The sequence below is a fragment of the Clostridium culturomicium genome (genome assembly GCF_000821305.1).
In the GTDB taxonomy this organism is placed as follows: Bacteria; Bacillota; Clostridia; order Clostridiales; family Clostridiaceae; genus Clostridium_J; species Clostridium_J culturomicium.
This window is the reverse complement of the sequence record NZ_CCXK01000015.1, coordinates 1-57671: the sequence shown is the minus strand read 5'-3', so window position 1 is coordinate 57671 and position 57671 is coordinate 1. Positions and strand designations below refer to the sequence as shown.

The following is a 57671-nucleotide window of genomic DNA, read 5'->3' as shown; positions in this document are numbered from 1 at the left end:
TAAGCGGCACCGGCAAATACTGCAGATGATAACCCTGCAATGTAAGGAATTAAATCAACGCTAAAGGCTGGTTTAATTATAAGTAATGCTCCTAAAAAACCAATAAGAATTGTTATTATGTGATTTGAAGTAAGCTTTTCTTTTAAGAATATTGCACAAAACAGCAATACGAAGAAGGGTGACAGTTTATTTAGCATATTTGCATCAGATAAAATAAGATGGTCAATAGCATAAAAATTTAATACTACACCTAAGGTTCCAAAGGTTGAACGCATAAGAAGTAGCTTTTGGTTTTCTTTTTTACCAAGTAAACTTTCCTTATGACGGATAATCATTGCTAAGGCAATAATAAAAGATATTACATTTCTAAAGAATGCCTTTTGAAGAGATGGCAGGTCGCCAGCAAGCTTAACAAAGGCTGACATCATTGCAAATCCAAAGGCGGATAAAATTATAAGGATAATTCCTGTATTTCTGTTATTCATAGTTTCCTCCATAAATGAGCCTCCCAATCTATGATTTGGAAAAGGCGAATTTAAGTAATAGTCTAAAAGTGATGCTCCAAATCTACGATTTGGTCAGCAGAACTTTCACTGCGTGCATCTTTGATTTAATTACTCGAACTTACTCAGTAGAGCACCCCTTCAAATGAATATGAGAAGGCATTTCATTAAGTTATATTTCCAATTTACGATTTGGTTAATATGAACTTTACATTAAATTCGGTTTAATGAGTTAAATTTTTCAAGTTAATAAGTTAAAATAGAGAAAGAGACAAATAAAAAATAAATTGATAATTGTTATCAGCAATATTATCAGTTATTTAATATGATTTATCAAGATAAATTTTTAATTTGGTCATTCTTAATTTTTAATTATAAGCGGGGGGATATTATGGAAGACTTAAAAATAATGCTTAACTCAATTGAAGGTTTAGATAAGGATGCAATGGCTGCAGCTAAACGTTATTTAGATCATTTAAGCAAACCTATAGGGAGTTTAGGGGTTTTAGAAGATTTAGTTGTAAAGCTAAGTGGAATAAAAGGCAAAACAATTAAAAAAATAAATAAAAAAACAATTGTGGTAATGTGTGCAGACAACGGTATTGAAAGAGAAGGAGTTTCTTCTTGTCCTAGAGAAGTAACGGCAATAGTAACACAGAACATAGCAGATGGAACTACAGCTGTTTGTAAACTTAGTGAGTACTATAACAGTGATGTTGAACTTATTGATATTGGTGTAGATAAGGATTTTGATAATCCTAAAATAGTAAACAAAAAGATAAGTTATGGTACAAGAAATATGACTCAGGGTCCTGCAATGACTAGGGAAGAAGTTGTTAAAGCCATTAAAGTTGGAATTGAAACTGTTAGGGATTTAAAGGAACGTGGTTATGATTTAATTGGAACTGGTGAAATGGGAGTTGGGAACACTACTACATCAGCAGCGATAATAAGCGTATTTTCTGGAATAGATAGTGATCTTATAGTAGGTAAAGGGTCTGGATTAACAGATGATGGTCTTGCTCATAAAAGGAGAATGGTGAAAAAAGCAATAGAAGTTAATAAACCTAAGGTAGAGGATGCATTAGATGTATTAACCAAAGTAGGGGGATTAGATATTGCCGGTTTATGTGGTGTGTTTTTAGGCGGAGCATTGTTTAGAATTCCAGTGGTGATAGATGGATTAATTTCTTCGGCAGCTGCCTTATGTGCTAAGGGGTTATGTCCTAAAGCAGGAGAATACATGCTTGGATCACATTTATCTGCTGAACCTGGGGCTCAGTTTGCAATGGAAGCATTGGGTGTTCAGCCATTATTTAATTTAGGCATGAGACTTGGTGAAGGAACAGGATGTCCAATTGCTTTCGGTATAATTGAGGGAGCAATATACACTATGAGTAATATGGCATCCTTCAGTGAATCAGGTGTGGATGAAAGTGATTATATTGATATAAGAGAAACAGAGTAGGAAAGTGCAGGGAAAAAGCTGTGAATATTTATGTTGTAAGACATGGTCAGACAGAAGAAAATTTAAAGGGTACATATTATGGAGCTTTGGATTGTGGCCTTACTGATTTAGGGGTAAGCCAGGCAAAGGTATTAGGTGAACGCCTTAAAGATATTAAATTTGATAAGGTTTATTGCAGTGATTTAAAAAGAGCTGGAGAAACGTTAAAGTACATTAATACAATTGAAGAGGTTTTTGTTGATGAAAGACTGAGAGAAAGAAATTTTGGCGTTTTTGAAGGTAAGAACTTTAAAGAGATAGAAAAAGAGTTTGCAGAAGAATGCATTGCCTGGAATGATGACTGGAAGGACTTCAGACCTTGTGGTGGAGAAAGCTTTAGAGATTCATATTTGAGGGTTGAAGCTTTTATGGAGAATTTAAAAGAGGAAACAGGAGAGAATATTCTTGTGTGCACTCATGGAGGAATAGTTAGAGCCATGTATGTATATATCTTAGAGGGTAACCTAGATGTATATTGGAAATTCGGTTCTAGGAATGCAGACTTAAGTATAATTAAAAATCAAAGTGGATATTTTTATATAGACAGCATAATTCCATTGGAAGTGGTATAATGCTTAATAGTATATTATTTACAATTGTGTTGATATTATATAAAAGCAACACATATTGAAGAATACTAAATGAAATATTAAATGAAATATTAAATACGGAGGACGAAGATGGGAATTAAAATTGTGACAGACAGCACTAGCTATATACCCAAAGAACTGCTTGAAAAGTATGATATAGCAGTAGTATCTTTAGGGATAGTTATGGAAGGAAAAGGACAGAAGGAAGTAGAAATTAATAATGATGAATTCTATGAAAAGCTGGGCAAATTGGATTCCATACCAACTTCTTCACAACCTACAATAGAAGATTTATATAATGCTTTTGATAATATTATGGCATCAGGAAATGATGCCATAGGGATTTTTATTTCATCAAACATGAGTGGAACTTATTCTACATGTAATCAGATAATTAGAACCATGCTTGAGGAAAAGTACCCTGAAAGAAGACTAGAGGTAATTGATTCTGAGTCTAATTGCATGCAGATGGGGTATGCTGTGCTTGCAGCAGCAGAAGCAGTAATTGAAGGGAAATCTATGGAAGAGGTTTTAAAAGCAGTAGAAGCTGTTAAGGGAAAAAGCCGATTTCTATTTATACCGGATACCCTTGAATACTTGAAAAAAGGTGGTCGTATTGGTGGAGCAACAGCTTTATTTGGCGGACTTCTTCAGATAAGACCTATTTTGACTGTTGAAAATGGAACCACAGAGGTATTTGGCAAGGTTAGAACTAAGAATAAAGCTATAGATAAGATGCTTGAAAAAGCAGCTCTTGATTTTCAGGAAAAAGGTTTTGGGAATTTAATTGTTCATCATATTAATTGTGAAGAAGAAGGAGAAGCTTTAGCAGCTAAAGTAAAAGAGGTATTAAATATTGATGCTGAGATTCAATGCATTGGACCAGTTATAGGCTGCCATGTTGGACCTAAAGCTGTTGGAATTGCTTATTATACACAAAGTTAAGAACACTTGCTCTATCTAATAAGATAAGGTAAAGTTTATAACAATAAAATATTTATGTAAGGGGCGATTATATTGGATATTAACTCAAGAATAGCAAGTCTAAGAAAAGTCATGAGCGAAAGAGGTATTGATGTATTCATAATTCCAAGCTCAGATAACCATGGGAGTGAATATGTTAGTGAGTATTTCAGAGTAAGAGCATGGATTTCAGGATTTACTGGTTCTGCAGGAACTGTAGTAATAACAAAGGATGAAGCTCATCTTTGGACAGACGGAAGATATTTCTTGCAGGCGGCAGACCAGCTAAAGGGTTCAGAAGTTATCTTAGAAAAAATGGGTGAACCAGGAGTAAAAACTTACACACAATGGATATTTGATAACATACAAGATGGTGGAACTGTAAGCTTTAATAGCAAAGTATTTACTGTTTCAAGCTTAGAAAGATTAAAAGATGAATTTAGTGGAAAAGACATAAATATAATGCCAGTTGAGGATATATTTGAAGGCTTATGGCAAGGAAGACCTGATATGCCTAAAAATGAAATATTTATTTTTGATGAAAAATACACTGGAAAAAGTGCTTCGGATAAAATATCGGAGGTTAAAGAAGGTATAAATAAAATAAAAGCAGATAACTTCCTATTAGCATCTATAGATGATATTGCATGGCTTTTAAATTTAAGGGGTGAAGATGTAGTTGGTAATCCTGTATTCTTAAGCTATTTCTTAATGGCTGGAGATAATTGTACTTTATATGTTGATGAAGCTAAGATTACTGATGAGGTTAAATCTTATCTAACAAAAGCTAATGTTGAGGTTAAAGGCTATGATGATATTGTTGAAGATATTAAAGGCGTTAGAGGTTCATTAGTTTACGATCCAAGCAAAACAAATGTATGGCTTAAGGAAGCAATAGCTGATGATGTAAAAATTATAGAGAAAAGAGATATTACTACAGATCTTAAAGCTAAGAAGAATGAAACTGAGTTAAGGTGTATGGAAAATGCTCACGTTAAAGATGGAGTAGCTGTTGTTAGATTTGCAAAGTGGCTTAAAGAAAACATTGGTAAAATAGAAATTACAGAAATGTCTGCTGGAGATAAAGTTTTAGAGTTTAGACAAATGGGGGAAGATTTCCTTTATCCAAGCTTTGATACTATAGCAGGTTATGGCCCACATGGAGCAATGAATCACTATAAAGCTGAACCAGATACGAATTTAACTCTTGAGCCAAAGGGGTTATTCTTATTAGATTCAGGTGGACAATATTTAGATGGAACTACAGATATAACAAGAACTTTTGCATTAGGAGAATTAACAGAGCAGGAGAGAGAAGATTACACATTAACTCTTAAGTGTCACTTAAGTCTTGGAAATGCAATATTTAGAGAAGGAACTGCTGGATGTCACCTAGATGTTTTAGCTAGAAAAGATATTTGGAGCAGAGGAATAGACTTTAACCATGGAACAGGACATGGAGTCGGATTCTTCTTAAATATTCATGAAGGCCCAATGTCTATCGGAAAGAATTATGTTCAAGTACCATTAGAAGTTGGAATGGTTATTTCTAATGAGCCAGGAGTTTATAGAGCAGGAAGCCACGGCATAAGAATAGAAAACTTAGTTGCAGTACAACCTAAGTTCAGTACTGAATTTGGTAACTTCTTCTGTTTTAAAAACTTAACTCTATGTCCATATGACTTAGATGCAATTAAAGTTGATATGTTAACTTCAGAAGAAATAGATTTAATAAATGCTTATCATAAGGAAGTATTTGAAAAATTAAGTCCATCATTAAATGAAGAAGAAACAGCATGGTTAAAAGAAGTTACAAAGGCAATATAAAAATAATATAAATAATCTATAGAATTAAACCTCAATACATGATATAAGTTGTCACGTATTGAGGTTTTTTATATTTAAATTGGTGTCAGATTTTAAAAAGGGTAGTACATAATTATTCTATGAAGTGAAACAATAAGTTAAGATAGCTGTCTTGGTAAGGAAAAACTATGTTACCAAATCAGTTGCAATACAAAGGAGGAAATATAATGTCATCAAATAATGGAGGAAAACTATCCTTAACAGCACTTATATTAATGATTTTCACTTCAGTTTATGGTTTTAACAATATGCCAAGATCATTCTATTTAATGTCTTATGGCTCAATAACATTTTTCGTTGGAGCAGCAATTTTATTCTTTATACCATTTGCATTCATGATGGCTGAGTATGGAGCTGCATTTAAAAATGAAACAGGAGGAATATATTCCTGGATGGAAAAATCCGTTAATGCGAAGTATGCCTTTGTTGGAACTTTTATGTGGTACACATCAGCGGTAATTTGGATGGTTAACGTATCTTCAGGGATATGGGTACCTTTATCCAATGCCATCTCAGGGATAGATAAGACCAGCACTTGGTCATTATTTGGGTTGAGTGCAACAAAGACTTTAGGTGTCTTAGGAGTATTATGGATTATATTTGTAACATTTATATCTACTAAGGGAATTGAAAAAATAAAAAAAATTACTTCAGTTGGAGGTACTGCAGTAGCAGGACTAAATGTACTTTTATTAGTTGGGGCTATTGCAATATTAATAGGTAATGGTGGAAAGCTTGCACAACCTATCGAAGGAATGGCAACATTTGTAACATCACCTAACCCAGCATATCAAACATTGATATCAATAATGTCTTTTTTAGTATTTGCTATTTTTGCTTTTGGTGGTATCGAAGTTGTTGGAGGTCTTGTTGACCAAACAGAGGAACCAGAAAAAAACTTTCCAAAGGGATTGGCTTTATCTGCTATTGTTATAGCAATTGGATATGCTGTTGGAATCTTTTGTACAGGAGTATTTACAAACTGGAATGATATTCTTGGAGCAAATGGTAAATACGGAGATATAATTACCATGGGGAACGTTTCTTATTTAATTATGAATAACCTTGGATATCAATTAGGAGCAGCTTTTGGAGCTTCACAAGCTGTTTGTGTTCAAATCGGAAACTGGATAGCTAGATTCGTTGGATTATCAATGCTTTTTGCTCTAACAGGTGCATTTTTCACAATGACCTATGCTCCGCTTAAACAGTTAATTGCAGGTGCACCAAAAGGCTTGTTCCCAGATTATATAGCAACAACTAAAGATGGTATGCCTTTAAATGCTATGACAGTTCAGGCTATTGTTGTTATTGTTATAATTATCGCGGTATCCTTTGGTGGGGAATCCATGGCTAAATTTTTTGATATTTTAGTTGCAATGACTAACGTGGCGATGACTATTCCATACATGTTTTTATCAGGTGCATTTATATCATTTAAAAGAAAAAAAGAAATTAACAAACCTTTTGAAATATTTAAAAGTAATGGTGTTACAATTTTATTTACAGTTGTAGTAACGTTAATTGTTGGTTTTGCTAATATATTTTCAATTATTGAACCTGCAATGAATGGTGACATTGCTAAAACAGTGTGGAGTATTGCAGGACCAGTAGTCTTTTCTGTATTTGCCCTTGTTTTATTCAGCAGATATGAAAAGTTGCAAAAATCAGGAAAGATAAAATAATTAGAAAAAAAGCTAAGGCGAAAGTGCCTTAGCTTTTTTTCTTAAAGAAACCCTCATATGCATTCGAACTAAAAAAGATTTACAATAGAGATTTATTGTTTTCCTTGAAAAACTTGCCAATATAGATATAATAGTCACATGCGATAAAATTTGCTTAGAAAGAAGGGAAAAAATGACTGAAACACAAAAGAAAAAGACCATATCAATGAGGGCTCTTATTTTAATGACATTTACAACGGTTTATGGCTTTAACAATATGCCTCGTTCATTTTACTTAATGGGATATAGTGCAATACCATTCTTCTTGGTATCTGTTCTATTGTTCTTTATACCTTTTGCTTTTATGATGGCAGAGTATGGAGCTGCCTTTAAGAATAAAAGTGGGGGAATTTACTCTTGGATGGAGAAATCTGTGAATTCTAAATATGCTTTTGTTGTAACTGTAATGTGGTATGCATCAATTGTTATTTTAATGGTTAATTTATCTACTGCAATTTGGATACCACTATCAAATGCTGTGTTTGGTACAGATACCACAGGTACTTGGTCCTTATTTGGCTTAAGCAGTACAAAGACGTTGGGAGTTTTAGCATCACTATGGATTGCAACAGTAACTTTTATATCTGCAAAGGGTATAGATAAAGTAAAGAAGGTAACATCAGTTGGTGGGGTAGCTGTTATGGCTTTAAACCTGATATTAATAGGTGGAGGCTTATTAGTACTGATAGGAAATGGTGGACAACTTGCTCAGCCTTTTAAGGATTTATCAGCAGTTGTAACGTCACCAAACCCAGGTTACCAAAATCCATTGTCAATGCTATCTTTTTTAGTGTTTACTTTATTTGCTTTTGGCGGAATTGAAGTTATAGGTGGTCTTGTTGATAAAACAGAGAATCCAGAAAAAAACTTTCCAAAGGGTCTTTTAATAGCATCAGTGATTATTGGAACTGGTTATGCCATTGGTATTTTTGCAGTTGGTATATTTACAAATTGGGAGGCTATCTTAGGTATTACAGGGCAATATGGAGAAGTTATCAATTTGGGAAATGCAACTTATTTAATAATGAATAACTTAGGATATCAAATTGGGGCAGCTTTTGGAGCTACAGAATCAATGTGTATGAATATTGGAAACTGGACTGCCAGAATAGTAGGGATTTCTATGGTTCTATCCATGGCAGGAGCATTTTTCACATTAACTTTTGCTCCATTAAAACAGCTTATTGCTGGATGCCCAAAAGGGTTGCTTCCAGATAAGATTACTGAATTGAAGGATGGAATGCCTGTAAAAGCAATGATACTCCAAGGGGTAACTACAATTGTAATAGTATTATTAGTTGCATTTGGTGGAGATGTCATGGCAGAATTTTTTGATATACTTGTGGCAATGACAAATGTGGCAATGACATTACCATATATGTTTATTTCAGCAGCATTTATTGGATTTAAAAGAAAAGAAGAGATACATAAGCCTTACGTTGTTTTTAAAAATAAATTTAGTACTATAGTAATTACCTGGGTGGTTACTGGGTTAGTAGTTTTTGCAAATCTATTTTCAATTGTTGAGCCAGCTATTAATGGAAATGTTTCGAAGACACTTTGGAGTATTGCAGGACCAGTATTTTTCATAATAATAGCCTTAACTATGTATGGAAAATATGAAAAAGATTTAAGTAATGAAAATTTAATTTATGATAACAAGTAATTATATTTAATATTAATTAATTTGAGAGCTATTCTAATGAGGACAAGTTTCGTTAGAATAGCTTATTTATACGTAAATTCTTTTAATATATAGTTGATCGTATGGAAATATATATTTTTTTATCAATGATTTATCAATTAATAGAAATGTAACTAGACAAGAAATTATACATAGGTAATAATATTAATATAAGTAAAAAATACGAGGTGGGGGAATTGAATAAAGTTATAGGTAGCAGAATTAAAGACCTTAGAATTAATAAGAAGATGACATTAAAAGAATTGAGTGAGAAAACTGACTTGTCTACTGGATTTTTGTCACAACTAGAAAGAGGACTAACAAGTGTGGCTACTGATTCATTACTAAATATTGCAGAGGCATTAGAGGTAGATTTATCATATTTTTTACTAGGTACGATTAAAAAGAGAGAAAACTTTATTAAGAGAAGTTACGAAAGAGATATTTATAAATTAGATGATTCTAATTATATAAATTATGTATTATCAAATGATATTGAAGGAAAAGAGATATTACCAAGAATAATAGACATATTACCATTTAGCAGAGGTGAGATACAAGAGTATAACCATGAGGGAGAAGAGTTTGTTTATGTATTGGAAGGGATTATAACACTATTTGTAAATGGATCTGAATACAGTCTTTATCCAGGAGATACAGCTCATTTTGATGGTGGAAAAAATCATTGTTATATAAATAATACTAATAAAATGGGAAAAATATTATTAGTTAACACAAGAAGAGATATTAGTTCTATAAACAACGGAAGAGTATAGTCAGGAGGATGACATGAATAAGAGAATAGGGTTTATAGGAGCAGGAAACATGGCAAAGGCTATTATAGGAGGAATATTAAATTCTAAATTAATAGCAGCTGAAAATATATTTATTTATGGACCTCATGTTGAGAAATTAAAAATAACTCAAGGTGAATATGGGGTACAGATTAGTAATTCAGCAAAAGAGCTTGCTGAAAGCATGGATATTCTATTTATAGCAGTTAAACCTAATATATTTTTAAAGGTATTAAATGAAATAAAAGAATATATAAATAAAGACACAATAGTTATTTCAATAGCAGCTGGAATTACTATAAATGAAATGGAGGATATCCTTCAAAATAAATATAAAATTGTAAGAGCAATGCCAAATACACCTTCTCTTGTAGGTGAAGGTATGAGCAGCCTTTGCTGTAATGACAGAGTAACAGAAGATGAAATTCTATCAGTGAAAAAAATATTTGAAAGCTTTGGAAAGGCAGAAATACTTCCAGAGTATTTAATTCATTCTGTTATAGGTGCAAGCGGATCTGCACCAGCCTATGTTTTTATGATGATAGAAGCCATGGCTGATGGGGCAGTTTTAGGTGGAATGCCTAGAGAGAAGGCATATAAATTTGCTGCACAAGCATTACTTGGATCAGCAAAAATGGTGTTAGAAACAGGAAAACATCCTGGTGAATTAAAGGATATGGTCTGTTCGCCTGGTGGAACAACAATAGAGGCTGTAAAAGCTCTTGAACAAAATGGGTTTAGAGCAGCAGTGATAGATGCAATGGAAAAATGTATGAACAAATCGAAGGATATGGAGAAAAAGTAAGGAGAATGGATTTATGAATTTTACAAAAAAGGTTAAATTTTTAAATCAGTGTGAGGAAAATATTAATAAGCTAGGGTTCTACTTAGATCTTAGTGATAAGGACCTTAGCTGTGGTCCTTGTTTGATTTTAAAGAGATATTATAAATGGACTTTGAAGTATATTTACAATGCAGATATTTTGGAAGAGGATTGTGAAAGCTACTTTTTAAATATTATTGATAAGCTTGATTATAAAGTTATAGCTAATATGGAATATGAAGATTTTAGAGATTTATTATTAGCTTATTTTTCTTTGGGAGAGATTTATTATAATGAAGCAAATCTTCAGTTAGCTAAAGAGTATTTTCTTAAGGCTGCAGAGATGATGGAAGAGTCATTAAAGGCTGGCAATAAGTATCAGACAGAGGAAATCCAAGAGAAAATAGGTGTTGTATTCTTTGAAATTCTTATGTGGGCAAGAAAAAATCTTGGTGATATGGAAGAGGGAGCCGAGGCTTTAGAATTATATGAAAGTATTATTGGTGAAGAAGAATGCCTATATGTAGAGAAGCACTCTGCTATATTTAAAACAGCTAAAGAGCTTAAGCTTATAGCAATAGCCAATGATGCAGCAAGAAGTGTAATGAAGATTTCATCTACATATAAGGGGATAAACAATGAGGTTGTAGAATTTTTAATACAAGCTAAGGAGTATGAAAATGCTTTAGAAATAGCTACAGCTGAATACATAAAAAATGATATAACTCATTGGATTAACATAGTAAATATTATCTGTAGGGAAGCAGACGAGCTTAATGCAGAATGTGTACATAAAGTAATTAGTTTTTTAAATCTTTTAATTGGGGATTTTAAAATAGTTGATTGGAGTACCATTGCTTACACACTATATATGAATGTAAGAGGTATCGAACCAACCCAGGTAATAGTATTAGATTATTTAAGACAGTGCTTTAATAAGGTGAAGAGAAATGATTTTAGTGCTTGTGGACAAGTTATTATGGTTTTAAAAAACATTTACGAGGATATCAGGATTGAAAAGTACGAAAATGATTATTTAAGACAATATGAATTTGATTTCACTTTATATTTAATGAATACTGCAGTTCAAAATCAGAGTTTTGAAAAAGGATTAGAAAGTTCTGCAAAATTAAAAGCTATTATTGAAGTTGCAAATGTAAATAAAGATATATATCCTTATGTAGAACAATGCTTGGAAATTTGCAAAGAGAATATTAATGGTGAGTCTTATGCGTTAGATGCATATCCATGGAACTATTTATATGATAATTTAAAGGTTTTAACTAAAAAATATGGTATTGATGATACCATTAAGACTTTAGATATAGCTAGAAATGGTTCAAATAAAATGATTATTGGAATCTGTAATCTTGATGATGAGAAAATTGCGTCAATAATCAATGAAGGTATTGGAGAAAGTATTTTTTACAAGCATAAGGACATTGTACTTGTAACTAGTAGTTCCATGGAAGTGGAAGCACATATTAAGGAAAAGTACAGCTATGAGATAATAGTAAAAGAAGGATTATTAAAGAATAATAGCTGTATAATGACTTATGAAAATTCAGCTTTAGCAAGGTTGACAGATTTAAATATTATTGTAATTGATGGACATAGAGAATTAAGAGATATGGATATAACCTATATGAGGCATATTCTGCAGGAAAGCTTGAAGAATAAGGTCTTGATATTATTTAATAGTGAATCAGAAGAGTTTAGTGAGGGCTCTTTAAGTTATAATGAAACAATGATAAAAACCTTATTAAATTTTGAAAATATTGAGTTCCTTGATATGAAAAAAATAAGAGCTAAAAAGGATGTAATTAGTTTTATTGTGAAAGATGTTCCTGATAGTATAGTGAAGCATAAGTTTGATATATTTAACAAAGATATTTTAGATTCCTTGAATTATATTAAAGAAGATATTAAAGCTGTTAAGGCAGAATTTAAGGAAAAACGATATATTATTTCAGAATGTGGCAGAGAATACTCCTATATTGAAGAAGAGTTAAGTAATAATCACAAAGAATTTAGCTTGAAGGTTAATAAGGATATAGAGTTTTTAAGACAATATGCTGGAGATAAGATTGCTTCAGTAATACCAGATTTGCTTCAAACAAGATTTGTGGCTATAGATGACTTGGAAGATGTGGCTAACTTAAAAGAAAAAGCAGAAGAAATTTTATCAAGGTCAGTAGAATCATGGTGTACCAAAAATATTTATAAGTTAATGCTAGAACAGTTCCAGGTTTATATTGCTAAGTACTCAAAGTATTATAGCTTCCAGGAAGAGACACTAGATAGAATTGAAGAAAATAGAAAAACACTAATTTCATCATATCCAGAGTTTGCGGAAAACATAATGACAATAGAAATTAAGCAATTAGACGAAATTATTCAAGAGTTTTTAGTGAATTATGAGTCATATCTTCAAAGTATAAATTACAGGGTTACAATAATACCTAATGAAAATTTATTTAGTGCAATGAAGGATGGGATTAAGGTTATGTTCCTTAAAAATGAGGAAAAAGCTGAAAATCTTAGAACAAAAATAAAAACTCTAGTTTTAGAAAATGTAGATAATATCAGTAAGGCAGTAGTAGAAAATATAGAAGAAAAATTAGGCTTTCTACAAGAAAAACTACAAGAAATAATAAATGGTATATTCCAAGGCGCGAAGGAGTGTACGGCAAGAGAAAAGGCAACAGTTGAAAACGCTATTAAAACCCTTGATGAGGAATATGCGAAGATAGAAGCTAAAAACACTTTAGTTGAGGCTAAAATGGAATTCATTGAGGTTGAAGCTTTAAAATACAGCATAGAGGTTGCTACAGGTGTAGTTTATAGTGAAGATAAATGTTATTGTCTGAATTAAAGAATGAGGAAGAAACTTACGAATAAAAATAAAAACACTTTGTAAGAGGGTATCTTACAAAGTGTTTTTATTATTCTGCAACTGAATAATCAGTGTTTGTTAATGTGAATATTTCTTCAAACCCTTTTGTCATATGAAGTTTGTGATCTTTAGTAACAAAGATTGCATCTACGCCTTCAAGAGATTCTATAAGTTTTAGACCTTCTTCTACACCAAGAGCGAATAAAGTTGTTGAAAGTGAGTCTCCGTCGATAGAGAGGTCGGAAAGGATTGATACACCAAGTATTTCATTTTCATATGGAAATCCAGTTTCAGGACTTAGGATATGATGATATTTTTTACCGTCTTCTTCAAAATATCTTTCATAAATTCCAGAAGTAACAACTGATTTGTCTGTAACAGTTACATATCCAATTGTTGAATCTCCGTCATTTTCAGGATTTTGAACTCCAACTTTCCAGTCACTGCCGTCAACTTTATTGCCTAAAACAAATATGTTACCACCAAGATTTACGATGGCACTTTTCACACTATTATCTTTAAGAAGTTTAGCAACTTCATCAGCAGCATATCCCTTAGCGATAGCACCTAGGTCTATTTTCATTCCAGGCTTTTTTAAGTATATTGTACTGTTGGCTTCATCAATTACAACATCTTCATAATTTATAAGGCTTTTAGCTGTTTCTATATCTTCTTGAGTTGGAACAGCAGCCCATTCAGTACCAATACCCCATAGCTTAACTAAAGGACCAACGGTGATATCCATAGTTCCGTTAGAAAGTTTAGAGTATTTTAACCCTTCTTTAACTACAGTTAAGGTGTCTTTAGATACTTTAACTGGTTCAATTCCTGACATATCGTTAACTAAGTCAAGTTCAGTACCAGTTTTATTAATACTTAAAATATCTTCAAGTTCTGAAAGTCTGGCAATAGCTTTGTCGATAATTTCCGTATCGTCACTATCATATAGGGTTATAGTACATACAGTTCCAAGTACTAGGGCTGTTTTACTTGTAGGTTCAGCCGGTACTTTTGATTTTGAGCATCCTGCTAATATTGTAATTGTCATAAGGACAGCTAAGAAACAGGAAAGTTTTTTTAAATTCTTCATGTGTGCCTCCTATAGATTATAATTGTGTTTATATAAATTTATTTGAATAGTTCAACTTCTGTGGTTGTGGTATTTCTAGATTTTGCGGCATCAATAGCAGCTGTTGCTAAGGTTTTAAAATCCTTGTGGGATGTTGTCGCACCAGAAATTGCATCTATTTTATCAGGGTCTTGAGTATCCACAAGCTTTTGAGTGTATTGAGCTATATATTCATCAGGGGTTATGCCTACTGCTGATGCCATTTTTTCACCATATGCTGTATTTCCACTTTTGGTTGTACCATCTTCTGCAGTGTATTCAAATTTGGCATCGGAGATTCTTCCGCTGGAAACGGTGATTGTAACAGACGCTTTCCAGCCATGAGCATCATATTTTAAGTCTTCTGCAGTATAAGTCCCATCCTGAAGAGCTTTATTTCCACAACCAACCATGAAAGTAGTTAAAATAGAAACAAAAAATAAAGTTATAATTCCTTTTTTCATAAATTAATCCTCCTTTTCTTAGAAATTTTTGTATATAAAAATCGTTAAATTTAAAAAGTACAAAACTAAAATTTTTAATAAGGTTTAATAACTTTGATTGTAAAATTTAATTCTACATATAGTATATGTAGTTTCGCGATTACAATTATATATGAATTGTAGTTCTTAGTAAATGTAATTAAAATAATTGTAACAATATTTTATGATTTTTGATGAGTTTTGTAGAAAAAGTTATTTTATTAACAAAAAATACGTGTAAAATTATATTTAATACTGTTATAATTATTTAGGTATAGTATAAGTGGATGTTCCAAGTTTAAATTTGGTCAGCATTAACTTATTACTTTCAATTAATAATTGAAAAAAAGTTTAATTAAAAAGTCAAAAGATGGGTGATGAACGTATGAAAATAATGAAAGTAATGAAAAGATTAGATGTTGTAATAATAGGACTATTGTTGATTGTTTCTTTTGTACCATATCTTATGTTTAAAAATAAAAATAAGAATATTGATGAAAGTCAGCTGTATGCGATTGTTACTGTCAATGGAAAAGTGTTGGCAGAAATAGATTTATCAGCTAAGAAGGATGATGAATTTACGATTGAAACTAGTGAAGGAAATAACAAGATTGTAGTACATGATGGAGGAATATCTATAGTTGAGGCAGATTGTAGTGATGGAGTTTGTGTTAATCAAGGGGTTGCAAAGAGACCAGGTGATATGATTGTATGCCTTCCACATAGAGTAATCATTGAAGTTGTTGGTACAGACAATGGGGATAAAGAACAAGATGTAATTTCTCAGTAGAGGTGAAAAAATGAGTACAAGAAGTAGTAATATGAATTTAAGAAAAATGATATATATAGCGTTATTAGTGTCTATGTCCTTAGTACTTCATATTTTTGAAAATATGATACCAGTGCCTTTTATAACTCCTGGTGCAAAGCTTGGCCTTGCAAATATAATTACAGTTATAGCTCTATACACTTTAAAGGATGGGGAAGCTTTTTTAGTGTTATTATTAAGAATTGTTCTTTCAGTAATGTTTGGAGGAAGCTTATCGAGATTATTATATAGTCTTTCAGGTGGAGTATTAAGTTATTTAATGATGGTTGTTACTAAAAGATTATTTAAAAATAAAGTCAGTATTATAGGGGTGAGTTGTGTAGGAGCTGTATTCCATAACATTGGACAGTTGTTTGCATCAGCCCTTATTGTACAAACAATGAGCGTAATGCTGTATTTGCCAGTAATGAGTATAGCTGGTATTGGAACAGGTATATTTGTAGGTATAACAGGAGAGTTTGCGGTTAAGCATCTTAAGAAGATATATGGTGAAGATAGTAAGTGGATGTCTTAAATTTGTAAATTATATCTCAAGATAAATGCTGGGGGGGGTTTTATGTATATTGACCAGGAGATTCTTAATTGGGCTTTAAATAGCTTAGGAGAGTATATGGTTATTGTTGATACAAAGGGAATAATAATAATGATGACCGATGGATATAAGGAATTTTTAGGTTGTGAAAATCCAGAAGGAAAGCATGTAACCGAAGTAATTGAAAATACAAGACTTCATCTTATTGCACAAGAAGGCTCAAATGAGATTGGTACAATTCAAGAGGTTAGTGGGCATAAAATGATATCCATGAGAGTTCCGATGATTATCAATGGGGAGCTTAAGGGTGCTATTGGCAGAGTTATGTTCAAGGATATAGATAACCTAAAAATATTAAATAATAAGATTATGAATTTAGAGCAGGAGCTGGAGTTCTATAAGAATGGTATTAAGGCTGAAAACACAGCTCAGCATACATTTGATAGACTTATAGGTGTTGATAGTGGTTTTAGGGAGATAGTTAAATTTGCAGAGAAGGTTGCAAAGGGAGATTCCTCAGTATTGATTACAGGGAAAAGCGGTACAGGCAAGGAGCTTTTAGCTGAAGCAATTCATAACAGCAGCAAAAGAGCTAGAATGCCATTTGTAAAAATTAACTGTGGTGCAATTCCTCCAGAATTATTTGAATCAGAGATGTTTGGATATGAGGAAGGTGCTTTTACAGGAGCTAAGAGAACAGGAAAAAAAGGAAAGTTTGAATTAGCTGATGGAGGAACTGTTCTTCTTGATGAAATTGGGGACATGCCGCTTTTTATGCAAGTAAAGCTTTTAAGAGTACTACAAGAGAGAGAGATTGTTAGAGTTGGAAGTAATGATGTAAGAAAGATTGATGTCAGAATTATTGCAGCAACTAATAAAGATTTGCAGTCCTTAACTAAAGAAGGTAAGTTTAGAGAAGACTTATATTATAGACTAAATGTCATGCATATAAATATACCATCATTAAAAGAGCGTATTGATGATGTTGAAGAGTTAGCAGAACACTTAAGGGTAAAGTTATGTAACAAGTTTGGGGTTTACAGTGAAGGCATTAGTAAAGAAGCTATAGATTATTTAAAAAGCTATGATTGGCCAGGAAATGTCAGGGAACTTGAAAATGTAATTGAAAGAGCTATAAATCTTTTAAATGCAGAGCTTATTATTATGCCAGAACATTTACCTAAAAAGATTCTTCAAGCCAATAAAGAAATTATAATTAATCAAGGGAAGCAGTTAAAGCACGTTACAGATGAGTTAGAAAAAGAAATGATACTGCAAGTACTTAATGAAAGTAAAGGAAATAAAAATGAAGCAGCTAAAAAATTAGGGATTAGCAGACAAGGTCTCTACAAAAAAATAAAGAGACTGAATTTAGAGATATAACAAAATAAAATGTGTAAACTTGAGTTGACATGTCAATTAAGTTTACATATTTATTTTTGTGAAGAAAAAAGTTATAAAAGTTCATATTAAGTAAGTAAAATATAGATTAAAGGGAAAAAGGCTTATAAAGCAAAGAAAAAATAGATTTGTTTGCTATATATATAATTAAATGGTAAAATGTAATAAAGAGGTGTGTAAACTTTAGTTTACACGTTGAAAAGAGGACATTTTTGAAAAGGTTTATTTACAAGGGGTTTGGGAAAAAGCAAAGTTGGCATGGGAATTGCTATAGTATATAATGCGAAAATTTTTCAGCAGCAATTTATGTTACGGGGCATAACTCAACATTTAGATTTAACATAGATTGATAAAAAATATATTATAAGAGAAAAGGATGGGTTAAAAATGAGAGAAGTAGTTATTGTAAGTGCAGCAAGAACAGCGTTAGGTTCATTTGGGGGAAGTTTAGCTAAGTTATCAGCAGTTGAAATTGGAACTATAGCAGCTAAGGAAGCAATAAATAGAGCTGGAATAGATGCAGCTATAATAGAAGAAGCTATAATTGGTAACGTATTAAGTGCAGGTCTTGGACAAAACGTTGCTAGACAAGTAGCTTTAAAAGCTGGATTAAGTCAAGAATCATCAGCTACAACAATAAATAAGGTATGTGGATCAGGAATTAAGGCTGTAGGATTAGCAGCTCAAGCAATAAAGGCTGGAGATGTAGATGTTGTTTTATGTGGAGGAACTGAATCAATGAGTAATGCTCCATATGTTATGCCAGGTGCAAGATGGGGACATAGAATGGGTGATGCTGGTATCGTTGATACAATGATCAAAGATGGTTTATGGGATGCTTTCAATGATTACCACATGGGAATAACAGCAGAAAACATAGCAGAGAGATGGGGAATTACTAGAGAAGAGTTAGATGAGTTTGCTTCACATAGCCAATTAAAAGCTGAAACAGCAATAAAATCAGGAAGATTCAAGGATGAAATAGTTCCAGTTGTGATTCCACAAAGAAAAGGGGATCCAGTTGTTTTTGATACTGACGAATATCCTAAATTTGGAACAACTATAGAGAAGTTAGGAAAGCTTAAGCCTGCATTCAAAAAGGATGGAGTTGTTACAGCTGGAAACTCATCAGGAATTAATGATGGTGCAGCAATGTTCATCGTTATGTCTAAGGAAAAAGCAGAAGAGCTTGGAGTAAAATATTTAGCTACAATAAAAGCTTATGCATCTTCAGGATTAAATCCAGAAATAATGGGTTATGGACCATTTAAAGCAGTTACAAAGGCTTTAGAAAAATCAAACCTAAAGGTTGAGGATTTAGATTTAATTGAAGCTAATGAAGCTTTTGCAGCTCAATCTATAGCAGTTGTTAGAGATTTAGGATTTAACACAGATATAGTAAATGTAAATGGTGGAGCTATAGCTTTAGGCCATCCAATAGGAGCATCAGGAGCTAGGATTTTAACTACTTTACTTTATGAAATGGAAAAGAGAAACAATAAAACAGGTTTAGCAACACTATGCATTGGCGGAGGTCAAGGTATAGCTATTGTTGTTGAACGTTAGTATTTAGTAAATAGTTTATAGTTTTCAGGGAAACTAAAAATTATAATAGTATAAATCTTATTAAGCAACCCAAAGTATTAGACAAAAAATCAGTTCATAACGTGGACTGATTTTTTTATTGAACTAGATAGATTTATTGGTAAAATGTACCGTATCAAGAAAGTAAAATAAATTAAAAAATATGAGGGCGAAAAATGAAACTATTTGCGAAAAAAATCGTATATAGAAGTAAATGATTATATTATGATATTATGATATACTTTATGTAGGAATTATTATTTTAAAAGTGTTAGGAAAGGAATGTGACTATGGATAAGAATCAAAATTCTGGTGAAGTTAATGAATTACCTTCATCACAAGATAATGGTAAGAAATTACCTAATAAAAAAGCTATAATCATAGGAGTTTCTTCCGTAATAACTGTAATTCTATTAGCGGTAATTGGAATATCAGTACATATCAATAAAACAGTATCAGTTTATGATACATTAATAATGCCAGGTGTAATTATTGAAGATATAGATATGAGCGGAAAAACAAAAGAGGAAGCTATCGGACTTTTGAATGAAAGATTTAGCAATACAATTGGAGACAGATTAGTAACGATTACTGCAGGTGACAAGACCTATAAAATAAACTATAGTGATTTGGATGTACAATTCAACATAGAAGAAGTAGCTGAAAAGGCATTTAAGTTTAATAGGGAACTTGGTGTTATGGACACCTATAAATATTTAAAAGAGCCATCAACGCATAAGATAGAAATTGAGTTCACATATAATGGGGACATAATAAACTCAGTTGCAGCAACAATGGAAAGTGAAATCAATGTTGAAAAACAAAATGCTACTATAAGCAAAAGTGGTTCTGGATTTACTGTAACAGACCATGTTGTAGGTAAAAAACTTGATGTACAAGCACTTGTTGATGAGATTAACTCTAAGGTAGCTTCAACTAAAGAAGGAAATATAGAAGTGGAAGCTGTTATAAATGAAGACATACCATCTAGAACAAGAGAAGCACTTGAAAAAGTTAGCGTCCAAATTTCATCAGCAACTACTTATTATTCTAATTCTGATAAAAATAGAAATACTAATATATACTTAGGTGCTAAAACTATAAATGGTTTATTATTAATGCCAGGTGAAAGTTTTAGTTTTAATACTTTAGTTGGTGATACAACTCCAGATAAAGGATATATGCCAGGCGGTGTATATGTAGGGAATAAGGTTGAAGTAGGATATGGTGGAGGAATATGCCAGGTTTCATCAACTTTTCACAATGCAGTTATAAAAGCAGGTATAATACCAGATCAAAGATTAAATCATAGTATGCCAGTTGGATATATGGATCTTGGAATGGATGCTACTATAGCTTATGGATATATTGATTATGTGTTTACAAACCCATTTGAATATCCAATATATATAGAAGGGTATACTTCATCAAATTCTGTAACATTTGCTCTTTATTCAGATCCATCAGTTATTGATGGAAAGTCTTATGAGTTTGTAAGAGATGTGTACAGTGTAACTCAACCAAAGACAGAATATAAGGATGAGCCGACATGGGAAGTAGGAAAAGAAGAAGTAGAGCAACAGCCTTCAACTGGATATAAGGTTAAGGTTTATAGAGTAACTTATACTAACGGTGTTGAAACTGAAAGAATTTTAATGAATGATGATAATTATCAAACTGTTAATAAGATAGTTAAAAGAGGAACTAAACCAAAAACAGAAGCGCCAGCTGAGAATCCAGCAGGCTAACGTATGAAATAAAAGGTTAACTCATTTTGAGTTAACCTTTTATAATCTTTAATAAAATTGAACAAACTATATAGAAGAAAGGATGTGAGTAAAGTTGTTGGCATAAATGCTGACGCTGAAGGTATGAATTATTATGAAGAGTTTTCAAAGCATCTAGTAGAAGATGAGAAACCATCTATTTATTTTAATAATTTAGTTGAGAATGGGGAATTTCCTACAAAGTATCCCTTTGAGGTACTTTTAAAGTTAAAAGGTGTTGAACAAAATCCTAAGTATCATCCAGAAGGAAATGTGTGGATTCATACCATGATGGTTATAGATGAAGCTGCAAAGCGTAGAAGTCGTAGCAAGGATTCAAAGGCGTTTATGTGGGCAGCTCTTTTACACGACGTAGGTAAACTAACTACAACTAAATTAAGAAGAGGAAGAATAACTTCTTATAATCATGATAAGGCTGGGCTTCAAATAGCAGAAGATTTTCTTACTGATATGGGATACAACAAGAAAGATGAATTTTTTAAGCACGTGGCAAACCTTGTAAGGCTTCATATGCAGATTCTTTTTGTGGTGAAGGACTTAGAGTATGCGGATTATAATAAAATTGCAAAAAGTGGCTATATTGAAGAGGTAGCTATTTTAGGTATTTGTGATAGATTGGGTAGAGGTCCAATTACCCAAGAAAAGGTAGATGAAGAAGAAAGAAATATTGAAATTTTTCTTGAAAGGTGTAACAATTATATAGAGAAGAAAAAAAAGATGGCTGAAAAGTATAATTACACCTATGAGTAAAAGTATTATAGCCGTTAATAAGTTAGATAAGGGTTAAAGGGTAAGTTGTTAATGAAGAAGAAAATTTTAAATATATTAAAGAAATATGAAGGCGAATATATATCAGGAGAGAGATTAAGTGAGGAATTAGGAATTACCAGAGCGGGAATATGGAAACATATGAAAAGCTTAAAGGAAGCAGGATATGAAATAGAGTCTGTTTCGAATAAAGGTTATAAGCTTATAGGAACTCCTGACAAAATAGATGAAGAAGAGGTTTCACCTTTTTTAAAGACTAAATATATAGGAAGAACCTTTAATCATCATGAAGAAATAGATTCCACTAACACAGAGGCTAAAAGGGAATGTGCAAAAAATATCATAGAAGGTATGGTTGTCACGGCAGAAGCTCAAACCAAGGGCAAAGGCCGTTTGGGAAGACAGTGGGAGTCACCGAAAAGCACGGGAATATGGATGTCTATAGTTTTGACTCCAGAGATATCTCCGGTATTGGCGCCTAAAACTACTATAATTGGTGCAGCTGCAGTATACAGTGCATTAAGGGATATGGGGATAGATGTAGGGATAAAATGGCCTAACGACATTGTAATGGCAGGGAAAAAGGTCTGTGGTATATTAACTGAAATGAATGCAGAGATAGATAGAGTAAATTATATTATTTTAGGAATTGGAATTAATGTAAACATGGATGAGTTTCCAGAAGAGTTGAATGAGAAAGCAACTTCATTAAAAGTTCAGTTAAGTGAAGAGGTTAGCAGAAAGGAACTAACAGCTAAAGTTTTAAATTACTTAGAATATTATTATGATTTATTTAAGAGCACAGGCTCAATTAAAGAAGTCATCAATATTTGTAGAAAAGGTTCGGTGCTTCTTGGAAAAGAGGTTAGGGTAATTAATGGTGGTCAAGAGACAATCTGTACTGCTTTAGATATTGATGAAGATGGAGAGCTTATTGTGAAATATAAAGATGGAAGTCTTCATAAGGTGCTTTCAGGGGAAGTTTCAGTAAGAGGAATTTACGGGTACGTATAAAATAAGGTGTTATTAATACTTTTGAAGGTATTAATAACACCTTATTTTTTTATAAAAGTTAGGAAAAATTATTATTGAATTAGAAAAACTTTATGGTTGCATTGATTGGATAATCCTTTTTTAGTTCTAAGAGAATATAGGAGAACCAAGGTTCCTTTCGTTTATTTGTACATGAACCTGGATTTAAGTACATAGTTTTACCCTTAGTAAATATACATGCTTTATGGCTATGACCAAAGATTATTATATCGAGTTTTTCATCTTTAAAAGTATCCATAACATTGTCTAAAGTATTTTTCTTTGGACCATCTCCATGGCAGATGCCTATTCGATAATTTTCCAGGGTTAAGATATGCTTATCGGTGAGAAGACTTCTTAGCTTTGATTTATCATTGTTGCCATACACTCCAATAAAGTCAGTATATTCCTTAAGTAAGGAAATTACTTCAGTTGAAGTATAATCGCCTGCGTGAATTATTAAATCAACGTCTTTAAGGTTTTTTAATAAAAATTCCTTTAGTTTAGAAAAATGTTTACTCATGTGTGTATCGGATATAATTCCTATCTTCATGTTAAGACCTCACATTCAAATGTACCTAATAATAGTATAAACAGAATTGCATTTTTGTGTGAAAGTAATTATCATTAAAATTAATAATGTTAAATAAATAAAATTAATTAATAATTATTATTTGTGATTGATAGAAATATTATTTAATTTGTATTATAATATTATTATAAGATTATATTGTATAGCATATATATTTACAGATTGTGATTCATGTCGAAAAGTGTAGCAACATTTAATAGTTCATAGTATACTAGTAATATAATTTAAAATTTCTTGAAATTAAGAACATATTTAATAATTGGTATGAATGGGAGTGGATGAAATGAGTAATAAAGTTATGGATATCATAAAAGATACTACGTTAACTTATGAAATGAAGGTTTTAAACTTAGCTAAAGAAGCTGAGAATTCTATAGAAGTACTAGATAAATCAAATAAAACTAAAATGTATCAAAATGCAGGTGTTATTTGTGATCTTTTCGAAGGTAATGCACCATATAGACCAAGATACATCGTGCCAGATTATGAGGAGTTCATGAAAAATGGAAGTAAGTTCTTAAGATTAGAACCAGCTACAGATATTTGGGAGGCTGTAAATAACCTTCTTATTCTGTACAAGCATGTTCCATCAATAACATCTTTCCCTGTATATGTTGGAAATATTGACACTTTATTAGAACCATATGTAAAGGATGAGGCGGAAGCTAGAAAAGCTATTTCTTTCTTCTTAAAGCACATAGATAGAACTATTACAGATTCTTTCTGCCACGCTAATATAGGTCCAGCTGCAACTAAAGCTGGAAGAATAATATTAGAAGTTGAAAGAGAGCTTCAAAATTCTACTCCAAATATAACTTTAAAATACTCAAAAGAAACACCAGATGAATTTGCTATAGAAGCTATAAAAACAGCATTATCTTGTGCTAAGCCAAGCTTTGCTAACCATGAAATATTCTCTTCAGACTTAGGAGAAAACTATGGAATAGTGAGCTGCTACAATGGATTAAATATTGGTGGCGGAAGCTATACTTTAGTAAGAATGGTACTTTCTAAACTTGCGGATATGGCTTACAACACAGACCATTTTTTAAATACATTATTACCTGACGCTATAGATGCAACTCTTGATTATATGGATAAGAGAATTAAATTTATAGTAGAAGAGAGCACTTTCTTTGAATCAAGCTTTTTAGTTAGAGAAGGTTTACTTTCAAGAGATAGATTTAGTGCTATGTTTGGTTTAGTAGGTCTTGCAGAGTGTGTAAATACACTTCTTGGTGCTACAGAGCAAAAGGACAGATTTGGCTATGGAAAAGAAGCTAATGAGCTTGGAGAAACTATTATAAAAGCAATGTATGAGAGAGTAAATGCCCATAAAGTTCCTTATTGTGAAGTTTCAGATAATCACTATCTGCTTCATGCACAGGTTGGAATGGATTGTGATGCTGGAGTAAGTCCAGGATGTAGAATTCCAATAGGGGAAGAGCCAGCAATCTATGACCATTTAGTTCAAAGTGCTGTGTTCCATAAATATTTCCCATCTGGAATTGGCGATATCTTTAAATTTGATGAAATGGCTAAAAACAATCCAAAATCAATCTTAGATATCATAAAAGGTGGATTTAATGTAGGATTAAGATACTTCTCACTATATTGTGATGACTGTGATGTTATAAGAATTACAGGATACCTTGTTAAACGTTCTGACATAGAAACTTTAGCAAAAGGAGAGCAAGTTCTTAATGATACAGTTGTTCTTGGATATGGAGCAGCTAAGAATTCTAAGATTCTTGAAAGAAAATTAAGAGAAGAGAAGAACAATTATTAATTAAAATTTAAAATTGATGAAGAAATCCAGCAATGCTGGATTTCTTTAAATTGGATGAAATTCTGCTGGAATTTCATCTAATATTCTAAATTCTAAATTTAATAGAGGGTGTGAGAAGTAGCATGGAAAACAGAAAAGGAACCATAGGATATATAAATAAGATTATACCTTTCAGCAATGTTGATGGTGAAGGAAACAGAATGGCAATATTTCTTCAGGGGTGTAACTATAATTGTTTATACTGTCATAACCCAGAAACTATAAATAGATGTGTAAGCTGTGGTAAGTGTGTGCCTGAATGTCCAGTTTCTGCAATTACAATGGTAGATGGACAAGTTGAGTATGACATTGATAAGTGTGTAAACTGTGATAAATGTGTAGCAGCTTGTGATAAGAACAGTAGTCCTAAAATTTCTAAACTAACAGTTGCAGAGATATTGGAAAAGGTAGAAAAGGTAAAGTTATTTATTTCAGGAATTACTGTATCGGGAGGAGAATGCAGTCTTCAAAGTGACTTTTTAGTAGAATTATTTACTGAAGTTAAGAAGCTTGGATTAACGACTTTCATGGATACGAATGCATCTACAGCTATATGTGATAATAAGGAGCTTTTGGCTGTAACAGATAAGACAATGATTGATCTTAAGGCATTTAGTTCAGAAGAAAATAAAATGCTTACTGGAATTGATAATGAAATGGTTATAAGAAATATAAAAGAGCTTGGTGCCATGGATAAGATATATGAGATAAGAACGGTGGTTGTACCAGAAGTCCTTGATAATAAACGTACAGTGGATGAGGGAAGTAAGCTGATAGCCAGCATAAATACAGAAATACAGTATAAATTAATTAAATATAGACCTATGGGAGTACGAAAGGAATTATTGAATACTTCAAGTCCAACAACTGAATATATGAAAGAACTTGAAGCAATAGTTAATGGAAATGGTATAAAGAATACTCTTATTGTTTAGATTTAAATTGAAATTGGAATTGAGAAGTAATTCCTTAAAATAAAAAGCAGAAACTTTACTATAAAGTTTCTGCTTTTTATTTTATTTAGGATAGAGGGAGAAGAATTTCAAACTCTGTGCTGAAGCCTTGGGAAGGTGGATTCTTTAAGCTTATTTTCCCATGATGTTCTTGTACAATTTTTTTAGCTATAGCAAGTCCTAATCCAGAACCTTCTTTGGTGCCACGGGAGGAATCCCCGACGACAAAAGGTTCAAAGATATGTTCTGAGGATTCATTAGGAATTCCCAGGCCATTATCTCCTAAAGTTAGCTTTACCTTATCATCGGCTTTTTCAATATTAAAAAACAGTGTAGTTTCTCTTGGGTTATACTTAAGGCAGTTTGAAATAATATTCTCAAACACTCGTGTTAATTGAAAAGAATCAATGCTGCATGTGAGGATTTCTTCAGGAATATCGGCATCTAAGAGGAATCCTGCAACTTCAAGTTCATCATATCTTTCAGCTAAGTACTCTCTTGAAAATTCACAAATATCAACTTTAGTTAAGTTTAGTTTGAAATCAGGGTGGTCTAATTTATTATACTCACTAAAGGAATTTATAAGCTCAGTAAGCGATTGTGATTTTTGATAAATAATATTTAAATATAAATCTTTTTGATCATCCTTAATTATGTTATCACAGATTGCTTTGGAATAGCCTTGAATTACTGTGATGGGAGTTTTTAAATCATGGGATATATTAGCTAGGATTTTCTTTTTTTCATTTTCAAGCTTTTTCTTTTGAGCTTCACTTTCAGATAAGCGTCTTGCCATGCAATTAAAATTATCACATATTTGAACAAATTCTGTTGGTCCAGAATAGTTTATGCCCATATCATAATCACCTGTGGAGAAATTAAGGATTGCCTCATCGAGAAGAGCTAATGGTTTGTTGACTTTTCTATGAAGCCAATATATAAAGCAAATTATCATTATTAAATATAAAATTAAAAATGTCCATAGGGTATATTTAATGGTATGAGAAACCTTTATTAAGGTTTTGTTATTTATAAGAGACTTTAATAGGATCATAGTGTAGTTTTCACCATCATTACCTTTAAAGGAATACTTCATAGCCTCAAAGGAGTTGTTGATGTTACGAGTCAAATAAGAGAATTCTAGTGGGGTTAAGGTCGATATATTAATATTTCGAGTATTATAAATTACATTAAGCTGTTCATCGAAAATCCAAAGTTCTTGATTAACAGCAGTTTTATTTTTATATACATAAGATGTTACCAAGATTCTCTCTTTGTCATTAGCATCAATGTATGTCTCTGCATGTGTATAGGAGTTCATATTATAATCAGGTATTAAAAGTAAATCGTTTGAACTATAGGTTGTATTAATATTATCACTACTTTGATATATAGGTTTTAGATTTTCATCTAGAATAACAATAGAGCCGTCAATATCTAATAAATCCTCCACAGGGAAATCCTCATAGTTGCCATTCTTAAGGATATCTAGGTATAAATCAGGAGTAGAATTTTCCTCATTTTTTAACACCCCTGAAATTCTTAGAGTAGCAACTATGGCAATGAAAGAAAAGCTTATTACAAGAGCTAAGGTAAAGGAAATATAGTTTCTTGCTAAAAGCCAATAAAAGTGACCTTTTTTACGTTTATTTCTTTTCAACTTTATACCCAACCCCCCGTACGGTTTTAATAAAAATGGGATTCTTAGGATTGTCCTCAAGCTTGTCTCTAAGCTTAGAAATGTGAACCATAATAGTATTATCGTCACTTTCAAAATATTCACCTTTAATATTTTCGTATATTTGAAGTTTAGTATAAACCCTTCCAGGTGACTTCATTAAAAGGTGAAGTATTCTGTATTCAGTTGGTGTTAGAAAAAGTTCTACACCATTCTTTTTAGCAGTGAAATTTGTTAAATCTAATTCAATAGTACCAATGATAATTTTATCATATGGTTCCTTTGATGGTTCGTCTTTGTTTAGATCATAGAAGCGTCTCAGGTTAGATTTTATACGGGCTATGATTTCTAAGGGGTTAAATGGTTTTGTCATATAATCATCTGCACCAATGGAAAGACCTAAGACTTTATCGCTAACTTCATTTTTAGCAGATAGGATAATCACAGGCAAGTTGCTAAGTTGTCTTATACGTTTTGTTAATTCATAGCCATCCATTTTTGGCATCATTATATCTAGTACAGCTAAATCAATTTTTATATTTTTAAGAATCTCTAATGCATCAACTCCATTTGTGCAGGTTATTACGTCATAGCCGTCATTTTCTAAATAAAGTTTTAGCAGCTTTATGATATCTTCGTCATCTTCAACTACAAGAATTCTTTGTTTCATATATTACACCTCAAAATTAATAAGTAAACTGTTTATAAAGTTCATCTGCCTTAACAAAAGTATAACCTTTATCAATTAAAACAGGAATAGTTTTTTCTAGAGCTTCTATTATACGTTTAGGAGCCTTCCATCGGAGAGGCATATGATACTGCAGTTCCTAGTTCGTTTTAGGAGTTTAGCTGAGATTATATCAGAGGTTGTGTTGCCACGCAAATCTTCAGTCATAACATCCCACAAAACCAGATTTAAATTGTATTTTTAATATATTTTGCAGTGAAAATATTAAATAGTCCCCAAGGTGGTCGATAGAAGGGGACAAGTATACCTAGGTTATTTAAGATTTTAATACTTTCCTTAAAATCATGTTTTGTGTAAAAAGATGAAGCCCACATACTGTTTCTATGGGAGAGTAAGTGCAAACCAATGGAATTACCTTCATCAATAAATCTATTTATAATTTCAGGATCATATTGAGCAAAAGCAGCTACAACAAAGAAGGTAGCTTTAATATTAAATTTAGCTAGTAAGTCAAGAAGCTGATTTGTAAAGCGAGGGTCAGGTCCATCATCAAAGGTTAAGCAGATTGTTTTTGAGGTAGTACTTCTAAGCCTAGGAAGAGGTTTTATTACTCTATAATAGACGGAAGGCAGTACCCCATATAAGAGAATTTCTGCAAGTATTATTACAAATATCATTAATATTGCTTTCATCAACGTAATCCTTTCTTAAATTTAATTCTTTAATAATAGCTTTGCTATCAAGTTCAGATTTTAATGTTTTCATATTATTCTTATAAAGATTTAATTTTGATTCATCTTTTAATAATTTTATTAGGTTTAGTGCTGTGTCACCACTATTATTCAAAGTAACTACACCAAGCTATCTTTTAGCTATATATCTTGCATTAGATATTTCCTGAAGTAAAAATAGATTTATAATATATAATGGAATTTCAGCATAAAGAGCTTCGAATACAGTTATTCCACTTGCTTTGGATATTAAAATATCGGAGCTTTGCATGTATTCATAAACCTTGTCTGTATAGAGTATGGTATTAAAGGATGGATACTTAGATTTAAGACTGTGAAATAGATTTTTATTTTTTCCAGTTATAATAGTTACATCTATAGAATGCCTTCAGCAAGTGCATCATAGATATCATCAGAAAAAGAAATTAATCCGACACCACCACCCATAATTAAGACTTTTTTTCTTATATTATTACTCTGTTTATGCTGGAGAAGTTTAAAGTTCTTTTTACTGGAATACCACTGATACGAATTTTTTTAGGTGAGATGTCTTTTTTTACTAATAACTGTTTTAACTCGTGAGTTCCAACAAAATATACATCGGTATTTTAGCAAGCCATTCAGCATGGTCAAATAAATCAGTAATATAAGTGAAAAGGGGAAGAGATATATTTCTATATTCCTTATAGGCTGAAATGTATTGAGAGCCTATTGGAATGGTGGAGATTATAATGTCTGTACAGGTTTTATTTAGAAGTTTCTCTATTCTATTTATAAAAATTCTTTTGAAAGGTGCAGAGCTATAATTTTTCGAAGCTTTGCACATTACGTTATATAGGGTAGAAATTTTTCTTACTAAGCAGTCAAACCCACTATAAATTAGGTTGATGATGGAAGGTACTATATAATCAAAGATATTAACTATTTGCACTTCTGCATAAGGCATAGTGTCAGTTATTTCCTCTTTTATTGCCGCTGAAGTAGAGTAATGTCCCATTCTAAGTCGTCCTGTTAAAATTAATATATTCATATGTTTCCACCTCTTTAATATTTAAGTCAATGAAGGGAAAAGGAGTTTCCATAAGTGAATGTTCAAAGCTTTGATTTGGTAACTCGAACTTATGCTTTTGGTACTCCTTTAGATGCAGAGAAAATTACTTTCCATATATATAATATAATATAATCTACAAATATAAAATTAATATTTATGTATCCTTAAGTTTTCTTAAGGTTAGCTAGTGGAAAGTTAGGTTTAATTTTACAATTAGAATTTTAAATAAAAAAATGCCTAAAGCATTTTAATTAATGCTTTAGGCACTTCATATTAAAAAAAGTTTACTTTACTAGTTTTCAGCTAATATTTCAGCAATGTTCATTGCATGGTCTCCAACTCTCTCAAGGTTACTTATTAAATCAAGGAACATTGTACCCACAGTTGCATTACAGATTCCACTGTTTAATCTTCTTATGTGAGAGTTTCTTAAAGCTTTTTCAGATGCATCGATTTTATCTTCAAGTTTTCTAACTTCAGCAGCGCCGTCTTTGTTATAGTCTGCAAAGCAAGCTAAGCTATTATCGATACATTCAATACAAAGTTTAGCCAGGTTACGAATTTCGTTTATGGCATCTTCAGAGAAGTTAAGATTTTTATCTACCTTTTCTCTAGCAAAATCAGCTATGTTTTCAGCGTGATCACCAATACGTTCTATGTCATTAACTACATGGAAGTATGAAGCAAGCTGAGCTCTCTGAATATCACTTATATCAGAGTTTGAAAGTTTAACAAGGTATCTTGTGATATCACCTTCAAGTAAATTTATTATAGATTCATTTTTATATACTTTATCAATTAAATCAGAGTTACCATTCATAAAACCATCTAGGGCATATTGTAAGTTTTTCTTAGCTAGGTTACCCATTCTAACAACTTCATTAGTAGATTGACCAAAGGCTATAGAAGGAGTTTCTAAAAGTCTGTCATCAATAAATTTAACCTTTGGAAGTTCTTCAGATTCATCTTCTGGAAGCAGACGGTTAACTAGAGCAACAAGATATTTAGTAAATGGTAATAATAAAATTGTGTTAGTTACGTTAAAGATAGTATGAGAGTTTGCAATTTGTCTAGCAACTTCTTCTCCACCAGCTCCAGGTGTAATAGATGTAACGAGAGTTTGAAGTAATCCACGAATTGGCGGGATTAAGAAAATTAAAGCACCAATCACATTAAAGAAGAAGTGAATTAGAGCAGCTTTTTTAGCAGCATTTGTAGTTCCAAGACTTGAGATTAATGCAGTAACACAAGTTCCAATGTTACTTCCAAGTAAAACCGGGATTGCAACGTCTATAGGAATTACACCAGATGATGCTAAAGCTACTAATATACCCGTCACTGCTGAAGAACTTTGAATAACAGCAGTCATAAGTGCTCCAACTAGCAAGCTTAATATTGCATGGCCTCTTAATCCAAGAATTAAGTCAGTAAATATCACAGATTCTCTAAGAGGTTTCATTGCCCCAGACATATTGTTTAGTCCAAGAAAAAGTATACCGAATCCAAGAGCTATGTATCCAATTTCTTTAAGATTTTTCTTTTTATTAAATAAAACAAAGGCAGCACCTATTGCTATGAATACAGGAACTATTGAAGAAAAGTTAAATGTTATGAGCTGAGCAGTAATTGTTGTTCCTATGTTAGCCCCCATAATTACATATGCAGCCTGCATAAGGTTCATAATTCCAGAGTTAACGAAACCAACAACCATAACTGTAGCAGCACTACTACTTTGGATAAGCATAGTAACAACGGCTCCTGTTATTACGCCTTTTATAGGATTAGATGTTATTTTATCGAATATACCTTTAAGTTTATCTCCTGCAAAGTTTTCAAGTCCATCTCCCATCATTTTCATACCGAATAGGAAAAGCCCAAGTCCACCAAGAAGATTAATTACTAAAAACAAGTCCATGTGATGTAACCTCCACAAAATAATTTGTATTTATGTTATGTATTTATATATTAAACATACAATAAACTTAAAGAGAATTTAATAGAATTAACATAGGTTTAACATAGTGTGGACAAGATTTAACCTAAACTTAACATAAGTGACACTCCAAATCTTTGATTTGGTTAATGGAACTTACTCCACCGAATGAAGAGAGTAGGAATTGTCTATAAAAAATAAAGTCATAATTTGGTCAGATTAATTTAAGTATTTAACGAAATAGGAAGAAGGGATAGGTATGTAAAAATTTTTTTATGATAATAATAAGAAGGAAAAATCAGAAATTCATAGAATTATATATTAAAGTGAAAGGATGTGGGTTTATGGACTTTAACACAATAATAAAAAAGGCAAAGGCAACTGAATATCTTGGACATTTTGATATTATTGAACAAAGGGAAGCTATAAAGAACCTTGTTATTTTTGAAAGTGAAGCTGATAACCTTGAACAAGACATTCCAAAGCCATGGAAGGTTAAACGAAAGCATTTTGATAGAGCAAAGGACGAGGCACCAACCTTGGTAAAAATCAATATTTATAATGAAGTAGCTGATGCCATTGATGATATGGTAGCATACGATAATATTACAGAGGAATATATTGAGCTATTAAAAATGTACCCTGAACATACAGAAAGACTTTTGAAAGCAAAATATGAGGCTTTAAATAAAAGTATTAGTAAAGTTAAAGAGGATAAAAAGGGAAAAATCATTCCAATCATGGATAAAGCAAAAGCATGCTTAGAGGAAATTGGAAGAAGATTTAAATAATAAATCTTTATTATTTTCAAATGAGATTTATCAAGGTGAAGACTTGTACTTCACCTTTTTTTTATGTATAATATTAAGGTAAAATAAAACATAGGCAGTTCGTAAGCCTCCTGCCTTTAAATAAAACTACGGCATTGAAATCTTTTGTATCATTGATCGATATGCTATAATTTTATTCATTTGAATGAAGTTATAGCTTAATTTTGCGATTAGTGATTTGTTTTGAAGATTACAAGGCTGTCAGATTAATGACGGTCTTTATTTTTTCTACGCATTTTTAAAATCAGATGTATTAGATTGGTGTTGATGGGAAAAATATAATGCCTTAGTATATTTAGGACAGGAGTATGGCTAATTGAGGTGACATAGATTTCATTGTTTTATCTTAGCGTAAGATAAAATGCTGGGAGCAGGTCTGTGAAATTCAGGAGGTATTATATTTATGAACACTAATCAAAAAACATTAAAGCTGGTTAAAATGGCACTTATAGTAGCTGTATATGTAGCAGTAACAGGAATATTTGCTCCAATATCTTTTGGTAATATTCAGTTTAGAATTTCAGAGATTTTAGTTTTATTAGTATTTGTGGATTTTTTATATCTTATCCCATTAACAGTTGGGTGTGCGATATCTAACTTCTTATTTACTACTATGGGAATGGTAGACGTGGTTTGTGGAACTGGAGCGACATTCTTAGCTTTAGTTATGATTTATTTCACAAAACAGTTTATGATAAAAAGAGAAGTTAAGAATACTACAGTAGTTTTATTTATGGCTTCTATATGGGCAGCTATTGTAAATGGATTTATTATCGGAGCAGAACTATATTATGTGCTTCAGCTTCCATTTTGGCTTTCAGTTGTACAAGTAGCCGTTGGAGAGTTTGTTGTAGTTTCAATTTTGGGAGTAATTGTATTTAAATATATTCTTTCAAATGATAGACTTAAGGACAAATTAATATTAGGATAAAAGTTTAATAAGAGCAGGGTTATGTTTAAAGTGGATTTAAACATGACCCTTTTTATTTATAAAAAAGCTTAAACTTGTGAATATATAATTGAAAAAAATAGATTATAGGTAATGGAGGAAAATATATTAGCGAAAAATTAAACATTTTGTAACCTTATAGACGAATAGTTGTACTAAAATTTGAAGTAGATAAATAAGAAAAGAAGGAATTTAAAATGGAAGCGAAACGAAGGAAAAGACAGAAAACACAGACTAGAAAAATGCAAAACTTTAAAAGATGGCTGATTTTGCTTGGCGCTATAGTTATAGTTATTGCGGCTGTGGGATGTAGAAACAAGGTAAGCAGCGATAAGGATGATAGTAATAAGGGCAGAGAATATCTACTCCAACTTGAACAGCAGGATTTAGATATGGTAGAAGCCAAAATAGAAGATCATCATAAAAAGGTTGATTTAGAGACAATAGAAAGTGGAGATTTCAAGACAATATATGAAGATACTGTTTTTATGGGAGATTCTATCACGGAAAACTTAGTTTTTAATGAGATTGTGGACGAATATAATGTTATTGCCAATATGGGGGATACTGTAAGAAAGGCCATGAATTATATTTCAGTTTTAGAGGGAATCCAGCCTAAAAATTTGGTGATGTTATATGGTATGAATGATGTTATTTTATTTGAAGAAACAGCAGAATGGAATTCAATTGATAGATTTAAAGAGGATTATAAGGCTCTTATTCAGGAAATTAAGAATAAGCTACCAAATACAAATATATATGTCCAATCTCCTTTGCCTGTAACTTATAAGGCAACAGCAACGAATTCTAGGTTAACAAATGAAAACTTAAAAAGATTTAGAGAGGCTGTATTGCAGATATGTGAAGAAGAGGGAGTAACTTATGTGGATATAAGTGTTTTAGCTGGGGAAGATAGTGGACTTCATGAAGCAGATGGAATTCATTTTAAAAGGGAGTTCTATGATAAATGGTTAGGGTATCTTAGGGGCTTTATGAATAAATAGAATTGGAGTTAGGTTGTAATGAAAAGTTATAAAAGAGAGTATTTCATTTTAGTAGTAGTGGTATTAATTACTTTTATAGGACTTTACAATGTTTTAAAAATTAAAGAACCAGATATGGAAAAGTTAAAGACAAAAATATTGGATTCAGCTGATTTGAACAATATGGTTGAAGGTGACGCTCAAAGGCTTAGAAAGCTTTATTATATAAATAAAAATCAGGTTGAAGATTTTATATTCTTTGCACCAAAGACTAATATGGATGCCAGTGAGATTTTAATATTAAAGGCAAAATCCAAGGAAGATTTAACTGAGCTTAAAGAGAAGGTGGAGACTAGGCTTGAAAAGTCAGCAAGTAGCTTTGAAAGTTATAGACCAGAGCAATATGAGTTATTAAAGCACAAGGTATTGAAGGTTAGGGGAAACTATTTAATATTAATTGTTTCAAAGAGTGCTTCGGAAATTGAAGAGCTTATAGAGGAAGAGTTTTAACAAAAGAATATTTTAAATTGGAGTGAGAGAATTGGTTTTTAGCAGCATAACATTTTTATTTATGTTTTTACCCCTGGCCTTAATTGCTTACTATGCAGCTCCAAGATCATGGAGAAACATGGTTATACTTTTATTAAGTTTAGTGTTTTACGCCTGGGGAGAGCCAGTCTATGTGTTTTTAATGATTGGCTCTATAGTTTTGGATTATTTTGGCGGTCTTTTAATCCAGCATAATAGAAAAGATAAAAATAAACAGAGATTTATCTTTGTTACAGTTTTAGTCTTAAATTTAAGTGTATTAGTTTTCTTCAAATATTATGGTTTTATTATTGCTAATATTAATAGTGTTTTAGGAACAACCCTTCAAATTAGGGAACTTCCATTACCCTTAGGAATTTCCTTCTATACCTTTCAGTTAATATCTTATATTGCTGACGTGTACATGGGAAAGGTAAGGGCACAGAAGAATATTATTAATTTTGGAGCATATATTTCCATGTTTCCACAGCTTGTTGCAGGTCCTATTGTTCAGTATAGTGACATTGAAGAGCAGCTTAATGAAAGAGAAGAATCAATATATAAGTTTGGTGAAGGAGCCGAACGATTTATCTGTGGATTAGGGAAGAAGGTTCTGCTTGCAAATAACTTAGGGTTAATCTGGAGAGAGATTAAGGTTATGCCAACGAGTGAACTTTCTGTAGTAACAGCCTGGGTAGGTATAATTGCCTTTACCCTACAGATTTATTTTGATTTTAGTGGATATTCAGACATGGCTATCGGCCTTGGGAAAATCATGGGATTTGAGTTTTTGGAGAATTTCAAACATCCATATATGTCTCGCAGTATTTCAGAGTTTTGGAGAAGATGGCACATATCTCTTGGGTCATGGTTTAGAGATTATATCTACATTCCACTAGGAGGTAACAGAAAGGGCCTTATAATTCAACTTAGAAATCTTTTCATTGTTTGGTTTGCAACAGGGTTATGGCATGGGGCAAGCTGGAACTTTATCGTATGGGGAGTATATTTTGGTGCTCTAATTTTCTTAGAGAAGGTATTTTTAGGGAAGCTTTTAGAGAAGGTACCAGCTGTGATAGCTCACGGATATACATTAATAGCGGTGGTTGTAAGCTGGGTATTCTTTGAAGCTGTTACCGTTGGCGGAGCTTTTGATTATATAGGTGTAATGTTTGGGTTTGGAGGAAATGCTGTGATTGATGGTATGGCAAGATATACCGTCAGAACTAATTTCATAGTATTAGCAATAGCTATAGTGGCAGCAACACCTCTTATAAGAAGCTTAATAAACAAGCTTAAAACAAAATATGATTTTAATGGAATTGTGGCAGTGGTTTTATGTAATATTACAATCTTGTTCATTGCAACAGCATACTTAGTTAGTGAAAGTTATAATCCTTTCCTATACTTTAGATTTTAGGATTGGAGGGTGAAAAAATTGAATAAAAAAAGAAATTATAATAAGGCTTATGGCGTGCTTATGGCTGTAGGATTTATTTTATATATCGGTGCAGTAGCAATTTTAAATGGTTTAACAAAGGATAAGGAGTTTTCGGAGGAAGAAAATAGAAATCTGGAGACAAAGCCAAAGTTTACAATTGGTAGCTTTATAGAGGGAACTTACGTAAAGAATTATGATAGTTATACCTCAGACCAATTTGCAGGAAGAAACTTCTTTGTAAGATTTAAATCAAGATTAGACTCTTTAGCTGGTAATGATGAAAAGCAGGGTGTTTTTATTGGCAAAGATAGTCAATTGCTTCAGGATTTTCAGATAAGGACAAAGGAGGAAACTGAGGCGAAGGTCCAAGCAATAAATAGCTTTGCAGATAGTTTAGAAGGAGTAAATACTACCTTCATGCTTGCACCAACAGCAACTAAGGTGCTAGAAGAGAAGTTACCCAAATATGCACCAGTAGATGACGAAGGAGTGTTTATTGAAAGTATAGGAAGTATGTTGAGTGAAAATGTAAAGTTAGTTAATCCTACAAATGAGCTGAAAAATAATAAAGATAAGTATCTTTATTATAAAACAGATCATCATTGGACCACTAAGGGAGCTTATATTGCATATCAAGAGCTATGTAGAGCTTTAGAGATAGAAGCTGTAACTGAAGAGAACTTTGTAGTGGAACAGGTTACAGATGAATTTTATGGAAGCTTAAGTTCAAAAATTGGAAGCAAAAATGGTCAGCCAGATTCAATTGATATATACTTTCCAAAGGAGAATTCAGAGATTGTTGTTAACTATATCAGTGAACAGAAAAAAACAACAACCTTATATGACAGCAGCAGTTTAGAGAAAAAAGATAAATATGAAGTATTTACAGGAGGGAATCATCCACATATTAATATCAAAACCTTAGGTGATACTTCAAAGAAACTATTAGTTATAAAAGATTCTTATGCCAATAGTATGCTGACATTTTTAACTCCACATTATGGAGAAATTGATGTTATAGACTTAAGATATTACATGGATGATGTTAAAGCACTTGTTGAAGCTCAAGGAATAACTGATATATTATTTCTTTATAATGTAAATACCTTTAATGAAGATGATTCTATATTGAACCTTGAAGTAGAATAATAGAAACCTAGAGAGGATTTTGTTCCTATCTAGGTTTTTTTGTATAAATAATGAGTTTAAAAGAGAAGTGTTTATATAACAGTTTTATGTAAATATATGGTAAAATATAAAATGAAATATTTATATTTTTAAGAGGTTATCATGGATGAGAATAAAATAATAATAAAAAACTGGAGAGTAATGACAATATGTATACTTACATCTACAATACTGCTTACTGGATGTGGTGAAGGACGTAATAAAAGCACAAAAGAAGGCTGTGAGGGAATACAGCTTTTGGCTAAATTAGAAGAAGGAAGTATAGGAGAACTTGAGAAAAAACTTGAGGAACATTTAGGTGAAAGTACTTCAGCTGAAGATGAAGTAGCAAAGGATAAGGATGAAGCAGGGGCAGCTAATGAAGCAGAAGATATGGATATCTATAGTAAGGATTATAATAGGATTTTTGAAGATACCATATTTATGGGAGACTCCATAACAGAAGGGTTATATTATATGAATGTCATTGATAAATCAAAGGTTATAGCGTCTATGGGAGCTTCCATTTTGAAAGCCAAGGAAGAGCTTACAACGGTGGTTTCTCTTGTGCCAAAAAAAGTAGTACTGCTATATGGTATGAATGATGTAATTTTGTTCAATGAATCTAATGAGTGGACGACGGTTGACAGCTTTAAGGCTAATTATAAGGAATTATTACAGACTTTAAAGAATCAATTGCCTTATGCGGAGATATATGTTCAGTCACCTTTATCGGTAGATGAAGCCCGTATTAAGGATAATCCAAGATTAACTAATGAGAATATTGATAGATTCAGAGCAGCAGTGGAAGAGGTTTGTAGTGAGGTCAATGTAAATTATGTGAATGCTAATTCTATTTTAGAAAAGGATGAAAGTTTAAGAGCTGATGATGGTATTCACTTAAATTATGATTTCTATATTCAGTGGCTTAGTTTTCTTGAAAAATCAATGAAGTAGTTAAGAGGGAAAGATGAATAGGTTAGGATGAATCTACTAATTGAAGTTAAGAAGCTTTAATTCATAACTTTTTAATAGTGGAAGTTTGGAATGGGGGACGGTGTTATTGAAAAAGATTTACCTTATATTTTACGGAATACTGTTTACTCTGGTTATTGTTATCTTTGTGGGACTTTATGGAGTTTTAAAAATCGCAGAGCCTTCAATGAGTGAAATTGATAAAAGCATTGTGGCAACAGCAGATTTATCTAATATGGTTAAGGATGATGCTAAGAAGCTTAGACAGCTTTATTATATAAATAAAAATCAGGTTGAAGATTTTATTTTGTATGCACCAAAAACAAATATGGATGCAAGTGAGATTCTTGTTTTAAAGGCTAAGGATGTTGAAGGAGTTAAGCATCTTAAGGAAAAAGTTGAAGCAAGAGTGGACAAGCAGTCTGAAAGCTTCGCAAGTTATAGACCAGAACTAAAGACAGTTATTGATGATTATAAACTAAAGGAAAAGGGGCAATATTTATACTTAATTATTTCTGGAGACAACAAGAAGATAGATAAAGCTATAGAGAAAAATTTTTAATTGGAGTGGTTTAGTTGGTTTTTAGCAGTTTGATATTCATATTTATTTTCTTGCCAATTACGCTGGTTATTTATTATCTTGTACCAAGGACAAAACAGAACTATGTTCTTCTTATTTCAAGTTTGTTTTTCTATGGATGGGGAGAGCCAGTTTATATTATTTTGATGGTTATTTCCATAATGATAAATCATTTAGGAGGACTTTTAATTCAAGAATACAGAGAGAATAAGGACTTTTGTAAATTTATTTTTATTGCAGTATTAGTCTTAGATTTAAGTTCTTTAGTATTCTTCAAGTATTATGGATTTATTATAGATAATATTAATCTAATTTTTAATACGAGCTTAAGGATAAGAAATTTACCTTTACCATTGGGAATTTCATTTTACACTTTTCAGTTAGTTTCCTATGTGGCTGATGTTTATATGGAAAAAGTAGAGGCGCAGGATAATATTATAACTTTCGGAGCATATATTTCGATGTTTCCTCAATTGGTTGCAGGACCAATTGTACAGTATAGGCATGTTAAGGAACAGTTATTTAATAGGGCGAAATCTATATACAAGTTTGGAGTTGGGGTTGAAAGATTCATAATGGGAGTAGGTAAAAAGGTACTTCTGGCTAATAATCTAGGGCTTGCATGGAAAGCAATTAAAGCTATGCCGATTGGGGAAGTTTCTGTTTTATCTTCCTGGATTGGAATAATTGCTTTTACTCTTCAAATTTATTTTGACTTTAGTGGATATTCAGATATGGCTATAGGACTTGGTAAAATGATGGGTTTTGATTTTCTAGAGAATTTCAAGTATCCGTATATATCAAAGAGTGTAACTGAATTCTGGAGAAGGTGGCATATGTCTTTAAGCGGATGGTTTAGAGAGTACATGTATATTCCTTTAGGTGGAAATAGAAGAGGAAAGAAAATTCAATTTAGAAATCTGATGATAGTGTGGTTTGCCACAGGCTTATGGCATGGAGCAAGTTGGAATTTTGTAGTGTGGGGCTTGTATTTTGGTATATTAATTTTCTTTGAGAAGATGTATATTAGTAAGGTTTTAGAGAGGCTGCCAAGAGGTGTAGGACATCTTTATACGTTAGTTTTAATAATTATAGGATGGGTATTTTTTGAGACTGAATCTTTAAGGGGTGCTTTTTCGTATTTAAGTGTAATGTTTGGGCTGTCAGGTAATTCAATTGTAGATAACATGGGAATATACACCTTAAGAAGTAACTTATTAATTATTACGTTGGCAATAATTGCATCCACTCCATTCTTTAAGAACTTCTTTAAGCTTATAAAAGAAAAACTTAAGTTAAGGGGTGTAGCAGTAGCCATTGTAAGCAATATTTTAATTTTATTTATTTCCACTGTGTATTTAGTAAGTGAAACCTACAATCCATTTTTGTATTTTAGGTTTTAAGGGGGTAGAAGCTTTTGAAGATTAATTATAAGAAAACCTATAGTTTTTTCATGAGTGCATTATTTATTGTGTTTGTAGGAGTTATGGCTTTAGCGAATTTAATTAAAAAGGATGAAAAGTTTTCGGACCTTGAGAATAGATATTTAAGTGAAATGCCACAAGTATCGGTAGGAGGAGTAGTCAGCAGAGAATATAGTGAGAAGGTTGAAAGTTATATTTCAGATCAGTTTCCAGGGAGAAATATTTTTGTTGCCATGAAGGGCAGTATGGATAGCTTAAGTGGAAAGAAAGATAGAAATGGTGTGTTTATTGGAAAGAGTGGTCAGCTGCTTCAGGACTTTAAGGAAAGAAGTGAGGAGGAGACCACTGCAAAAATATCAGCAGTAAATGAATTTGCAGAAAGGTACAGTGATTTAAATATTTCCTTTATGTTAATTCCAACTGCTACTAAGGTTTTGGAGAATGAGCTTCCTAAAAATGCTCCTGTGGATGATGAGAAGGAGTATATTGATAATTTTAAAGGGCAGCTTAAGGAAAGCATAAAGTTTATAGATACTTATGAGGCTTTGAAGAGTTCTAAAAGTGAGAAGCTATACTTTAGAACTGACCATCATTGGACAAGCAGAGGGGCCTATGAAGGATATAAGGAGCTTTGTAAAACCTTAGAATTAGAAGCAAAGAGTGAAGAGAACTTTGAAATTAAACCAGTAACAGAACGCTTTTATGGAAGCTTGAGTTCTCAGATTGCCAGTGAACAGGGAGAGGCAGATACCATAGAAGTATACTTCCCAAAAGAAGGTGGAGAAACGGTAGTGACTTATGTGGAGGAGCAGAAAAAGTCACCAAGTTTATACGACAGTTCAAAATTGGATGACAAAGATAAGTATCATGTATTTACAGGTGGAAACCACCCGAGGATAAACATTAAATCTATGGGAGATCCTGAAAGAAAGCTGCTTTTAATAAAGGATTCCTATGCAAATGCAATGGTGCCATTTTTAATATTTAATTATGGTGAGATTGAAGTTATTGACTTAAGATATTTTACGGAGGATCTAGATAAGGTTATAAAGTCCAAAGGAATTACAGATATATTGTTTCTTTATAATGTAAATACCTTTAATGAAGATGATTCAATTTTAAATCTGGAAATGTAAAAAGTAGCTCTATCCTTTGTGGTTGGAGCTGCTTTTTTATTAATATTTATTATTAGTTAAATCTTTTGATTCACACCTAAAGAGTTTTACAATGGATACTATTAAAGGTAGAAAGGTTCCTAAAAGGAATATAGGGATAAACCATGGACTAAGTGGCTTTACCGCTCCAGTCATCAGGTTGTCCTAAGGCATTAAAGTGGGAAGGCAGTGTGTCAGGAAGGGTACTCCAGGATGTGCAGATATAAGTAGTACAGGATACCATTACGATTAAGGAAAGAATTTCTAAAAGCTTTTGAGTTTTGGTGAAGGGCATTTTCTCTTTCATAGATATACCTCCATGGAAATTTCATTTAAAGGTGAAGGATAATGCTGACCCGTAGATTCTACGGGTCAGCTATTATTCCTAGTTACTTTGCAGTATTTATAAAAACTTAACTGATTTTATAAAAATATTATAAAAATTTTAACATATATTACCTTAGTTTATAATTTATAACTGAAATGGAATAGTTAAATAGATTAAAAGAAAAATATATATTTCATGAGGTTGACATTATAAAAACAGAACCATATAATATTAGATATAACCAAGGTATAATTCGTTTAAACTTGGAAATAATTAAATACAACCACAATTTACAAACTGTGATGAGAAGAGTAAATAAAAGAAGTAGTTAAAGCGAGTTGGTGATGGTGGAAGACCAATATGAAGCTTTTATTGAAGAACATCTCGGAGTTTCTAACCGAAAAAGTGAATTGAAATCACCTTCTCCTTATGTCGAAGGTGTAAGTTCGATTAACTGAATCATAGATTTGGATTCTCACTTAAGTAGACTTAGACGGAGCCTCACCGTTAAAGGAGAAAAGTATCAAGAGAAATCTTCGTACTTTAAGAGCAGATCATTTTAATGATAATTTGGGTGGTACCGCGGAATGTTTCCTTTCGTCCCTTTGAAGAAGTTTAGGGGTGAAAAGGTTTTTTTATTGCTCAAAAACAGGCTTTTTGGAAACAATTTATATATAAACAGTAAATTAAGTTTCATTACAACGGTGAGACAAAATATAAATTAAGGAGGAATTTTCATGGAAAAAGTATTAGTAAAAAGTCTTTACAGAGAATGTGAAAGATACGCAGACCAAGATGTTTGTATTTCAGGTTGGATTAGAACTTTAAGAAGCTCTAAAGCATTTGGGTTCATAGAAATTAATGATGGTAGTTTCTTTAAGAACGTACAGGTTGTATTTGAGGATAACCTAGAGAACTTTAAAGAAGTTGAGAAGTTAGCAATAAGCTCATCTTTAACAATTGAAGGTAAGCTTGTATTAACTCCAGGAAGCAAGCAGCCTTTCGAAATTAAGGCTACTAAAATAGTAATTGAGGGAGAATCAAGCAGTGATTACCCACTTCAAAAGAAAAGACACACTTTTGAATACTTAAGAACAATAGCTCACTTAAGACCAAGAAGTAACGCTTTTTCAGCAGTATTCAGAGTAAGATCATTAGTTGCCTATGCAATCCACAGCTTCTTCAATGAAAGAGGATTTGTTTACACTCACACACCAATAATCACAGGAAGTGACGCTGAGGGTGCAGGTGAAATGTTCCAAGTTACAACTATGGATTTAAACAACATTCCAATGACTGAAGATAAGAAAATAGATTATAAGAAGGACTTCTTTGGTAAGGAAACAAACCTTACAGTTAGTGGTCAGCTTGCTGCAGAGTGTTATGCACTTGCCTTCAGAAACGTTTATACTTTTGGACCAACTTTCAGAGCTGAAAACTCAAACACTGCAAGACATGCAGCTGAGTTCTGGATGGTAGAGCCAGAGATAGCTTTCGCTGATTTACAAGACGATATGGAGCTTGCTGAAGATATGATTAAGTATATCATCAACTACGTACTTGAAAATGCTCCAGAGGAAATGGAATTCTTCAATAGCTTTGTTGACAAAGGTTTATTAGAAAGACTACAGCACGTTGCATCTTCTGATTTCGGAAGAGTAACTTATACAGAAGCAGTAGAAATTCTTCAAAAGGCTGATAAGGAGTTCCAATATCCAGTATCTTGGGGTTGTGATCTTCAAACTGAACATGAAAGATATCTTACTGAAGAAGTATTCAAGAAACCAGTATTCGTAACTGATTATCCAAAAGAAATAAAAGCTTTCTACATGAGATTAAACGATGATGGAAAAACTGTTGCAGCAACAGACCTTTTAGTTCCAGGAATCGGAGAAATCATAGGTGGAAGCCAAAGAGAAGAAAGATACGATGTACTTCTTGATAGAATAAAAGAACTAGGTCTAAAAGAAGAAGATTACTGGTGGTACCTAGAGCTAAGAAAATTTGGTGGAACTAAACACTCTGGATTTGGATTAGGGTTTGAAAGAATGATAATGTACGTAACTGGAATGAGTAACATCAGAGACGTAATACCATTCCCAAGAACAACAGGAACTGCGGAATTCTAAGAAGAAAACAGCCAAGAATGGCTTGAATAAAGGTTATTAGAAAGCGAAAAATGGTAGTGTTATTTTAAAATAACACTACCATAACACTGCCTGTAAATTAAGAGAAAATACTGTTACGTTTATTGGTTAACCGATAAATGTAACAGTATTTTATTTAAAGCTATTTCTTACATTGATAATTGTATTTTTTCTATTCTTTTGCCATCTAAAGATAATATTTTAAACTTTATACAATTAATGATAATCTCTTTATTGACATAATCATTTGGAATTGTACCTATATTTTCAATTACTAAGCCTCCTATAGTATCAATAGCATTAGATTGAAAATCTAAGTTTAAATATTTATTTATATCTGAAATTGTAACTAATCCATTCACTATATAAGTTTTATCATCAATTTTTTCAATATCGGTAAAAGAATCATCATATTCGTCTTCGATTTCACCGATTACCTCTTCTAATAAATCTTCTAAGGTAACAATACCTGAAAATCCACCGTACTCATCAATAACAACGGCTATATGATTTTGGGAATCCTGCATGTCCTTAAGTAGTTTATCAATTGATTTAGTTTCTGGAACCATATAAGGGGTTCTCATAACATCTTTAATGGATAAAGTTTCGATTCCATTATTAATTACTGCCGCAAATATTTCTTTCATATATATAACTCCAACAATATTATCAATTTCCTCTTCATAAACGGGAATTCTTGAATAATTTTCTTGTAGAATTAGATTTATACTTTCTTTAATATCTGTATTAGCTTCAATACAAAACGTTTCGGTTCTTGGAGTCATTACCTCTTTAGCTAAAATATCATCAAATTTAATTATACCGTCTATCATTGTCCTCTCGGTTTCATTGATGGTTCCTTGTTCTTCACCAAGTTCAACTAAACTTCGTATTTCTTCTCTTGAGATTTTCTCTTCTACACCATCTGTTTTTACTCCTAGTAATTTTAAAATTAAATTAGTAGATAATGATAAAAACCATACAAAAGGTTTTGTAATTTTGGAAATAATTATTATTGTTTTTACACTAATCATGGCAATTTTTTCTGCATTTTGCAAGGCTATTCTTTTAGGTACCAATTCCCCTAAAACTAAAGTAATATAAGATATTATTAAAGTTGTAATTACTAAAGCGATGTTGTTACCATAAGGAATACCGAAATTTGTTAAAAACTCACCAAATTGACTTGATATAGTTGTTGCAGCTGAAGCCGATGCAAAAAATCCAGCAAAGGTAATTCCAACCTGAATGGTAGCTAAAAATTTACTAGTATCTTTTACTAATGATAATAGTAATTTTGCCTTTTTATTATTATCCTCTGCTAACAAATTTAGTTTTGTTTTGTTCATTGACACTATTGCCATTTCAGCTGATGCAAAAAATGCATTAACCATAACTAGTATTAAAATAAGAATAATACTACCTCCCGAGCTATCGTCCATTTAAAAAATCCTCCTAAAAAATATTATACTTTAATTATAACATGTGAAATTTCGCACAACAAACTTACTAAGAAGTATTAATTTAACAAAAAACAAAGAAAATAGCATAGGCAACAATATAATTTGGTGCAATGAATAAATACAGCTTAATTTTGACAAAATAGTAAATTTGCTTTGTAAAATGAAAATATCAATATATTCTTTAGAAATTCTTTAGATTTTTTCCAATATGTTCTTTAGTTTTGAAATGTAATATTAAATCATAGGAAAAGTGCTGCATAGTGAGGGGAGTGAAATGAAATAATTTCTATGATGCGTTATACTTAATATAAGTTGAGTAGAAGTGTAGAAAGCATGGAAAGAGGAAGTAGTATGAATAAATATAACATATTAATAGTTGAGGATGAGAAGGATATTGCCATAGCCATAGAGGCATATTTATCGAATCAAGGATATGAAGTTCATATAGCCAATAATGGAATTGAAGGGTTAGAGGTATTAGAAAAAGAGAAGATACATTTAGCTATAGTAGATGTTATGATGCCTAAAATGGATGGCATAACTTTTGTGATGAAATTAAGAGCGAAGCATGATTTTCCAGTAATAATGTTATCAGCAAAATCAGAAGAAGTTGATAAGATAATGGGATTAAATATTGGTGCTGATGATTATGTAACAAAACCTTTTAGGCCACTAGAGCTCTTAGCTAGAGTTAATTCACAGCTTAGAAGATATTCTAGATATTTAAATATGGTACAAAAGGAAGACGTAAATGAAAACATATTTGAAGCAGGTGGATTAGAGCTAAATCTAGATACTAAAGAAGTATTTGTAGATGAAAAGCTAGTGAAGCTGACTCCTAGTGAGTTTAAGATTTTGTCACTTTTAATACAAAATAAAGGCAGGGTATTTTCGGCAGATGAGATATATGAAAGAGTATGGAATGAGCAGGCTGTTAACACTGATACCATTATGGTTCATGTGAGAAATATAAGAGAAAAGATAGAAATAAATCCTAAGAATCCAAAATATTTAAAGGTTGTATGGGGAGTTGGATATAAAATTGAAAAGCAGTAAATTTGGAAAATTAATAATTAGTTTAATAGCAATAATAATAGTAATGATAACTTCTATAGGGATTATAGCATCATACCCAACTATAGATAAAATTGCAAAGGAAAAAGAAAAGGAATATTCCTACTTTGAAGGTTATGAATTTACAGGAATAATGAAAGGGATCAGCTATAAAGCCTTTTATGATACTATGAGGACTAGTGGAGAAGAGACAGTAACGCCCTTTGAAATTTTAGTTAAGGAGACCAGTAAAGGACGAAGAGATGAACATGCTATAAATTACTTTAACAGTCTTGTAGAAGACTATACACAGGAATACTTAAATGTAGATTATTTTGCTATAAATCCTAAGGAGAAAATTAGCGTTACTAACATTGAAGGTATTGAAGTATTAGAAAATGGAGATATAGATATAAACTCAATAAAAAGTGATTATTATCAATTTTACGTGATAATAAACTATGATGAGTTAGGAAAACCAACTGTAAAATATGCATATGGTGCAAATCAGGATACAGTTCAACAAAACATATATAATAATTCGAACTCAGGCTTTTATGGATATCATCAGGATTTAGTAGACATTACAAATGTAAATATTATGGTTGGAGTTCCTAAGGAACTGAGATATTATGATGGGATTGCTTGGAAGCTAAATAATTCTTTAAATGATAGTTATGGAGAAGCAGCCGTTATTTTTATTAGTATAGCAATAGCAGTTGTAATTTTAATAGGTCTTCTAATACCATATAACAGAGCAAAAGAAATTATAGGATTTAAGGTAATAACAAAAACTCCCTTTGAAATAATTTGTGTTTTGGTAGGAATAAATATTTTCCTAACGGTTGCGTCTGCAATGTTTATGATAAGTGAGTGTATAGTAGGAGTACCAGGCAGGTTTATTGGTGGACTTACAGGAGATATAGGGTTAAGTCATGGAACTTATTATTTAATTAACTTCCTTGTTTGGTCAGTAATATTTACTGTATTTTTCAATGTTGGGTTAATGTTAAAGCATATATTTAAGACTGGGTTTAAAAGGTATTTCTTTGAAAGCACCATTATTGGGAGAGTTTTAGGTTTTGTAGGAAGGTATATTAAGAGAACAATAAAAGCTTTAGCAGAAGTAGATTTGACTAAAAAGAATAATAAGGTGATTTTAAAGGTAATTCTGATTAATGGAGCAATAGTATCATTATTTTGTTTTGCATGGTTCTTTGGTATCATTGGAGTAATAATTTATTCAGTAGTTGTATTTTTATTAACAAAAAAATATGTGGATGAAATAAGTAATAAATATAAAGTTTTATCTGAGGCAACTAAAAGAATTGCAGCAGGTAATTTAGATGTAAAAATTGCAGAAGATTTAGGTGTATTTGAACCGTTGAAAGACGATTTAGAAAGAATTCAAAGTGGTTTTAAAAAGGCTGTTGATGAAGAGGTTAGAAGTCAGAAGATGAAGACGGAGTTAATTTCAAATGTTTCTCATGATTTAAAGACACCTTTGACATCAATCATAACCTATGTGGATCTTTTAAAGGATGAAAATTTAGCGGAAGAAAAAAGAGTTCAATATTTAGATACCTTAGATAGGAAAGCTCAAAGACTTCAATTCTTAATAGAAGATTTATTTGAAGTTAGTAAAGCAACCAGCGGAAATATAACCATGAATATTGAAGCTGTGGATGTAGTCTCTTTAATGAAGCAAACCTTACTGGAGCTTGAGGATAAGCTAGAAAGTTCCTCATTAATCCTTCGAAAGAATTTCCCAGATGAAAAGGTGATTTTACAGCTGGATAGCTTCCGTACCTTTAGAGTGTTTGAAAATCTAGTATCAAATATAACAAAATATGCAATGGTAAGTACTAGAGTGTACATTGATATAATTGATCAGAAGGATTATGTAGAAATTACCTTAAAGAATATTGCAGCAGAAGAAATTAACTTTGATGCAGAGAATATTGTTGAAAGATTTGTACGTGGAGATGAATCAAGAAATACAGAAGGCTCAGGATTAGGTCTTGCCATTGCAAAAAGCTTTGTTGAATTACAAGGTGGAAGTTTAAACATTAAAGTGGATGGCGATTTATTTAAGGTTATGATAAATTTTAAAAAGTAAGCTGTTAAATAATAATAAATTAAAAGAGTAGTAGTACAAGTTAGGAATTTGTGTTGCTACTCTTTTAATTAGATTAATTAGATTAATTAGATTTTATAATAGATTTATGGATAAAAGGTGAAATCATCATCACAAAGGAACTAACAATAAGCAGGTAAAACCAAAAGGTTAGATTACCACATATATAGGGTGTATACTTTCCTAAGTTATGAGAAAGCTTTATAATTGGTACTACCTCATAGACTAAGAGCACAAAGTTGATGGTTGATGTAATATATGCAACTCTTTGCTGTTTTAAAAGATAGAGACAAGCTACAATAGTGATAGGAATAATAAATAGCTTATATTGAGGATGATTGATAAAGGTGTAAGAGGTTGAAGCTTTTAAAGTTGACAAGGTCATAAAGGGCATAAAGAGACAGAAAAGGGCAGTGAGAGAGGAGGTTACTCCAATTGAGTTTAAAGCCTTGGGTGGAGTTTGAGAATTCATAGGTAGATTTTTTTTGTCATCTGATGTGGCTTTAGCTGTAGACCTTATGTTTGGAGAAGTATTAGCGTTATGAAACCTGAACATTAAGAAACCTCCGAAAATACCTATATAATAAGTATATTCAGTAGGAACTGTATAAATATATATGTGGATAAAAATATGCTATGATTAAAAATATTAAGATTATTCACACAATTGTGGATTATTCTGTGGATAACTTGTTCATTTTGTGTGAATTGTGTGAAAAGTTTGGGGTGGATTATGAAACGAAAAATTTTAATTATAGAGAATGATGTAGCTTTAAGTAAAGGGATGGTTCTTGCATTAAAAAATGAAGACAATGAATTTAGTCAAGTCTATACCCTTGAAAGTGCTAGAAGTGAAATTAAAGAAGCCGATTTTGATTTGATTATTTTAGATGTGAATCTGCCAGATGGAAATGGACTTAATTTTTTTTGAGTGAAGTAAGGGAAATATCTTTACTAAGCCTTTCAGCTTAATGGTTCTTAGAGCAAGGGTTAATACTCAGCTTAGAAAAGCTATGCCAAAGTCAAATACTTTAAAAATTGGTGAATTTAACTTTAATTTTGATAACGTGGAGTTCAAAAAATCTGAACAGATTATAGAGCTGAGCAAAACAGAGCAGAAACTACTTAGACTCCTAATTGATAATAAGGGAAATACTCTTTCAAGAGGTGATTTAGTTGATAAAATCTGGACTGATGGAGCGAAATACGTGGATGAAAATGCTTTTTCTGTAACAGTTAAAAGGTTAAGAGATAAGCTTGAAGAAGTACCGTCTAAGCCAAAGTACATTAAGACTATTTATGGCATCGGTTATTCCTGGGCGGTGAAATAAATGGATGTTTTAAATATTATATGTATAAGCATAGCAGTAGCGGCAGTGACATCTGCGGTGATTATTGTAGTGATATATAGGTATAATTCAAAACAAATGATGAAGATATTATATAAAATGCTTGAGGATGCAATTTCAAGGGAGTTCAAATAAAATACTTATGATGAATCCATAATTTCAGCAATTGAAACAAAGATGAAATATTACATTGTACATAATTCTGCTACAGCAGAGGGGTTAAGGAAAAGGGGATAAAACTTCATTGCGACTGTGAAAAGGAGAAGGCAGTTTTTGATATGAAGTGGACCGTTGAAGCAGTTTATAATATAGTTGACAATGCTGTGAAACATACTAATGAGAATGGTAGTATTATTATTGAGGTTAAGGACTATGAAATGTTTTGTCGCATCGATATTGAGGATAATGGTATTGGTATTGCTGAAGAGGAACAAAATAAGATTTTTAGTCGTTTTTATCGTTCTCAACAGGTGCAGAATATTGAGGGAATAGGCATTGGACTTTTCCTAACAAGAAAGATTTTATCGGCTCAAGGAGGATACATGAAGGTAGCATCAAAGGTTGGAACTGGTTCAACTTTTTCGGTTTTCTTACCGAAGGAAATCTTTCAAAACTGTTAGATTTGAGAAAGATTGTGGAAAGATTCTTTTGTTATAGTCTATATATGGGCAGAGCGTGCTCAAATATATAGACTATTTTTGTGGAGGTTACACGTTATGAATATATTAGAATCTAAGGATTTAAGAAAAATATACGGTGCTGGAGAAAGTGAAGTTAGAGCTCTTGATGGGGCAAGCTTAACCGTTAAAAATGGGGAGTTTGTTGCTATTGTTGGAACTTCAGGAAGTGGAAAGTCTACAATGCTTCATATGCTTGGAGGACTTGATAGACCAACTAGCGGAACTGTAGTAGTTGATGGAAGGGATATCTTTGGATTAAAGGATGATGAACTTACTATTTTCAGAAGAAGAAAGATTGGGTTCGTATTTCAAAATTTTAATTTAGTTCCTGTATTAAATGTATATGATAATATTGTTTTACCTATAGAATTAGATGGAAATACACCGGATAAGGCTTACATAGATCAAATAATTTCAACCTTAGGCTTAGAAAGCAAGCTTAACAATCTGCCTAATAATCTTTCAGGAGGACAACAGCAGAGAGTTGCCATTGCAAGAGCTATTGCAACAAAGCCTGCAATAATTCTGGCAGATTAGCCAACAGGAAATTTAGATAGCAAAACCACCTTAGATGTTATGGGACTTTTAAAGGTTACATGCCAAAAGTTCAAACAGACCATAGTTATGATTACTCATAATGAAGAGATTGCGCAAATGGCAGATAGAATTATCCGCATTGAAGATGGAAAAATCATAGGTGGTGGTAAAAATGATTAAGGTTGATAATAAGAAAGCAATAAAAAAGCTTGCAAACAACTCTTTTAAAGCAAATAAGCTTAGAAATATTTTTGCCATAGCAGCCATAGTTTTAACAACTGTTATGTTTACAACTTTATTTACGGTAGGAATGAGTATGAAGGATTCCTTAGAAGAAAGTACCATGAGGCAAACAGGTGGGAAAGCCCATGGAAGCTTTAAGTACTTAACTCAGGAAAAGTATGATAGATTAAAAAGTCATAAACTAAGCAGCAATATGGAGTATTCTATTATTTTAGGAGTGGCTGAAAATGAAGCATTAAGAAAGCATCCAAGTGAAATTCGTTTTGCAACAGATGGGCAGGCAGAGTTCCAATTTGCAAAGCCAACTAAGGGAAATATGCCAAAGAAAATCAATGAGATTGCCTTAGATACAATAGTTTTAGATCACCTTGGATTACCTTATGAATTAGGTCAGGAAATTGAACTTGAATATACTTTAGGTGGAGAGCTTGTCAAAGATAAATTTATTCTATCAGGTTATTGGGAGGGGGATAAGATTATCCCAGCTAGTCAGATTTGGATTTCTAGAGAATACCTTGATTCAAAACTTGAGGATTATGTCTCAGCTGGAGTAAATGACATAGATTTTGGTGTAAACTGGGCATATATAGGAAACTCAGGGGAGGCTGACATACCAGCAGTTTTAGCTATAATAGGCGGTCTTACACTTATAATTTTCTTTGGATACTTAATTATCTATAGCATTTTCTTTATATCAGTATCAAGGGATATCAGATTTTATGGACTTTTAAAAACTATAGGAACAACTTCAAAGCAGATTGGAAGAATAATAAGAAAGAAATCTTTAATTTTATCATTAATAGGAATTCCAATAGGGCTTATTTTAGGGTACATAATCGGGATAGTCTTAACACCAATGGTTTTAGGTCGGATTAATATTGCAGGAGAAATATTTTCTGCAAATCCAATAATCTTTATTGGGGCGGCAATCTTTGCGCTGGTCACTGTTTTAATTAGCGTTAGAAAGCCTGCTAAAATGGCTGGAAAAGTAAGTCCGATTGAAGCCTTAAGAAACACAGAAGGAAAGGTTGGAGCCAAGGCAACAGCTAAGAAAAGTCAAGGTGGAAAGCTTAGAAAAATGGCTTTTGCAAATGTATTTAGAAGCTGTAAAAAAACACTTTTAGTTACAATTTCCCTTTCGCTAAGCTTAATTATTTTAAATTGCACTTATGCTTTAGTAAAGGGATTTGATATGGATACTTATTTAAGTAAAAAGATTGTTTCTGATTTTGTTATAGCAGATACAAACTACTTTAATGTTTATACTGGATATAATGGTGAAGATACATTAAATGAAGGATTTTTGAGGGACTTAGAAGTTCTTGATGGAGTTTCTGAAATAGGAAATGTGCGTTTTGTTGAGAATATGTTGAAAATTGATAATAATTTGAAAAATAATGTGGATAAAATTCTGAAAAATCAGCCCGAGTTATACATGGATGGGTATGATGAGCAAATTGAAGCTGAAATAACAAGTGGACTTACATTACCATATACCTACGGAATAGATGAAACAATTATGAAGCAACTTAAGGTTTTCGAAGGTGAAATTGACTATGAAAAGCTTAAATCTGGAAAGTATATTATAGTAACACCTTTTAACGTGGAAAGTGGAGAAGGTAGACTCTATAATGTGGGCGAAAAGATAACAATAGATTATGGTAATGGGAACTCCGAGGAATATGAAGTTATGTCAATAGCAGCAATTCCACATAATTTATCTGTAAGACATGGTCATTTATTTGATTTAGATTTTTATGTATCAGTAGAAGAATTTGAAGCTTAAATGGGGGTATAGCTCAATGGTAACAATGATGAATGTGAAGGATGCAAATGAGACTGATATAGAAGCATTTTTAAAGAATTACTGTGAAAACATAAATAAGGATATAAATTATGAATCAAAATCAACCTTTGTGGAAGAGTTTAATGGTATTCAGAGGACCTATATGAGTGTTGGAACAGTTCTAAGCTTCATCATAGCGGTTATTGGAATCATGAACTTTATCAACACCATGATAACTTCAGTAATTTCAAAAAAACATGAGCTGGCAATGCTTCAGAGCATTGGAATGACTAATAAGCAGATGAATGAGATGCTAATATTAGAAGGCTTAACCTATGCTGGTTTAACAAGAATGTTTGTGTTAACGCTAGGCACAGCAATTTGTTACTTTGGTGTAAGTGCCTTCATGGGAGGTATATGGTTCTTTAAATAACAATTTACTATAATGCCAGTTTTAATCTGTCTTCCAATTTTGTTTGTTTTTGCGGTAATTGTACCAGTGATTTGCTATAAAATTGCAAGTAAGGATAGTGTGGTTGAGAGGCTTAGAGAGAGAGAATAAATCTTTTACTTTACATTAAATGATTTTTAGAAAGATGCTGTTTGGATTCAGCACCTTTTTAGTTTTAATAACATTGAAGAGATTATTAACTAACCGATATACACAATACATATAGAGGATATTAACAATAAATCATAATCTAAATACGTAAAAAGGTATTCTAGTAAATAATACCCGTCCTAGTGTATCAGTGTATGAAATATGAAGAAATTTAAAGAAATTTGTAGTTATTTCGCCATAATTTCTTAAAATAGATTTAAATGGCTGTTTTAAGTGTTAAAATCATGATAAGATATGTCTTGTCGCTGAGAGATGCGGCAAAACAAACAACGAAAGATTGAAAGAATTTAATGAGTAAAGGAAACTCCTTCTCACATTCGTTCGAATGAGTAAGTTCAACTAACTAAATCAAAGATTTAGAGATTCACTTAAAAAGTTGTTGACAGATGCGAAAGTATCTAGTAGAATAGAAAAAGTCGTCACTAACAAGTGATGAAGCGANAACTGCAGAAGTAACTAAGAGCTTTGATGAAGTTAAAGATCAGTTAAAGGTAAATTTATTAAGCCAAAAACAAAATGCTACTTACCTTAATTTCGTAAATAAATTAAAGCAAGAGCAAGATGTAAAAATGGGTCAATAAAAAATATCAAGAAATTGTTTTGGAAGGATATAATCAATAGAAGATTATATCCTTTTTTATATATAAACATGAGATAATAGTAATTTGTATATAAACAATACCTAGTGTATCAATATGAGTATTAAAGAGAAAAAGCAAGTATATTGAAGAATTTGACCTATATTTATCTAATATAAAGTTTTATTATATTTTTATATAGAATAAATAATGATAAGATATGACTTGTCGCTGAGAGACACGGCAAAACAAAAACAACAAACTTGAAAAACTCATTAAAAAGTTTTTAAAAAGTTGTTGACAGGTGCGAAAGCCTCTGGTAAAATAATAAAAGTCGTCGGAAGTAAACGACGAAGAAAAAGAATTGGTCTTTGAAAATTAAACAGAGAAATAAAGGTAAAACCAGTTAATTTCGATAGAGATAATCTATCAATAAATGACTTTAACAAGTCAGCGAAACAATTAGAGCGCAGCTCAAACTTTTTAAATTGAGAGTTTGATCCTGGCTCAGGACGAACGCTGGCGGCGTGCCTAACACATGCAAGTCGAGCGATGAAGCCCTTCGGGGTGGATTAGCGGCGGACGGGTGAGTAACACGTGGGTAACCTGCCTTGTAGAGGGGGATAGCCTTCCGAAAGGAAGATTAATACCGCATAACATCTTTTTATCGCATGGTAGAAAGATCAAAGGAGCAATCCGCTACAAGATGGACCCGCGGCGCATTAGCTAGTTGGTGAGGTAACGGCTCACCAAGGCGACGATGCGTAGCCGACCTGAGAGGGTGATCGGCCACATTGGAACTGAGACACGGTCCAGACTCCTACGGGAGGCAGCAGTGGGGAATATTGCGCAATGGGGGAAACCCTGACGCAGCAACGCCGCGTGAATGAAGAAGGCCTTAGGGTTGTAAAGTTCTGTTTACGGGGACGATAATGACGGTACCCGTGGAGGAAGCCACGGCTAACTACGTGCCAGCAGCCGCGGTAATACGTAGGTGGCAAGCGTTGTCCGGATTTACTGGGCGTAAAGGATGCGTAGGCGGATGTTTAAGTGAGATGTGAAATACCCGGGCTCAACTTGGGTGCTGCATTTCAAACTGGACATCTAGAGTGCGGGAGAGGAAAGCGGAATTCCTAGTGTAGCGGTGAAATGCGTAGAGATTAGGAAGAACACCAGTGGCGAAGGCGGCTTTCTGGACCGTAACTGACGCTGAGGCATGAAAGCGTGGGGAGCAAACAGGATTAGATACCCTGGTAGTCCACGCCGTAAACGATGAATACTAGGTGTAGGAGGTATCGACTCCTTCTGTGCCGCAGTTAACACAATAAGTATTCCGCCTGGGAAGTACGATCGCAAGATTAAAACTCAAAGGAATTGACGGGGGCCCGCACAAGCAGCGGAGCATGTGGTTTAATTCGAAGCAACGCGAAGAACCTTACCTAGACTTGACATCTCCTGAATTACTCTTAATCGAGGAAGCCCTTCGGGGCAGGAAGACAGGTGGTGCATGGTTGTCGTCAGCTCGTGTCGTGAGATGTTGGGTTAAGTCCCGCAACGAGCGCAACCCTTATCATTAGTTGCTACCATTAAGTTGAGCACTCTAGTGAGACTGCCACGGTTAACGTGGAGGAAGGTGGGGATGACGTCAAATCATCATGCCCCTTATGTCTAGGGCTACACACGTGCTACAATGGTGAATACAAATAGATGCAATACCGCGAGGTGGAGCCAAACTATAAAATTCATCCCAGTTCGGATTGCAGTCTGAAACTCGACTGCATGAAGCCGGAGTTGCTAGTAATCGCGAATCAGCATGTCGCGGTGAATACGTTCCCGGGCCTTGTACACACCGCCCGTCACACCATGAGAGCTGGTAACACCCGAAGTCCGTGAGGTAACCGTAAGGAGCCAGCGGCCGAAGGTGGGATTAGTGATTGGGGTGAAGTCGTAACAAGGTAGCCGTAGGAGAACCTGCGGCTGGATCACCTCCTTTCTAGGGAGTCGACATAAGGTTAATCCCTTATGAAAACTACTGGTACTTATTACTCTGTTTAATTTTGAGAGACTAACTCTCAAAATGTTCTTTGAAAATTACACAGTGAAAGTTAAATCTTTAAATTAATTTTAAAGTTATAATTTCGTCAAGAATTTTAATGAATTCTTTGTAGAATTATTAGTTTTGGAGTGATTTTATCGCTAAAATCATGAAAGAACAAGATTACGAAGATAAAAGCGAGAAGTTCAAGGAAGCGAAGGCGCGAAGCGGCGAGCTTACTTTAGGGTAAGTGAGCAATGAGCAACTGAAGCTGACGCAGAAATTCGAAGCTTATATCGTAGTAAAGATAGGTCAAGCTACAAAGGGCGCATGGTGAATGCCTTGGCACTAGGAG

General features: G+C 32.5%; 48 protein-coding genes, 1 rRNA gene, 2 pseudogenes and 1 other annotated feature (1 of these 52 running past the window's edge). Of the genes and pseudogenes, 38 read left to right on the top strand and 13 right to left on the bottom strand.

Annotated features, from left to right (window positions below; translation table 11 throughout):
• Positions 1 to 497, bottom strand: partial view of a DMT family transporter gene (locus tag BN1075_RS07190; protein WP_040192460.1) — the 5' portion only. 379 nt of this gene lie to the left of the window's left edge; only the first 497 of its 876 coding nucleotides appear in the window; the start codon lies at positions 495 to 497; its stop codon lies beyond the left edge, outside the window.
• 397 nt (positions 498 to 894) lie between these two features.
• Here BN1075_RS07190 and cobT point away from each other — a divergent pair, with 397 nt between their 5' ends.
• The 9 genes from cobT (at position 895) to BN1075_RS07145 (ending at position 13329) form a co-directional block, all read left to right on the top strand.
• Entirely contained in the window at positions 895 to 1971 is a 1077-nt protein-coding gene (gene cobT, locus BN1075_RS07185; RefSeq protein WP_040192459.1) for a nicotinate-nucleotide--dimethylbenzimidazole phosphoribosyltransferase, read from the top strand.
• A gap of 20 nt (positions 1972 to 1991) precedes the next feature.
• On the top strand, positions 1992 to 2582 hold the full coding sequence (gene cobC / locus BN1075_RS07180; RefSeq protein ID WP_040192458.1) for an alpha-ribazole phosphatase: 591 nt from the start codon (positions 1992 to 1994) through the stop codon (positions 2580 to 2582).
• 108 nt (positions 2583 to 2690) lie between these two features.
• Positions 2691 to 3545 carry a DegV family protein gene (locus BN1075_RS07175; RefSeq protein ID WP_040192457.1) on the top strand — a complete coding sequence of 285 codons (855 nt, stop codon included), beginning with the start codon at positions 2691 to 2693 and terminating at the stop codon, positions 3543 to 3545.
• Between the two features lie 72 nt (positions 3546 to 3617).
• Positions 3618 to 5390: an aminopeptidase P family protein gene (locus BN1075_RS07170; protein WP_040192456.1), complete on the top strand. Its 1773-nt coding sequence runs from the start codon at positions 3618 to 3620 to the stop codon at positions 5388 to 5390.
• 206 nt (positions 5391 to 5596) lie between these two features.
• Entirely contained in the window at positions 5597 to 7114 is a 1518-nt protein-coding gene (gene yjeM / locus BN1075_RS07165) for a glutamate/gamma-aminobutyrate family transporter YjeM (RefSeq protein WP_040192455.1), read from the top strand.
• A 172-nt stretch (positions 7115 to 7286) separates the two neighbouring features.
• Positions 7287 to 8819 (top strand): glutamate/gamma-aminobutyrate family transporter YjeM, encoded by a 1533-nt coding sequence (gene yjeM, locus BN1075_RS07160; protein WP_040192454.1) that lies wholly within the window; start codon positions 7287 to 7289, stop codon positions 8817 to 8819.
• Positions 8820 to 9034: 215 nt separating this feature from the next.
• Complete coding sequence (locus tag BN1075_RS07155; protein WP_040192453.1) at positions 9035 to 9613, top strand: helix-turn-helix domain-containing protein; 579 nt, start codon at positions 9035 to 9037, stop codon at positions 9611 to 9613.
• Positions 9614 to 9626: 13 nt separating this feature from the next.
• Positions 9627 to 10436 (top strand): pyrroline-5-carboxylate reductase, encoded by an 810-nt coding sequence (gene proC / locus BN1075_RS07150; RefSeq protein WP_040192452.1) that lies wholly within the window; start codon positions 9627 to 9629, stop codon positions 10434 to 10436.
• Positions 10437 to 10449: 13 nt separating this feature from the next.
• Positions 10450 to 13329, top strand: a complete 2880-nt coding sequence (locus BN1075_RS07145; RefSeq protein ID WP_040192451.1) for a ring-infected erythrocyte surface antigen domain-containing protein — start codon at positions 10450 to 10452, stop codon at positions 13327 to 13329.
• A 70-nt stretch (positions 13330 to 13399) separates the two neighbouring features.
• Here BN1075_RS07145 and BN1075_RS07140 read toward each other — a convergent pair whose 3' ends face one another.
• Positions 13400 to 14440: an FAD:protein FMN transferase gene (locus BN1075_RS07140; RefSeq protein WP_040192450.1), complete on the bottom strand. Its 1041-nt coding sequence runs from the start codon at positions 14438 to 14440 to the stop codon at positions 13400 to 13402.
• Between the two features lie 38 nt (positions 14441 to 14478).
• Positions 14479 to 14922 carry an FMN-binding protein gene (locus BN1075_RS07135; protein WP_042387081.1) on the bottom strand — a complete coding sequence of 148 codons (444 nt, stop codon included), beginning with the start codon at positions 14920 to 14922 and terminating at the stop codon, positions 14479 to 14481.
• Positions 14923 to 15325: 403 nt separating this feature from the next.
• Here BN1075_RS07135 and BN1075_RS07130 point away from each other — a divergent pair, with 403 nt between their 5' ends.
• The 7 genes from BN1075_RS07130 to BN1075_RS07100 all read left to right on the top strand — a co-directional run bounded on the left by BN1075_RS07130 (position 15326) and on the right by BN1075_RS07100 (position 22855).
• Complete coding sequence (locus BN1075_RS07130) at positions 15326 to 15730, top strand: NusG domain II-containing protein (RefSeq protein WP_052406447.1); 405 nt, start codon at positions 15326 to 15328, stop codon at positions 15728 to 15730.
• 31 nt (positions 15731 to 15761) lie between these two features.
• The gene (locus BN1075_RS07125) at positions 15762 to 16283 is read left to right on the top strand and encodes a Gx transporter family protein (RefSeq protein WP_040192863.1); all 522 of its coding nucleotides are present in this window, start codon (positions 15762 to 15764) and stop codon (positions 16281 to 16283) included.
• A gap of 42 nt (positions 16284 to 16325) precedes the next feature.
• The gene (locus BN1075_RS07120) at positions 16326 to 17684 is read left to right on the top strand and encodes a sigma-54 interaction domain-containing protein (protein WP_040192449.1); all 1359 of its coding nucleotides are present in this window, start codon (positions 16326 to 16328) and stop codon (positions 17682 to 17684) included.
• A gap of 405 nt (positions 17685 to 18089) precedes the next feature.
• Positions 18090 to 19268 carry an acetyl-CoA C-acetyltransferase gene (locus tag BN1075_RS07115; RefSeq protein WP_040192448.1) on the top strand — a complete coding sequence of 393 codons (1179 nt, stop codon included), beginning with the start codon at positions 18090 to 18092 and terminating at the stop codon, positions 19266 to 19268.
• Between the two features lie 308 nt (positions 19269 to 19576).
• The gene (locus BN1075_RS07110) at positions 19577 to 21034 is read left to right on the top strand and encodes a VanW family protein (protein WP_052406446.1); all 1458 of its coding nucleotides are present in this window, start codon (positions 19577 to 19579) and stop codon (positions 21032 to 21034) included.
• A gap of 84 nt (positions 21035 to 21118) precedes the next feature.
• Positions 21119 to 21823, top strand: a complete 705-nt coding sequence (locus tag BN1075_RS07105; protein ID WP_235777766.1) for an HD domain-containing protein — start codon at positions 21119 to 21121, stop codon at positions 21821 to 21823.
• A 51-nt stretch (positions 21824 to 21874) separates the two neighbouring features.
• Positions 21875 to 22855, top strand: coding sequence for a biotin--[acetyl-CoA-carboxylase] ligase (locus BN1075_RS07100; protein ID WP_040192447.1), 981 nt, complete (start codon positions 21875 to 21877; stop codon positions 22853 to 22855).
• Positions 22856 to 22934: 79 nt separating this feature from the next.
• Here BN1075_RS07100 and BN1075_RS07095 read toward each other — a convergent pair whose 3' ends face one another.
• Positions 22935 to 23426, bottom strand: a complete 492-nt coding sequence (locus BN1075_RS07095; protein WP_040192446.1) for a metallophosphoesterase family protein — start codon at positions 23424 to 23426, stop codon at positions 22935 to 22937.
• Positions 23427 to 23748: 322 nt separating this feature from the next.
• On the opposite strand from BN1075_RS07095, the gene BN1075_RS07090 reads away from it, so the two are divergent.
• Positions 23749 to 25254, top strand: a complete 1506-nt coding sequence (locus tag BN1075_RS07090) for a YjjI family glycine radical enzyme (RefSeq protein ID WP_040192445.1) — start codon at positions 23749 to 23751, stop codon at positions 25252 to 25254.
• Positions 25255 to 25376: 122 nt separating this feature from the next.
• A complete protein-coding gene (locus tag BN1075_RS07085; RefSeq protein ID WP_040192444.1) occupies positions 25377 to 26228 on the top strand; it encodes a YjjW family glycine radical enzyme activase in 852 nt (283 codons plus the stop codon).
• An 85-nt stretch (positions 26229 to 26313) separates the two neighbouring features.
• On the opposite strand, the gene BN1075_RS20675 is transcribed toward BN1075_RS07085, so the two are convergent.
• From BN1075_RS20675 to BN1075_RS07060, 6 genes are all read right to left on the bottom strand, one after another.
• Positions 26314 to 27906, bottom strand: coding sequence for a HAMP domain-containing sensor histidine kinase (locus tag BN1075_RS20675; protein ID WP_052406445.1), 1593 nt, complete (start codon positions 27904 to 27906; stop codon positions 26314 to 26316).
• On the bottom strand, positions 27893 to 28594 hold the full coding sequence (locus BN1075_RS07075) for a response regulator transcription factor (RefSeq protein ID WP_040192443.1): 702 nt from the start codon (positions 28592 to 28594) through the stop codon (positions 27893 to 27895). Before BN1075_RS07075 ends, BN1075_RS20675 begins: the two co-directional genes overlap by 14 nt.
• Before the next feature lie 245 nt (positions 28595 to 28839).
• On the bottom strand, positions 28840 to 29304 hold the full coding sequence (locus tag BN1075_RS07070) for a polysaccharide deacetylase family protein (RefSeq protein WP_052406444.1): 465 nt from the start codon (positions 29302 to 29304) through the stop codon (positions 28840 to 28842).
• A 169-nt stretch (positions 29305 to 29473) separates the two neighbouring features.
• A complete protein-coding gene (locus BN1075_RS22490) occupies positions 29474 to 29710 on the bottom strand; it encodes a glycosyltransferase (protein WP_407637969.1) in 237 nt (78 codons plus the stop codon).
• Between the two features lie 204 nt (positions 29711 to 29914).
• Complete coding sequence (locus BN1075_RS07065; protein WP_040192442.1) at positions 29915 to 30373, bottom strand: MGDG synthase family glycosyltransferase; 459 nt, start codon at positions 30371 to 30373, stop codon at positions 29915 to 29917.
• Between the two features lie 313 nt (positions 30374 to 30686).
• Positions 30687 to 32309, bottom strand: a complete 1623-nt coding sequence (locus tag BN1075_RS07060) for a Na/Pi cotransporter family protein (RefSeq protein ID WP_040192441.1) — start codon at positions 32307 to 32309, stop codon at positions 30687 to 30689.
• 362 nt (positions 32310 to 32671) lie between these two features.
• On the opposite strand from BN1075_RS07060, the gene BN1075_RS07055 reads away from it, so the two are divergent.
• The 10 genes from BN1075_RS07055 (at position 32672) to BN1075_RS07010 (ending at position 42340) form a co-directional block, all read left to right on the top strand.
• Positions 32672 to 33118 (top strand): hypothetical protein, encoded by a 447-nt coding sequence (locus tag BN1075_RS07055; RefSeq protein WP_148315475.1) that lies wholly within the window; start codon positions 32672 to 32674, stop codon positions 33116 to 33118.
• A gap of 442 nt (positions 33119 to 33560) precedes the next feature.
• Positions 33561 to 34088 (top strand): QueT transporter family protein, encoded by a 528-nt coding sequence (locus BN1075_RS07050; RefSeq protein ID WP_040192439.1) that lies wholly within the window; start codon positions 33561 to 33563, stop codon positions 34086 to 34088.
• A 215-nt stretch (positions 34089 to 34303) separates the two neighbouring features.
• Positions 34304 to 35110 carry a GDSL-type esterase/lipase family protein gene (locus tag BN1075_RS07045; protein WP_052406443.1) on the top strand — a complete coding sequence of 269 codons (807 nt, stop codon included), beginning with the start codon at positions 34304 to 34306 and terminating at the stop codon, positions 35108 to 35110.
• 18 nt (positions 35111 to 35128) lie between these two features.
• Entirely contained in the window at positions 35129 to 35599 is a 471-nt protein-coding gene (locus BN1075_RS07040; RefSeq protein ID WP_040192438.1) for a DUF4358 domain-containing protein, read from the top strand.
• 31 nt (positions 35600 to 35630) lie between these two features.
• Positions 35631 to 37037, top strand: coding sequence for an MBOAT family O-acyltransferase (locus tag BN1075_RS07035; protein ID WP_040192437.1), 1407 nt, complete (start codon positions 35631 to 35633; stop codon positions 37035 to 37037).
• A 9-nt stretch (positions 37038 to 37046) separates the two neighbouring features.
• A complete protein-coding gene (locus BN1075_RS07030) occupies positions 37047 to 38207 on the top strand; it encodes a DHHW family protein (protein ID WP_052406442.1) in 1161 nt (386 codons plus the stop codon).
• A 141-nt stretch (positions 38208 to 38348) separates the two neighbouring features.
• Positions 38349 to 39182, top strand: coding sequence for a GDSL-type esterase/lipase family protein (locus BN1075_RS07025; protein ID WP_040192436.1), 834 nt, complete (start codon positions 38349 to 38351; stop codon positions 39180 to 39182).
• A 106-nt stretch (positions 39183 to 39288) separates the two neighbouring features.
• The gene (locus BN1075_RS07020; RefSeq protein ID WP_040192435.1) at positions 39289 to 39762 is read left to right on the top strand and encodes a DUF4358 domain-containing protein; all 474 of its coding nucleotides are present in this window, start codon (positions 39289 to 39291) and stop codon (positions 39760 to 39762) included.
• Positions 39763 to 39776: 14 nt separating this feature from the next.
• Positions 39777 to 41183 carry an MBOAT family O-acyltransferase gene (locus BN1075_RS07015; RefSeq protein WP_040192434.1) on the top strand — a complete coding sequence of 469 codons (1407 nt, stop codon included), beginning with the start codon at positions 39777 to 39779 and terminating at the stop codon, positions 41181 to 41183.
• Between the two features lie 14 nt (positions 41184 to 41197).
• On the top strand, positions 41198 to 42340 hold the full coding sequence (locus tag BN1075_RS07010) for a DHHW family protein (protein WP_052406441.1): 1143 nt from the start codon (positions 41198 to 41200) through the stop codon (positions 42338 to 42340).
• Between the two features lie 148 nt (positions 42341 to 42488).
• Here BN1075_RS07010 and BN1075_RS21105 read toward each other — a convergent pair whose 3' ends face one another.
• Positions 42489 to 42665 carry a DUF1648 domain-containing protein gene (locus tag BN1075_RS21105; protein ID WP_081911517.1) on the bottom strand — a complete coding sequence of 59 codons (177 nt, stop codon included), beginning with the start codon at positions 42663 to 42665 and terminating at the stop codon, positions 42489 to 42491.
• A gap of 311 nt (positions 42666 to 42976) precedes the next feature.
• Positions 42977 to 43294: a binding site (T-box leader), on the top strand.
• A 129-nt stretch (positions 43295 to 43423) separates the two neighbouring features.
• Here BN1075_RS21105 and asnS point away from each other — a divergent pair.
• Positions 43424 to 44815 carry an asparagine--tRNA ligase gene (asnS, locus tag BN1075_RS07005; protein WP_040192433.1) on the top strand — a complete coding sequence of 464 codons (1392 nt, stop codon included), beginning with the start codon at positions 43424 to 43426 and terminating at the stop codon, positions 44813 to 44815.
• 167 nt (positions 44816 to 44982) lie between these two features.
• Here asnS and BN1075_RS07000 read toward each other — a convergent pair whose 3' ends face one another.
• Positions 44983 to 46275, bottom strand: coding sequence for a hemolysin family protein (locus tag BN1075_RS07000; RefSeq protein WP_040192432.1), 1293 nt, complete (start codon positions 46273 to 46275; stop codon positions 44983 to 44985).
• A gap of 372 nt (positions 46276 to 46647) precedes the next feature.
• Here BN1075_RS07000 and BN1075_RS06995 point away from each other — a divergent pair, with 372 nt between their 5' ends.
• On the top strand, positions 46648 to 47352 hold the full coding sequence (locus BN1075_RS06995; RefSeq protein WP_040192431.1) for a response regulator transcription factor: 705 nt from the start codon (positions 46648 to 46650) through the stop codon (positions 47350 to 47352).
• Positions 47339 to 49468 carry a sensor histidine kinase gene (locus tag BN1075_RS06990; protein WP_040192430.1) on the top strand — a complete coding sequence of 710 codons (2130 nt, stop codon included), beginning with the start codon at positions 47339 to 47341 and terminating at the stop codon, positions 49466 to 49468. Before BN1075_RS06995 ends, BN1075_RS06990 begins: the two co-directional genes overlap by 14 nt.
• Positions 49469 to 49550: 82 nt before the next feature.
• On the opposite strand, the gene BN1075_RS06985 is transcribed toward BN1075_RS06990, so the two are convergent.
• Positions 49551 to 50042 (bottom strand): hypothetical protein, encoded by a 492-nt coding sequence (locus BN1075_RS06985; RefSeq protein ID WP_040192429.1) that lies wholly within the window; start codon positions 50040 to 50042, stop codon positions 49551 to 49553.
• Positions 50043 to 50219: 177 nt separating this feature from the next.
• Between BN1075_RS06985 and BN1075_RS06980 the strand changes: the two are divergent.
• The 7 genes and pseudogenes from BN1075_RS06980 to BN1075_RS06955 all read left to right on the top strand — a co-directional run bounded on the left by BN1075_RS06980 (position 50220) and on the right by BN1075_RS06955 (position 57274).
• Positions 50220 to 50817 (top strand): annotated as a pseudogene (locus tag BN1075_RS06980) (response regulator transcription factor).
• Entirely contained in the window at positions 50818 to 50970 is a 153-nt protein-coding gene (locus tag BN1075_RS21900; protein WP_197072287.1) for a hypothetical protein, read from the top strand.
• Between the two features lie 143 nt (positions 50971 to 51113).
• Positions 51114 to 51455 (top strand): sensor histidine kinase, encoded by a 342-nt coding sequence (locus tag BN1075_RS21895; RefSeq protein ID WP_052406440.1) that lies wholly within the window; start codon positions 51114 to 51116, stop codon positions 51453 to 51455.
• 96 nt (positions 51456 to 51551) lie between these two features.
• Positions 51552 to 52232 (top strand): annotated as a pseudogene (locus BN1075_RS06970) (ABC transporter ATP-binding protein).
• Positions 52225 to 54081, top strand: coding sequence for an ABC transporter permease (locus BN1075_RS06965; RefSeq protein WP_052406439.1), 1857 nt, complete (start codon positions 52225 to 52227; stop codon positions 54079 to 54081). Before BN1075_RS06970 ends, BN1075_RS06965 begins: the two are co-directional and overlap by 8 nt.
• 16 nt (positions 54082 to 54097) lie before the next feature.
• Positions 54098 to 54514: an FtsX-like permease family protein gene (locus BN1075_RS06960; protein WP_040192428.1), complete on the top strand. Its 417-nt coding sequence runs from the start codon at positions 54098 to 54100 to the stop codon at positions 54512 to 54514.
• A gap of 1251 nt (positions 54515 to 55765) precedes the next feature.
• Positions 55766 to 57274, top strand: a 16S ribosomal RNA gene (locus BN1075_RS06955).
• Positions 57275 to 57671 lie beyond the last annotated feature (397 nt).

Excerpts from the sequence above, each read along its gene's own strand:
- BN1075_RS07025 (WP_040192436.1), top strand. The coding sequence starts at position 38,349 with ATGGATGAGAATAAAATAATAATAAAAAACTGGAGAGTAATGACAATA.
- BN1075_RS07050 (WP_040192439.1), top strand. The coding sequence starts at position 33,561 with ATGAACACTAATCAAAAAACATTAAAGCTGGTTAAAATGGCACTTATA.
- BN1075_RS06960 (WP_040192428.1), top strand. The coding sequence starts at position 54,098 with ATGGTAACAATGATGAATGTGAAGGATGCAAATGAGACTGATATAGAA.
- BN1075_RS07140 (WP_040192450.1), bottom strand. The coding sequence starts at position 14,440 with ATGAAGAATTTAAAAAAACTTTCCTGTTTCTTAGCTGTCCTTATGACA.
- BN1075_RS07120 (WP_040192449.1), top strand. The coding sequence starts at position 16,326 with ATGTATATTGACCAGGAGATTCTTAATTGGGCTTTAAATAGCTTAGGA.
- BN1075_RS06965 (WP_052406439.1), top strand. The coding sequence starts at position 52,225 with ATGATTAAGGTTGATAATAAGAAAGCAATAAAAAAGCTTGCAAACAAC.
- BN1075_RS21105 (WP_081911517.1), bottom strand. The coding sequence starts at position 42,665 with ATGAAAGAGAAAATGCCCTTCACCAAAACTCAAAAGCTTTTAGAAATT.
- BN1075_RS07130 (WP_052406447.1), top strand. The coding sequence starts at position 15,326 with ATGAAAATAATGAAAGTAATGAAAAGATTAGATGTTGTAATAATAGGA.
- proC (WP_040192452.1), top strand. The coding sequence starts at position 9,627 with ATGAATAAGAGAATAGGGTTTATAGGAGCAGGAAACATGGCAAAGGCT.
- BN1075_RS07040 (WP_040192438.1), top strand. The coding sequence starts at position 35,129 with ATGAAAAGTTATAAAAGAGAGTATTTCATTTTAGTAGTAGTGGTATTA.
- BN1075_RS06995 (WP_040192431.1), top strand. The coding sequence starts at position 46,648 with ATGAATAAATATAACATATTAATAGTTGAGGATGAGAAGGATATTGCC.
- BN1075_RS07070 (WP_052406444.1), bottom strand. The coding sequence starts at position 29,304 with ATGAAAGCAATATTAATGATATTTGTAATAATACTTGCAGAAATTCTC.
- BN1075_RS07110 (WP_052406446.1), top strand. The coding sequence starts at position 19,577 with ATGGATAAGAATCAAAATTCTGGTGAAGTTAATGAATTACCTTCATCA.
- BN1075_RS07100 (WP_040192447.1), top strand. The coding sequence starts at position 21,875 with ATGAAGAAGAAAATTTTAAATATATTAAAGAAATATGAAGGCGAATAT.
- BN1075_RS07000 (WP_040192432.1), bottom strand. The coding sequence starts at position 46,275 with ATGGACGATAGCTCGGGAGGTAGTATTATTCTTATTTTAATACTAGTT.
- BN1075_RS07115 (WP_040192448.1), top strand. The coding sequence starts at position 18,090 with ATGAGAGAAGTAGTTATTGTAAGTGCAGCAAGAACAGCGTTAGGTTCA.
- BN1075_RS07045 (WP_052406443.1), top strand. The coding sequence starts at position 34,304 with ATGGAAGCGAAACGAAGGAAAAGACAGAAAACACAGACTAGAAAAATG.
- BN1075_RS07125 (WP_040192863.1), top strand. The coding sequence starts at position 15,762 with ATGAATTTAAGAAAAATGATATATATAGCGTTATTAGTGTCTATGTCC.
- BN1075_RS07085 (WP_040192444.1), top strand. The coding sequence starts at position 25,377 with ATGGAAAACAGAAAAGGAACCATAGGATATATAAATAAGATTATACCT.
- yjeM (WP_040192455.1), top strand. The coding sequence starts at position 5,597 with ATGTCATCAAATAATGGAGGAAAACTATCCTTAACAGCACTTATATTA.
- BN1075_RS07175 (WP_040192457.1), top strand. The coding sequence starts at position 2,691 with ATGGGAATTAAAATTGTGACAGACAGCACTAGCTATATACCCAAAGAA.
- BN1075_RS07095 (WP_040192446.1), bottom strand. The coding sequence starts at position 23,426 with ATGAAGATAGGAATTATATCCGATACACACATGAGTAAACATTTTTCT.
- BN1075_RS06985 (WP_040192429.1), bottom strand. The coding sequence starts at position 50,042 with ATGTTCAGGTTTCATAACGCTAATACTTCTCCAAACATAAGGTCTACA.
- cobT (WP_040192459.1), top strand. The coding sequence starts at position 895 with ATGGAAGACTTAAAAATAATGCTTAACTCAATTGAAGGTTTAGATAAG.
- BN1075_RS07060 (WP_040192441.1), bottom strand. The coding sequence starts at position 32,309 with ATGGACTTGTTTTTAGTAATTAATCTTCTTGGTGGACTTGGGCTTTTC.
- BN1075_RS21895 (WP_052406440.1), top strand. The coding sequence starts at position 51,114 with ATGAAGTGGACCGTTGAAGCAGTTTATAATATAGTTGACAATGCTGTG.
- BN1075_RS07135 (WP_042387081.1), bottom strand. The coding sequence starts at position 14,922 with ATGAAAAAAGGAATTATAACTTTATTTTTTGTTTCTATTTTAACTACT.
- BN1075_RS07065 (WP_040192442.1), bottom strand. The coding sequence starts at position 30,373 with ATGAATATATTAATTTTAACAGGACGACTTAGAATGGGACATTACTCT.
- BN1075_RS07055 (WP_148315475.1), top strand. The coding sequence starts at position 32,672 with ATGGACTTTAACACAATAATAAAAAAGGCAAAGGCAACTGAATATCTT.
- BN1075_RS07090 (WP_040192445.1), top strand. The coding sequence starts at position 23,749 with ATGAGTAATAAAGTTATGGATATCATAAAAGATACTACGTTAACTTAT.
- BN1075_RS21900 (WP_197072287.1), top strand. The coding sequence starts at position 50,818 with ATGGATGTTTTAAATATTATATGTATAAGCATAGCAGTAGCGGCAGTG.
- BN1075_RS07075 (WP_040192443.1), bottom strand. The coding sequence starts at position 28,594 with ATGAAACAAAGAATTCTTGTAGTTGAAGATGACGAAGATATCATAAAG.
- yjeM (WP_040192454.1), top strand. The coding sequence starts at position 7,287 with ATGACTGAAACACAAAAGAAAAAGACCATATCAATGAGGGCTCTTATT.
- asnS (WP_040192433.1), top strand. The coding sequence starts at position 43,424 with ATGGAAAAAGTATTAGTAAAAAGTCTTTACAGAGAATGTGAAAGATAC.
- BN1075_RS07145 (WP_040192451.1), top strand. The coding sequence starts at position 10,450 with ATGAATTTTACAAAAAAGGTTAAATTTTTAAATCAGTGTGAGGAAAAT.